This window comes from Acetobacterium sp., from assembly GCF_039830195.1.
Lineage (GTDB): Bacteria > Bacillota > Clostridia > Eubacteriales > Eubacteriaceae > Acetobacterium.
The window spans coordinates 1-57,671 of the sequence record NZ_JBDODG010000003.1; the positions used below are offsets into that span (position 1 = coordinate 1).

Genomic DNA, 57,671 nt, shown 5'->3' on the forward strand with positions numbered 1-57,671 from the left:
GAAATACGGTTGAAATAAGATTTATCGTGAGAAGTCAGCTGAAGCCATAGTACAGGAACACAAGGGGACGGAGGTTTTGTGCACTTTAAAACAAGATCCACCCGGATGGCGTCAGACATGATCAATAATCCAGTCAAGCAGTTGCCCAATTAACTGACGCGATGGACAGCACGGCCTGTTTCGGATCTGTTAGGAAATACTGGATCACAGGTACACTTAAGATAGAAAAGGAGCGGCGAAACGGTGAAATCCCCAAAAATGACACAAAAATTTTTAGCAGCAACTGAAATGATTGATTTTCATCATATGGCTATTCAGAATAAAACACAGCAGTTATTTACAGCGGCCATGAATGATGTTGACAAGACCAGAGTAGCCTATGAATTTGTCAGGGATGAAATTCTTCATTCCTTTGACTGTAACGCCCAGGTAATTACGGCAAAGGCTTCAGATGTGCTGATCCATCAAACTGGTATTTGTCATGCCAAAGCTAATTTACTGGCCGCCCTGTTGCGATCCCAGGGGATTCCCACCGGCTTTTGTTTTCAACATCTTACCCTGGCTGACGATGATGCGCTAGGCTATTGTGTCCATGCCTATAATGCGGTCTATTTGGAAAACCGCTGGATCAGGCTGGACGCCAGGGGGAATAAGCCTGGTGTTGCGGCGCAGTTTTCTTTGAACGAACCGATCCTGGCCTTTCCGAACCGTCGGGAATATGATGAGTATGATTGGCCGGGTATCTACGCCAACTCCCATCAGGCCACCATGCTGATGCTGCAAGCGGCCGGATGTCTTCAGGATATTCTGGACAACATTCCAGATACGCAAAACGAATAACCAGATCTTTTAGCATAAGCGATGAAAATATACGAATAGTGCCCGACATCAACTTATAATGGGACGATTACTAACGAAGGATTACTTAGCTACCGGTGCCAGGTGAGAGTGGTATGCAGCAAAAAGCGGATTTATAAAATCTATAAATGGAGTGAATCATGAAGAATATGAGGTGTGAACATGTCTGAAAAGTTATTGACAAAAAAGTTTTTCAAGGAGAATCCCTGCCAGCAAAACACAGTGCAGCAGTTTATCTACAGCCTTTTTTTATATCAAGGCTGCGAAGAGATGGTTGATGAGATCATCACCAATCAAATCGAATTTGATGATGAACGTCAAACACAGATTGCCTGCGAAAAAAAACAGATCCAGGCTGAGCAAAACCCTGAGGCGATTGTACAACTTATGCGTCGGAAAATCGAGATGGTCAATCGGGTTACACTGATTCACAAGGCATTGGAATTTGAAGAAGTGATACTGCCATTGGTAATCGACAAACTGATGACCAATAAGCAGGATATTTTCATTGAAAATTCAATCCGTCTGCTTGCACAGAGTCAACAAAACCCGGCGGCATTACTGATGTAGCGGTTTGAGGAGATACGCAGTCCCTATGTGCAGTCATTGGTTTGCCTGATCGTCGGATACGGATACTTTGCAATGCCGAGCGTATTGAAGGGGCGATAAAAATTGGTCGAAATTTGTCAATTCCTGCCGATGCTGCTAACCTCATGTACCTGACACCAGTTTATATTGACGTCAAAGACCAAAATGAACTGGACTTATTTTTAAATGGCGAAGCCATCAGCTTTTTATCAAACGAGATTAAAGGGCTGGATGATTTCGAATTGATCTGCTTTCTGGTTGTGAAATAAAGAATGTAGGAAGGTGATGCGCATGCTGGGCTTGCCAAAAAAAACTGAACTGAACAAACCAATCCCCAAAGAGGCCATCAAGAAAAAATTTGCACTAAAAGGTCCGGCCAAAGACCGGTTTGACGCCGATATTAAAAAACTGGCAATCATCCATGAGCTATCGCCGACTTCAATTAATGCGGAAGTCGGCAAAACGGTACCGGTCATTTATGTGTTGCGGGTAACCCTTAAAACCAAAGATTTTGATGCGAAAAACATCCAGCTGATTTCAAAGCTGATTGAACAGCAGATGGTCTTTGTCTTGGAGGTTGAGGGTCAGGCCTGTCTGGCAGCCTACTACACCCGGCTACTGAAAAGCCCCTGGCAACCCCTGGAAAGCCTGGAAATAAAACTCAGTGGTCTCAATCTGGATACCATTTGGGAAAACCTGCTGATTGAGATTGGCGGCATCGCAATACAAAACGGCAATAGCTTGGCAGAACAATTGGCTATTGATGAAAAACGTCAAAAGCTGGAAAAGCAGATTGCCGCCCTTGAGAAGCAGGCAAGAGCTGAAAGTCAGCCGAAAAAGAAATTTGAACTGGTGGAAAAGATCCGAAGTCTGGAAGCGAGTCGTTCAGAAGTAAACGGAGTTCTTGTCAATCGGGCTTCTGAATAAATGACAATCTGATATCGATTGAGTGTTTACAAACGTTCTTTAAAAAACTATAATTAAAGTACGAATGTAAATAAAGAAAGTGTGGTGTTTTGTATGGATACGACATTTCAAATTATCAGAGACATTGCCGAAGATACCGATGGAATTATTACGACAAAACAGATTGAAGCAGCAGGGATCAGCCGAACCCGGATCAGATCACTACTGGAACTGGGCTTTCTGATCAAAGAAGCCCAGGGAATTTATACCCTGGCAAATATGCTAGTTGATGAATACAAACTGATCCAGTTAAGAAGTGAAAAGATTGTTTTTTCTTATGGTACAGCCTTGTATTTGCATGGTATGTCGGATCGGGTGCCTCACTTCATCGATGCGACCGTACCCCAAGGCGATAACGTATCGCGGATAAAAAAGGAACATCCAACAATTCGCTTTCATTATGTTAAAAAAGAATTATGGGATATCGGTATCATGACGATTAAGTCACCCCAGGGAGCACAACTAAGGGTGTATGATCAAGAACGCTGTATCTGTGATTTGATTCGTGACAAGCAGGCGATGGATATGCAGCTTTATATCCAGGCGATTCAGGGATATTTCAAATTAGAAAATAATGCCAGAAAATTACTGAAATATGGAAAGAAATTTGGCATTGAAGAAAAAATCAGAACCTATATGGAAGTCTTGAGCTAGGAGAAATGCCATTGAAAAGAAGGGGTTCTGTGCCCGACACTAACTTATAAACTTATTCGGAATAAGTCAGACATGATCAAGAGCAGGCTCCAGTAGCCCTTGGTCCCGGAGTCCATCACTGCCGCCAGTTTCATGAATCAGTATGGTGTGAAGGCGCATCACCTGCTGACGGGACAATCGCTTCATTAGGCCAGTTCCTCAAAGGCGGCCTGATATTTTTCGGGTTTAATATTTGTTGCAGGTGAAACATTGTATGTTCTAAAGTCAGCAGAAGCGTTCAATCGATATAACATGAATAAAGCTATCGTTCTAAAAAAGATAATAATTGGAACGATAAAAAGCCATAGTTCCAATTTTGATCAAAAATGGAGCTACGATACCGGTGTCAGGAAGGGAAATGTGCACCGACACCAACTTATGGTTTATCGACCGGTACCGTATGATTATACCCTTGACCATGCAAGCTAGTGACCAGGCTGACCCCCAAGGCACCCCCCAAGCCATCCCGGGATAGTGACCAAGCTACCATGCAAGCTACCATGCAAGCCGATGAAGAAATTTCCGGATTATTGGAATATTGCAAAACCCCCGCAAACACGAAGTGAAACACAGAAATATTTGAAATTCAACAACCGAGAACATTATAACGAATAGAGGTGACTAACTATGAAAACAGAGCTAAGGATACTACTAACGGCAGAATCGACTGATGTTGATTTTAAAGTTTCATTGGAAAAGGCAAAACCTAAGAGCTGGTTGAAAACGGTCGTAGCTTTTTCCAACGGTATCGGCGGCAGTATTCTATTTGGGGTGGATGATGAACGCCATTTAATTGGTTTGAGTTAAAAGGCCAACGACTTTCTTTTGATGCACTGTCAACCAATGAAAAGTTCAGTGACGCCAGTTTTACGCTGTTTAAATCTAATTTTTATAAAGCAACAGGAAAAAGAATCGAAGGACGAAAAGATTATTTATCCTTTGGAATGATTGATCAGGCTGACTATTTGACCTATGCAGGATTGTTATTATCGGATGAATGTACCTTGTTGCAATCACGAATATTCTGTACCCGATGGACGGGAAAAAGCAAGGGAAAGCGAAATATTAATGCGATTGATGATAAAGAATACAGTGGTAACATCATCATGCTTTTAAAAGAAGGTATTTCTTTTGTGAAAAACAATTCTCAAAAAGCTTGGAAAATCCAAGGTGCCAAACGCATCGAGTTTATTGATTATCCGGAAGATGCAGTAAGAGAAGCACTGGTTAATGCATTGGTTCACCGGGATTATAATATTATCGGATCAGAAATTCATATTGATATCTATGACGACCGCCTGGAAATTGTGTCGCCGGGTGGCATGTATGATGGGAAAAACATTCAGGAAGTTGATATCAACAGAATTGCTTCAATTAGGCGCAATCCCATCTTAGCAGATATTTTTAATCGCCTGGATTATATGGAACGGCGGGGAAGTGGGTTAAAACGAATAAAAGAATCGTTTGATGACGAAAGCTGGGTAGAATTTTTTTCAAATCAATCCAATTTCTTTGTGGTAATGAAAAAACAAACGGTAGATAAGGGCGATGATTTTGATGATGAGCGGAAACGAGCGGATAATGAGCGGATAGTGAGCGAATATGAGCGGATAATGAGCGAATTAAGCCCGAATGAAAAATTAATCGTCGAATATTTGATGAAAAATGAAAAAATAGTCAATAAAGAGGCAAGTTCATTAACCGGGTTATCTCCGGCCCAGGTAAGGCGGGTGTTTGTCTCATTACAGGAAAAACAAGTTATCGAAGCCGTCGGAAAAAGCAGAGCTAGACATTATCAATTGACTAAGTCGGAGATTTTAAAATAGCGTTAATGAAATAGAGGGAGACACTATGAGTTTATCCGAAACCTTCTATGAAAGATTTTATATTTAAAAAAGAAGTTGATTGGTCGTTGTTGAACACAGTGCTTTCCCGGTGCCAGGCTCAACTTAACTTACACCAATAAAAGGAGAATCAAAAATGAACATCATCACCATCACAGCCGGTTCTAATTGTCACCTGATCTCCGATGGGGAACGACATCTGATGATTGACGCCGGTGCCCCGGGAATGGGGGCTAAAATTGAACGAACCCTGGCACAAAATAAGATTGCCATGGAACAAATCAGTTATCTGGTTCTGACCCATGGCCATAGCGACCATATTGGCAATGCTGCGGTCTTTCAGGAAAAATATAGCATCCCGATAGTCATCCATGAAAATGACCTCTCACTGATTGATAATCCGTTGTCTCAGGAGATGCGGGCTACCCATCCCATCGGTAAAATGATCAAATGGGTGGGGCAGGGTTCCATGAAGCGGAATCCGCCCCGACCCTTCAAACCGGATCTCGTCATCACCGGGTCACAAACCAACCGGCTGGGTTTTGGTGAAACCATCCAGCCCCTGCCTGGTCATACCCGGGGCTCCATGGTAATTTCGTTTTCCAGTGGCGAATTATTTGTGGGGGACATCCTGATGAATCTGACCGGCCCTCATCCGGCGTATCTCTGGGAAGATGGCACGGCCTTGCAAAAGAGTATTCAGACAGTGCAGCAGCTGCCGGCAAAAACCATTTACTACGGTCATGGACGACCGACACCGGTAAGCAAAGTAGCTCAAGTGTGATCTGCCGGATAACAAGGTCTGGTGCCCAAACACTTGCTGCTACCGATTGTTGCCTGGAACCAAAGCCAACCCTTTATACTGTAACAACAGCGCAACAGAAAGGACAGGTTGATGAATAAATTATTTATTGGAAAGTTCAAGACGGGGGATCAGCTCGATAAAAACTATTATCGAATTGATACCACGAATCAAGATTTTTTTAAACAGCACTTTAACGGTATGGAGGCGGGTGATTACGTGTTACCCGTGAAAGCCGGTGAGATCGAAAAACTTTTTATGTTTGAGCAATTTGAAACGAATGAAACAAATATTGAAGCAAAATTTAGAGTTGTACAAGTTTATGAGCCCAAACTGGCTTTAACTGGAAATATTGTTAGTTGTAAATATTTTCAGCCGGATTTAAATTTGTTGAACAAAGCCATAAAATCGACGAGAGGTGTTGGTTTTATTCCGGTTATGTTGGAAGAAAACAGTCCCGAAATACCAGAAATTGACTTTAATAAATCAAAACGGCGATTCTTTGTTTGCCTGAAAAGAAAATTGGAACAGGTTGCTTTTTTTAAGCCTTTTGATATCTGCCTGGTTATTTCAGATATGGAAACTACAGGTATCGAAGATATTCTTGAATTCAATGGTCAATCGTTCAGTCGAAAAAATGTATTGTGGGATCTTTATCTGGACAAAACCTCAAATGGCAACGAGAAGTATTCCTTGCGCCAATTACTGGAGTTCGCAAATGAGAAAAACGATGATGCTCCTAAAAAACTCAACTATATCACTTCGTTGCTGAGTGAGTTGGATTCCGAGTCGATCTTTCCGGTTGATAGTCCAATCTCGTTATATGATAATGTAATTGTCGGACGCAAACGATCAGCATCAGGCGGTTCAACAGGAACAGTCAGCGCAACTGTTGAGGATGATCTAACCGACATTGAAGAAACCACCGATTATGAAAAATATGCAAAGCTGATGCAGTTTAATCCCAATGTAATCTTGTACGGTCCACCAGGCACAGGCAAAACCTACGGTGCGATGCGTATAATTGAAGCATTTGAGAAACAAAATGGTAGTCCGGCTTCATTCAAGCAAGTGGTAGCTGAAAAACGGGCAAAATTTATTACCTTTCATCAGGCCTTTTCCTACGAAGAATTTGTCGAAGGCATACGTCCGCAAATCGATGAAGATGGCCAGATGGCATACCCTGTACAACCAGGTGTTTTAAGAGAATTTGCCGATGCATGCAGTATGCAGTCAAAAAAGAAAAATATAAAAGACGAAGCATTAAATAATACAGCACCCAGCAATCAGGTCTGGAAGGTTTCACTTGGGCGAAAAAATGAAAACCACATCTATACAACCTTACGCGATAAGAATGTCATCGCCATTGGTTACGGTCCAGAAGAAGATGTCAGCGACTGGAATGATGCCCAATTAGATCAAGGCGATCCGACAAATACACTGAAATGTCTGCATAGCCGGGTGAATATTGGCGATATTGTCATGGTCTTCAATAGTCCCCAGACCATACGACTGATGGGTGTTATCACCAGTGATTATTTTTATGATAATAGTGATGGGTTTGGTTACAGACATCGACGGGCGGTTAAGTGGTTAGCGAATTTTGAAGCGAATCCGAAAGATATTATTGCGATTAACAAAAATAAGCAATTGGTTCAGGGTGCCATCTATAAGCTGAGAGTTTCTGTTAATGATGCCTTGGCACTGCTTGAAAAAGAGGAAAACAAAGATGATTTACCTAAGCCATATTACCTGATTATTGATGAGATAAACAGAGGGAATATTGCCAAAATATTCGGTGAACTGATTACTTTAATCGAAAAAGATAAACGCGAACTTCTGACCTGTGAACTGCCCTATTCCCGGGATGCGTTTTCAATCCCTGGCAATTTATTCCTGATCGGCACCATGAACACGAGTGACCGAAGCATCGCCCTGTTAGATACTGCGTTGCGACGGCGTTTTGCCTTTGTTGAAATCAACCCTGACGCATCGCTTGTGGAACGATTCCACCCTTCAATTGGTGGAAATGTGTCGCCGGGTAAATTATTACAGGCATTAAATAATCGTATTACGGACAAAATAGACCGTGACCATCGCATTGGCCACAGCTATTTTATGGGTGATGATCTGGTGACAAAATATGATTTGTACAATGTCTGGTATTATAAACTGCTGCCTTTGCTGATGGAATATTTCTACAACGATGTCAAACAGGTCGGTCAGATTATTGGGGATAGTTTTTTTGATAAACAGACCGGTGAGATTATTCAATTCAATTTAAAACCTGATGAAGATGGGATCTCTCAATTTGAAGCTGCGCTGATTTCAATCTATGAAAAAGGGGTGTAAGCCTGGTGCAAACCGTCATTACAGTTTTTGAAGACCGCCAACAGAAATGTGAACTTTTACCCTGGCAGAAGACTGATATTCTCGAACTTCGTCACATCATTGGCGAAAACCGTCTGTCATTATCGTATGATGGCGTGCTCCACGTTCGACATTATGTTGGTTTTATTTCCAAGGGAAACACACGCCTGCAGATCTTGCCAAAAATATATGAAAACAGCGGTTTGACCGAAGAAGACGAACAGCGGGAGGCAATGAATGTTTTACTGAATTTGCTGAGAGTGTCGGAGTTCAACAAAATACTATGCTTGCCCAACCAGTCCAGTGCCGCTGAACATTCAGACATTATGGAGCTCTTCATTTCGCTATTTGGTGATAAAGTATTTCAAATATACTCTCGCCAAATGAACCGCGAATATGTGGATATCAGTGAAAACAGTTCTTTTGTAAAAGGGAGCATAGATTTCTCAGCAAATATTCGTGCAAATCCGATCAGACGAGACAGACATATGATCACATATCAGAGTTACGAACATGATAATGTATTAAATAACACGATTAAAAGTGTTTGTCTAAAATTGATTCAATTGACCAGCCTACCGGAAAATAAAAAGAAACTCAAGCGGGCCTTGCTTTTTTTAGATGACGCCAGCGATGTGGCTTTAACGAAAGAGTTGTTTGATGCCGTTAAATTTACACGTTTGAATATGTCATTTAAACCAGTTTTTGAAATGGCAAAGATGTTTTTTTACAACTTGACACCACAGAGTTACCAAGGGGATGACACCGTTTGTTCATTTTTGATTCCATTAAATGAATTATTTGAATTTTATCTTTATAAACTCTTTTCTAATTTTGGGGAAGGCTACCATGCATATTATCAAAACAGCCGTAGATTTGCCAGTAGTCAAAAAGCAGATTTTGGCAAACAGGTACGACCGGACATTATTCTTGAACATAATGGGAAAACGGTTTTAATCGCCGATGCCAAATATAAAAATCCCCATTATCAGAATGGAAAGTACAACCATATTAGTCAGGCTGATATTTACCAGATTTTTGCCTATGCAAAAATCTATGGCGTTGATTCAGTGGCGTTGATCTATCCGCAGTTTGAGAAAGACTTGCCAGCCCCAATGATTGTTGATTTACAAGATCATCTTTCCAAAACGAAATTAATAATAGGCTGTATTGATATAAAAAAAGCCAATATCGAGAAGGACAGTGCATTATTAAAGCGAATGATGACTCTAGATCTGTGAATCCTTAAACTGCAGCTCATTAGAAAATGATGCCTATGTACAAAATCAATGTTTGCCTACAATGCCACCTTTGACTACCGTCATCTGCCAGAACTGAACCATCTGGCCTGGTACGACATTATGCAAGTGGCGGCCTATCGGCAGCACAATCCCAGCATCCCGCCTTGTGCCGATTGCTACGGCACGGGCAGATTGAAGCGCGGCTACGGCGTCAAGAGCATCTACCGGATGTTAAGCAAGGAGTTGGCCTACTGCGAGTTGCACAACGCCCTGACTGACGCCATTGACGAGTTGACAATTATGAAATTGCTTAATCATGAAATTGCTAACTATGCTTTGGCAAAAATTTGATTTAAAGAACGCCTCAGTTATCTGATATTTTCGGATAACCGCATCATTTTTAAATATCCATCACGCTAAACTTTATAAAGCAGGATCGAAACGATCAAAAATCGCCTGAACTAAAATAATCAGCAGGCAACGGCTAAACCACAAAAGACCAGGGAATCGGTTCCCTGGTCTTGATGTGTTTGTGACCGCAAGCGATTAAGTCGATTGTGAGGGAATTTTCCAGCGAGTCACACTTAATATTTTGTCTCTGATCAAAATGGTGTGACTCGCGACTTTTCCCGTCATTCAAGCAATTTTCCGTCGCGATCCCAGTAGGACCAGGTTCCGCTTTTATTGCCATTGACATAAGTTCCTTCGGATTCTTTGACGCCATTGTCGTACCATGTTGTCGCGGGGCCATGCCACTCGCCATTGACATAGGTATGGATCGACATCTTGGTGCCATCACCATACCAGAAAGTCCAGAGGCCCTCTTTGTTATCGTTCACGTACGAACCTTCACTACTCAGGATGCCACTATCAAACCAGGTTTTATAACTACCGTTGAGCAGATTATTGGCATAGCTGCACGCTAAGGCAAGCTGGCCGTTTTCATGCCATGATTCACGGGCTCCCTGTAATTTGCCGTGCTCAAACACGAAGCGTTCTTCCATCTTACCGTTTTCATACCAAAATGTCTGAATCCCATGAACCTGACCTTCGTAGTATGGTGTTGCGTAGCGCGGTTTGGTCATTTCGGGATCATAATAAGCGCGTGATAAGCCGTGGCGGCGGCCATTTGAGTCATAATGTGAATAGCCATATTTATAATAATCACCAGCACCAAATGGCTTCTTAACCAGGTTGGTATAATCGGGCAGCCAGCCACAATCATAATCATCGGGCGGATTTGTATCGAATACAATTGCGACATCCAAGACACATTTTTTTGTCTCATTGAATCCCATCGCTGTCGGCTGCCATTTTGTGGCGGTTACAATGCTTAAGGACTGTTTACCTTGTTTGGCTAAATCTTTTAAGAGATAAGGGGTGTCGGTATCGATGGTGGCGATCAGTTCAACACTCTCATCCGCTTTTTGTCGATACAGGTAGGCAATTATATCATCACTATTCTGATTGGTAATTTTTAGATCGGCTGTTTCACCGGCATTAAAATCTTTGGTCGCATAACGGAGGTTAATCAGATGACTTTGCGCCGACAGCACATAGACATCCGAACTGAACTGGTATTTTGTTTCGGTGTAGGGATCATCGACCTTATACATTTTACCGCTTTCATAGATGGCGTTGTTATGAATCGACCAGGTGGTACCCGGCATCGCCTTGGTATAGTCGCCGGAAAACAGCTTTTTGACAAAGTCCGGCCAACTGGTATACCAGTTGGGATCGTCAAACCCGTCGGCGATCGCCTTATAGAGTTCATCATGGGTTTTAACTGATCGCCACAGCTTGCCCATCGCCGGAGTACCCTTTTTATCACTCATGTATTGCAGAAACAGCGATGCCGCATAGGCGTGGGCATCGGGATTATGACATCGGGTATTACTGACCCGCAACAAACCTTTCATGGGGAACCATGCGACATTTTCAGCATCAATTACTTTTGGCCAAAAGTTGGGGTATTTTTTGTTGATTTGAAATTCCATCCAGACCGCTGATGCTTCCTGCAGCAAGCCTTGTGAGGCGCCATCATTAGGCAAATACAATTGCTGATAATAATGGAACAGCTCATGGGCAACGGTTGCCCGGATTTGCTGTGTTGCGTTGGGGTCTTTTAATTTATTGGAATTGATGGCAAGCCAGGCATTAGATAGTGCAGTGGCGCGTGAATACTTGGAATACCCCGGTATTTCCAGATAGCCCCAGGCATCAGCAGCACGATTACTGAGCGCCCGTTCAATCAGCGTGCCAAAATCAAAGATTTCCACCGGGAAGGGATTTCTACCACCGGCATAGGGCAGGTTAACGCCAGTGGTATCCTCAATAAAGGCGGTCGACTCAGTCAGGGCATTTTTAATTTCTGTCATCAGCGCCGGATTAGCATTAGCTACTGAATTTGGGACCCTTACTTTAAAATGACCAACATACTCGGTACTCCAGCCAGCGGTATCATAGATCATCTGCTCAGCCACTGAAATGAAAAGTTTATATTTCAGAAAGATGTCTTGGCTTTCAAGATTACCCTCATCTGTTAAAATTGGAACAACCTCGGGATTAAGGTTCGGTAATAAAATGGTGGCCTTACCATTTGCGACTGTCGCTTTAAAGAGTTGCCGATTGAGGCCAGTCTGATCACTTGAAGGGCGATAACTATCATCGTAATAAACAGCCAGATAAATGTCAGCTCCGTTAGCTACCGTCTCATTGAGTGGCAGGGTAATCTCCATCGGTGTCAGCCAGAATTCAGGGAGACCATCCAGTTGATAAAAAGACTCTGATCCGCCATCTTCGACTAGACGACTGAAGTCAAAGGTACTATTTTCACTTAGCGCACCGGCCGGAACAACCACGCTGGCGCCGTCGCTTAAGTCAACAGAACCACCAGTGGATGAAATGTCCGACTGTGCGGTTAAATCCGTCACAACGGCGGTACTATTTTTGATTAAACGGATCTCAATACCCTCCAGTCGCAGACCCTGACCCTGGCTGCCGGCGGTCTCACCGTCTTTGGCCCAGGTCGTTTCCCAGCCGAGATTTTGCACGTGGGTGCGGTATTCAATGGAATAACCGGGTAGGTCAACCAGTTGGATCTGGATCCCTTCCAGCCTTAACCCCAGGCCTTCGGTTCCCGAGGGGGTGCCGTCATATGACCAATAATCCTCCCAGCCGACATTTTGAATATGAGTGCGATACTCAATGGTCGCACCGGCTGGCACATTACCGGTGAGCTCGATTTCGATCCCTTCCAGCCGCAGACCTTGACCCTGGCTGCCGGCGGTTTGGCCGTCTTTGGCCCAGGTCGTCTCCCAACCGATGTTCTGGACATGGGTATGGTAGCGCACCCCCAGGGCTTCACTGGTTTCGATGGTATTATCGTTTACATTGTCGTCCTCCGGATTCGCCGGCCAACTTGTTTGGGCACTGACGCTGCTGCACAACAGGATGGATACAAAAATCAGGATCAGGATCATCTGGGAAACTAATCTTTTCATTTCAAACCTCACTTTCTAACTACTGATTTCACCGTTTCATTTTTATTCCTATTCATTATATCTATCTTGATACCCCGCAACAAGGCTTTTAATTACGCTTTTAAAATAAATTATCGCCGCAGGGGAGGGAGGTATTGAGCACTCTCAATGATAAGCGGCAGAAAATTAAAAGTGGTAAAATAATGTTCAAATTATTCGAAAAATCAATCAGATTATAGTATAATAGGCAGAAAGTGTCAGCTTAGATAGCAACGCAAACAGAAAGCGCAAGAACAGGAGGATCAGTCAATGAAACACTCAAAATTATTTAAAATACAGCTACTCTTGGGCCTTGGCGCCATGCTGGTGGTCTTTGCGTTGCCCTTTCAGGCAAGCGCCGCAAACAATTGGGTCGCACCGTTTGATGCCTATAATTCGGATAGTAGTTATCTTGATGTGGCGATGGACAATGATCCGCCGGCAGAAATCCTGTTGCGGCCATATTATTTTACCGACGTCCCTGGCTCGGTTTATCAGGTGAACGACGATATCGGTGATGTCATCCTCAAAACCGGCGAATCTGCGGATATCGCCTTTACGGTTGACTACGACGGCGGCAGAATCGAATCCACTATCAGGCTGACATATAATGATAAAAGCGCAGCGCAATCATCTTTGGATGAAATGTTTACCTTTACCCATGACACCAATCGATACTATTATGACAGTATTTCTCAAGATTTTGATGGTGAAGGTGTTTATCATGATTCCGGCTCATCTGTGGCCTTGTACCGGCCCCAAGACGGCATTCCTTGCCTGATGCTAAGTCTTGGTGGATTAAACAGTTTATATCTGGAGATTGTCGGTGTCCGGGGTCTCACCGGGGGCGATCCGGGCAATGGTGCCGCAAGTGATGATTACGACAGCGATCGTGAAGGATTTCCGGTTGCGGTCGTCATCGCCGTCGTTGGTGGGGCGGTGGTGGTCATTGGTTTAATTATCGGCAGAACAATGCGAATTAAAAAACCGCAAGCGACACCCAGCCCGGTACCCAAAGATGTGATCATCACCGACCCGGCGACCGGGGCGCAAACCCGCTACGTCCAGGATCCGGTCAGTGGGGAATGGGTCGATCCGGAGCGAGGCGGGGTCCTGAATCCCGACCGGCTGCCCGAATCGATGCAGCAGCGACAAGATGCCCGAAAATGGGTTGATCAACAGAACAAGAAACTGCAGACCGGCGACAATGATTTTGACCGAAAATTGGCTGAAGAGCTTGCTAAACAACAAGCGACGGACCGTCAGATTGATGAATTGCTGCGGGTCTCCCAACGTGCCGGCGCCCTGCCGCAGAGTGAACTGACGATTAATATCCGCAAAAACGCGCAAAAGCTGGTCGGTCAACTGATCGATGGCTCCCAGCCGGTTTCGCCCGAGGCCATCGAACGGGTGCGCGGAGCCTTCATCAAAACAGCCACCGGCACGATCATTGCGACTGCAGATCTGCCACCGGTCCCGTCTGATTCGATGCTTTTCGCCCAGGCATTTAACAATGAAGTGGAAGAAGTTTCCCGCAACCAGACGGCTTCCGCCGTATTTTTCCGGACCATTTTGGGCATCGCTACAGTGGGGGGATCGGAGCTGTTTTTTCAAACCCACAAAGGTTATCTGCGGATGCGCGACTACGTCGATGACGGCGGGAACAGCATTGGGGGCGGCTTCTTAACCGCCTCCTGGGGTGCGGTTAAAGATTTTGCGGTCAGCAAAACGGCCGACAAGCTCATCGGCAAAGCGAGTCCCTCATTCAAAAATTTGAACCATTCAAAAAGTGGCAAAATTGGTTACGATCAAGTCAAACGATTGGTCAAGGGTGATATTAATACCACGGATAAAGTTACCCTCGACATCGACGGAAAAGTCCGCCGGGCGATCGAAAGAAAATTCAATTAAGCAGGAGGTTTCATGAACGCAAAGACGATCACTTTAACGGATGCTCAGATCAAAGCGGTGTCCCTAAACAGTCACATCAAAGCAAATCGGCTGTCCATGTTGCCAGATCTCAGCCAGGCGGTAGGTGTTTCTCCGCCGATATTGGATCCCGCCCAGATGACGGTGTTAACGGCCGCCCTGCGACCACTGAACACGGCCGATATCGCGGTGCTGCTGGCCAACGACGGCTTGATGCGGCTGCAGCTGAGCCTCCGCGGCGAAACCGGCGTGCTGCTGGGACGCTCAGACGACAGCAATCAGATGCTGCCCAGTAGCGAGGGCGATCTTGCCACGATGGTGATGGCCTACCTGGCCCAGGGGGGCGAGCCGCGCAAGCGCGCCGCCGCACTTAACCTTTCACAGAATGCTTTTTTGCTGCTGCTGGCGGCGGCAGATGCGTATAAAATGCACTATCTTGCTGACCTTCTCAATCATACGGTAGCGGACCCAGTCCTGACGGTCGGTGCGCTTGAGCAGGCCATCACAGCTGCTTATGAAAATACTGACCTGCGCTGGCTTTTGCCATTTGCCTTGTTTCGCTCTGAGAATGTCCCACAGCTTGACGTCAAGTCAGCCTTGTCCGAATTGGCTGAAGTTGGCTTGGTAGAGGCGGGTGGAGTGGTCTTGACGGAAGAAGGATCATTATTTATCGATGACCTGATGTATCGCAAAGTGATCGTCGATATCAGCTCGCTTTATGGACAGGACGCGGCGCTGGCCCATTCACATGTGATGTTTATCCGCACTGAAGCGACGCTATGGGCTGTTCACTATGGCGACCAGGATGCGGCGGTGCTATCGCTGACGATCGACGAAGCATGCGAACTGATGGTCTCGCTGCTGATCCAGAAGGATGAACCAGCGGATCGATCCGAACCCCAAGCGGTGCAAAACGAACGCCACGCGGCGACAAAAACGGCAACGATAAACTGTGTCCATTGCGAGCAACAGCTGGAACCCGGGGCAAAATTCTGTATCTATTGTGGTACCCCAGTACCGCTACCAGCAGCACCTGAAGCCGTCATATTCTGCCAATACTGCGGGGCCAAACTGGCGCCAGGTAACCACTTCTGCACTCAATGCGGCAAACCAACCGATTGATTTGAAAGAACAAGGGAACAAAAAAACAAAGTCATGGATTTAATGTGAATCCATGACTTTGTCTATGTCGGTATAAATATTATTACTCTTTTATTATCTGGCGATTTCTGTTCTTTTCTGATAGCCGCGGACGATACAAGAAAGGCTGAAACAAATCACAAAATAACCGACTGCCAGTAACGCAAAGATCATAAAAACCTCTGGCGTGGTGGTATATCGTCCCATTACAACGAACCCGCTACGGGTATACTCGGGAATCGCAACGACCTGTAAAAAAGACGTATCTTTAACGGTCGTAATGACCTGCGATAACAGGGAAGGAACAATACTTTTAAAACATTGCGGGAGTACGATGAATACCAATGTTTGGATCAGCGTAAAACCTTGAGATTTGGCTGCTTCAAATTGACCTTCAGCAACTGAGTTTAAACCACCGCGGACAATTTCAGCAATGACGGCCGATGTATATAAGGTCAAGGCCAAACCACCACGAATGACGATGGTCCCATAGGGAATCATAAAGCAACAGACCAGAATCCACAATAGTAATGGGGTATTTCGAAACATTTCGATATAGAATCCGGCCACTTTACCCATGACCCGTTTTTCATAGGTTCGCAGTAAGGCCAGGATGGTCCCGAAAATAATCGAGATAATAACAACGGTAACCGAAAGCATCAAAGTTAACGCCATCCCTTTAGCTAAAAACTCAACGTTTTGAGGCGTAAAGACATTTTTAAAAACTTCTAACATGACACCGCCTCCTCACTTGGATTAAAGGGAACACGGGCATGGTCCTTGTTTTTGAGACGTTCTTCGTATTTTCTTGCCCAGGTTGCCAACGGGAAACAGAGCATGAAATATAAAAAACCGGCAAACACATAAGATGGACCGTAATCAAGACTGGATGATGCCCAGGAATCGGCCATATACATCAGATCAAAACCGGAGATCATCGCCAGAACTGACGTGTTTTTTATCAGATTAACAGCTTGATTGGTGAGCGGAGGGAGGACGATTTTAATGGTCTGTGGCAGGATGATATAGCGCATATATTGGATATAGGTAAAACCCTGAGACTTTGCCGCTTCGACTTGTCCCACTGAGATTGAAGTAATACCAGCTTTGACAACCTCAGAAACATAAGCGCCATGGTAAATGCCCACCCCTAAAACACCAATCATAAACACACTTAGCCGCAGTCCGGCAATGGCCAGACCATTATACAAAAAGAAAACCTGTATAACCAGGGGAGTGTTTTGAAAGAACTCAACATAAACCCTTGCTATCCCGCGCATTATTTTATTGTTTGATGTTGAGATAACGCCGAAAACAATACCCAGAACAAGAGCAAGGATTAAGGCGAGGACTGCGACCTCAATAGTCAGCAGAAACCCCTCGCCAAACATTTGCCATTCTCCAAACATCTTCTCCCAACGCCATAAGGCAAAAGGATTAGAACTTTTCATTAATAATTAAGTCCCCATTTCGTGATTAGGCCTTCAATGGTTCCATCTTCAAGCCAGCCGTTGATATAACCGTCAACTGCTTCGGTTAGCGCGATGCTGTCAAGCTTTGAAGTCACACCATATTGTTGTGGTGAAAAACGATCTGGTAAGATCATTGTTGAGTCATCAACATAACCACCGAGGATTGAGCCGTCAACACAGAAAGCATCAACGCGACCAGAGTCTAATGCTGCCTTGATTTCGGGGTAGGTTGCATATTCTGAGAATGATACGGTAACACCAAGTTCATCGGCTGATTTTTGAACCGCTTCTTTGGATGTTGCACTTTGAGCCACACCGATTGCTTTACCATTCATGTCAGCAAGACCTTTGAAACCGGCGGCTTTTTTAACTAACAAACCGACCGCGTCTTCATAATAAGGGGTCGAGAAGTTATAGGTCAATTTTCGTTCGTCGGTAATCGTGAAGGTTGCTATAACCAGATCAACTTCGCCGTTGTCAAGTAATGGACCACGTGTTTTAGCGGTTACCGGCGTTAATTCATAGGCATTTTCATCGCCAAGAATTTCTTTGGCCAGAAGCTTGACAATATCAATTTCAAAACCTTCAATCTCACCGGTGGCTGTATTGCGAAGACCGAAGTTGGGAACGTCTTCTTTAACACCCACTCGTAATACACCAGCTTTAACAACTGCATCGAGACTGTCGTCGGTCGCTTTTGAATCTTTCGCAGTCGAAGATGAACAGGCTGCCAAAGTAAAAACCAGGCTTAAAATAAGCAGAGCAGAGAGTACCTTTTTCATAATCATTTTCCTCCTAAATATTTTGTTATAAAATTATAATAGCTAATATCGTTGTGATATTAGAAATTAACGCAAGATCTTACTGAGAAAGAGTTTCGTTCGTTCTTCCGTAGGATTTTCAAAAAAGTGTTCCGGTTTTCCTTCTTCAACGATTCGACCATCATCCATGAAAATGACCCGATCGGCAACCACCCGGGCAAAACCCATTTCGTGAGTAACCACCACCATGGTGATATTTTCTTTTGATAATTTGATCATGACGTCAAGAACTTCTTGAACGGTCTCCGGGTCAAGGGCTGATGTTGGTTCATCAAAGAGGATGATCTTTTTCTCGGTTGCCAGGGCTCGGGCAATGGCAACACGTTGTTGTTGGCCACCGGATAAGGTTGATGGATAAGCATTCTCTTTTTCACTCAAACCAACAATAGCCAAATACTTTCGCGCTCTTTTGATGGCTTCTTCTTTTGGGACTTTTTGTAGTTTGATTGGTGCCAGAGTCAGGTTTTCCAATACTGTTTTATGCGGATACAGGTTAAAGCTCTGAAATACCATCGCCGATGTTCGCCGGATCAGCTGAATTTTATTTTTTTGGGTGAGTTCTTCACCATCGACAAAAACGTGTCCCGTAGTCGGTGCTTCTAAAAAATTCATACAGCGAACGGTGGTACTCTTGCCCGAACCTGAGGGACCGATAATAACCAATTTTTCGCCTTCTGCGACGGTCAGGTTAATGTCTTTAAGTACATGATGATCACCAAAAAATTTATTTACATCTTGAAGTTTAATCAATTATTCTTCCTCCAAATCTTGTGTCAATAGCCAAAAAAAGAACTTCCATAAAATATACGCACTGTGATATAGTATATTCGAAGCTCCATTGCTACATCAGTATTTTTAAATATAAAATACCCTTTTACAATAATATTATGTAGAAGAGCTTTTGTCAAGACTTTTCAAAATACAGCACAATTAAAAACGTCAATGTTGAAAAGAACTGAATAAGCTATTTTGTTTTGGGTATAAACGGGTTATAATTATAAAAACTATATTACAGTGAAAAGAGGTCGGAAAAATGGGCGAAAAAATATCAACAGTTCAGTACAAAGGCAATTTAAATGAGGTTTATCGAGTCGCTGAAAAGGGCGTTGGCAATGCCTATAGCGAATACATCATTCGCACTAAAGAAGATGATCCCGTTGAACTAGCCAGAATTAAGTTTCAAAAAGGAGCCCGCCACGAGCCGGGATCGGAAGTGGGCGTGATCGATTCTGATTTGCTTGAGATCGTCAGAGATCGCTTGAAGTTATTTCAGGAAGGTGAGTTTGAATGTACCGAAAATGCGATGGCCCTGGTTCATATTGAAACGGCGATTATGTGGTTAAACCGGCGGGTGGAAGATCGGATCAAACGTGATGTCATTGGGACCCATAAGAAATAAAATTAGAACTAATATTAAGAGTAAATGATGTGACCACTAAAAAAAGGTTTAGCTATCGGGATTGAAACCCGATGGCAAACCTTTTTAATGTTTTTTAATTCGGTTGGATGTAAAAAAATCAGGTTAACAGATTCAATACCGAGGCATAAAGATCCTGGGTATTTTCTTTCCAGCGATTACAGATATCAAGGGCCAGTTTTAATGTCGGCGCATTTAATGATATTTCCATCAGGACAATATTATTTTCGTGAAGTTTTAATTCAACCAGATAATCCGTTTCTCCCAATTTCTGATAGTTTGCGGTAATTTTTACTTCTTTGAAGATCTTTTCGCGGTTTTCCTTCAGATATAGATCAATCATATCGGTAATATAAGCCGGAATTTTCTGCTGAAAAACATTCAGTGTTTCCTTACCCATCGCTGACAAGGTGAGCACTGACTTTCCGTCATAATCAAGAGCGGAAAGAAATTCGTCTTTGATCAGATCATCAATGTATAATTGAATATCAAAATAACCAATCTGTAAATTTTCGACAATAATCAGAGCAATCTGTTCCCGGGTTAAAGAAGTTTTAATTTTCTTTAAGACATAGAGGATGATCAGTTTATCCTCAGCCTGTTGTTCAGAATTAAAGAGCATGAATACCACCACCTTTATTTATCTATGAATATTGTAACATATCAATGGATCAATTTCGCTATTTCTATGTAAAAAAGAGGAAAAAATGAAAAAAGAAGTCAAGCGCAATCACGCACTCCCGCAAAATCATTGCAACCAGACCATTGTCAGTCTGGGTCAAGCACTCGGTGCGACCGAAATCGGGTTTTCCGACTTATCGGTGCTGCCAGATCAAAAGCGAATGAACTTTAATCGCGCTATCACCGTTGTAATAAAACTTTCCGATGGTATTTTAAATCAGATTGGGGCTGAGCCCACGCAAACCTATTTCAGTCACTACCGCAGCGTTAATCGCCTGATTGACGACATCTGTTTACGGATCCTATTGGCGTTGGAAGCCCAGGGTTACCCCAGTGTGGCGATTCCCGCATCGCAGTCCGTGGCTGACCTGGAAGATCAGTTCACTGGCGCTTTTCAGCATAAAACCGCCGCTGTGCTGTCAGGCTTGGGCTGGATTGGGCGCAGTGCCTTGTTTATTCATCAGCGTTACGGACCCCGGGTCCGCCTCGGGACGATCTTAACCAATGCCCCGTTACGCGTCGCTGAGCCAGTTACTGAAAGTGGCTGCGGTTCCTGTCGGAGCTGCGTCAGTGCCTGCCCGGCCATGGCCATCGAAGGGTCGCTCTGGCAGCCGGGAATGCCGCGCAATCAGCTGTATGATGCCTACGCCTGCAGCCACCATATGAAAGAAGCCTATCAGCATATCGGCCGGGGTGTTGTCTGTGGTTTATGTGTCGTTGCCTGTCCAATCGGAAAATAAGACACATTTTAATGAAATATCTTTGATAAGGTCGTCATAAGCACTGTTTTATTGGGAAAAATTCTTAAATAGGTTTTTTTTTCTCTCAAAATATTATATAATAGACAAGGAGAACTGCCGGCTGGTTTTGCTAGGCAGTTTTTAAATTGTAAAGAAACAGAGAGAAGTGTTGAAAAAATTTATAATAAACGGCGTTGAGGATGATAGCATCCTCAGTGAAATGGAAGTCGAAGCGGGGGATATCCTGCTGTCGATCAATGGCATGCCGGTGACTGATATATTGGATTATCGCTATCTGATTGCCGACGACACACTGGCGGTCGAAATTGAAAAACCGGATGGCGAAATCTGGGAACTGGATATCGAAAAAGAATATGAGGAAGATTTAGGCGTTGCCTTTCCGGAAACGATGATTGGCACAAAAACCTGTAAGAACAACTGTGTTTTTTGCTTTATTGACCAGTTACCAGCAGGTATGCGCGACAGTCTTTATGTCAAAGATGATGACGAACGCTTGTCATTTTTAACCGGCAATTATATTACCATGACGAATCTCACCCCCGATGAACTGAATCGGATTATTCGCTACCGCATTATGCCGATGAATCTTTCGATTCATACCACTAATCCTGAATTGCGGATCAAGATGCTTAAAAACCGTTTTGCCGGCGATGTGATGTCCTATCTGGAGACCTTTTATGATAATGGCATTCAGATGAACGGACAAATCGTGCTGGTCCCCGATTTTAACGATGGTGTCGAACTGAAAAAAACGCTGCAGGATTTAAAAGCGTTTTATCCCGTTCTACAGTCCGTTTCGGTGGTCCCGGTCGGTCTTTCCAACCATCGCCTTGGTTTGGAAGAACTCCGTCTCTTTAATCAGGATGATGCTCAGAAAACCCTGGAAATTATTAATGCCGTCCATGATGAAATGGAAGCAGCACACGGCGATGGATTTATCTATCCCAGCGACGAGTTTTTTTTACTGGCGAAGCATCCCATTCCCGAAAGTGATTATTATAACGGCTTTCCCCAAATTGAAAATGGGGTAGGGATGATGGCTGATTTTACAGCCTCGGTTCGGGAAACCTTGCAAATGCTAAAAAATAAGCATACGGACGCGACCACCACCAAAAGAATCGGCATCCTGACCGGTACGGCGGCCGATGATTATCTTAACAATCTGGTTGCTGAGATAAAACAAGCATATCCATTACTGGATCTGACCGTTTTTCCGATCACCAACCATTTCTTTGGCGAAGCCATTACCGTATCCGGGCTGCTCACCGGTGCGGACATCCTGGCCCAAATGAAACCCCGGCTCGAACAGACCCCCTGTGATTTGCTGCTACTGCCGGAAAACACCCTGCGCAGCGGTACCGATACCTTATTGGACGACTGGACCCTGGAAACATTAGGCGCAGCTCTTAATGTAACGATCCTCGGGGTTCCGGTTCATGGTGAAGACCTGCTGCAAATATTATTAAACAAATAAAACACGATTTAAAAATAAAATTATAAATAATGATTATAAATGAAGTGAGGAAATAAAATGCCAAAGCCTATCGTAGCAGTGGTTGGCCGCCCGAATGTGGGAAAGTCAACTCTGTTTAATAAATTAGTTGGAGAACGAATTGCCATCGTCGAAGATACCCCCGGCGTCACCCGAGATCGGATCATTGCCGATGCTGAGTGGCAGAACCACCATTTTACCCTGATTGATACCGGCGGGATCGAACCCCATACCAAGGATGACATTCTTTTACAGATGCGGGTTCAGGCTGAAATCGCCATTGATATGGCCGATCTGATTGTCCTGATGGTCGACGGTCGGGAAGGAATGACCGCCTCGGATCTGGAAGTTGCCAATATGATCCGAAAACATGACAAAGATGTGTTATTGGCCGTCAATAAGGTTGACAGCCAGGGTCTGGAAAATAACGCCTTTGAATTCTATAACCTGGGAATTGGTGAACCAATAGCTATCTCAGCCGAGCAGGGCTTGGGTCTAGGGGATTTTCTGGACGAAATCATAAACCATGTCAAACGTTATTACGACGAAGAAGAAACCGAAGATGACCGCTTACGGGTGGCCGTTATCGGTAAACCAAATGTCGGGAAGTCGACCCTGATCAATAAGGTCCTGGGCGAAGAGCGACTAATTGTCAGCGATATCCCCGGTACCACCAGGGATGCCGTCGATACCGGCGTCCGATACGACGGGGAAGACTATGTCTTAATCGATACCGCCGGATTGCGACGCAAGAAAAAAATCTACGAAGATATTGAACGTTACAGCATCATTCGAGCCATTGCCGCCGTTGAACGAAGCCAGGTCGTCCTGGTTCTGATTGATGCATCCCAGGGAGTCACCGAACAGGATGCCAAAATTGCCGGGATCGCCCATAATCGCTCCAAGCCATCGATCATTATTGTCAATAAATGGGACACCGTAGAAAAAGACAATAAAACCATGAAAAAGATGGAAGGGGATATCCGCGACGCGCTTTCATTTATGGATTACGCACCGATTATCTTTATCTCGGCTAAAACCGGACAGCGATTGGGCAAAATCTTTGAAACCATCGAATATGTCAAAGCCCAGAGCGCCAAACGGATCACCACCGGTAAGGTCAATGAAGCCCTGGCTGAATTTGTCATGATGAAACAGCCGCCATCAAAACATGGCCGTCGTCTGAAATTATATTATGCATCTCAGGTGGCCATTAATCCGCCGACATTTGTGGTGTTTGTCAATGATATGACCCTGGTTCATTTTTCTTATCAGCGTTACCTGGAAAACAAACTCCGGGAAACCTTTGATTTCTTTGGAACACCGATTCGTTTCTTTATCCGGGAACGATCAGAGTAAGATTTCAAATTTAATTTGCGTATTTAATTATGATGAACGAAAATTTTGCCGAAGCATGGCAGAATTTTCGTTCTTTTTAAATCTGTATTTTTGATCAGCTTCTGTTAAGAGACTAAAATATTTTGTCGCGAAATGTAAGTTTCGTGACAAATGAGCTAAAATGTGATAAGCTATCAATAATTCATCCGTCTCAGCCGGATTATGTAATAATCTGTTCTGACTGGTTTTGCGACAGCTCACGTTCGCAGCGGACTGCCAAATAAATTTTAGGAGACATGTCATGACAACCCCAACTAATCTAACGGATAAAATAATTCCGAACAACGCCATAATTGATGAATTTCTAAATTATGTTTTGACCATCAAAGGTTATTCCGAAAAATCAGCTCAAGCTTATCGTTATGATCTGATTATCTTTTTCCGGTTTATTAAGCGCTATTTTGCCATGGTTCCACAATCCCTTGATTTTGATGAGATTCCCATTGATGATGTCGCCATTGATGATTTAAAATCGGTCAATCTGGGGATTCTCTATGCATTTCTTTCCTATTCAAGCAAGGAACGCCACAATTCAGACGCTGCCCGCAGCCGCAAGGTCTCATCATTGCGATCTTTTTTTAATTATCTGTGCAACAAACAGAAATACTTTCTGCCCAATCCGGTGACTGAATTGGAAATGCCCAAACTACCAGCCCGTCACGCCCGTTATCTGGAATGGGATGAAGCGGTTGATCTGTTAAAAGGCATCACTGGCCGTCATCAAGAACGGGACTTTGCCATTGTTACCCTGTTTCTGAATTGCGGGATGCGGCTATCGGAACTCACGCAAATAAAGATCTCTGATATTAAGAATGATGCCCTGCGGATCATTGGCAAAGGAAATAAGGAACGGACCGTCTTTCTAAACCATGCCTGTTTAAAAGCGATCAACCGTTATCTGGCTGTTCGTCAGGAATCAGACTCCCCCTATCTGTTTCTCAGCCAGCAGAATACCCCCATCAGCAACCGGGCCGTGCAACATCTGGTTAAGAAGCACCTGGCCAGTTGTGGGCTGAATACCGACGAAATCAGCGTTCACAAACTGAGACATACGGCGGCTACCCTGATGTTTCGCTATGGCAATGCCGACCTGCGCTCGGTTCAGGAAATTCTGGGTCATCAGAACGTTTCAACAACCCAGATCTATACCCATATTAATGAAGAAACTCTGCGGGATACCTTAAATCAAAACCCCCTATCGCAATTTGAGCGTGACGACGACTAAAAGAAAGAAAATCTTCAAAAACAGAACTTACGTTTGTTTTTCTGTTTAGGATATGTTATAATAAGCCATAAATATTTGGAGGAATGCTAATGTACGAGGATTTGAACAGCAAACAGTTTGCAATATTAAAATTTATCGAAGCCCAAATGCGTGACAAGCGTTATCCCCCATCGGTACGGGAAATATGTGCCGCTGTTAATTTAAAATCAACCTCCACCGCGCACACCTACTTGAAAAAGCTGGAGGAACTGGGGTATATAAAACGGGATGCGACGAAAACCCGGGCCATCGAAGTCCTTCGACACGATCCCAACGAAACAATTTCAAACTATTTTGACGAAAAGACGATTGTTTCACTGCCAATTTTGGGTTGCGTTACAGCCGGTGCGCCGATCCTGGCGATTGAAAATATCACCGATATTTTTCCCCTGCCCTTAGATTTTACCGGAACAGAAGCCGCCTTTATTCTTGAAGTTAAGGGCACCAGTATGATTGATGCGGGTATTCTGGACGGGGATAAGATTGTCGTCAGAAAACAGGAAACGGCCCGAAATAATGAAATAATTGTGGCCCTCCTGCTTGAAGATAACGAAGCCACGGTAAAACGGATCTTTTTTGAAGACGCCAATAAAATTCGGCTCCAACCTGATAATAAAACCATGGACCCGATTATCTGCAATGCCGAAGATGTCAGAATTCTCGGTAAGGTTACCGGACTCATTCGAAAATTCTAAACAAAAAAAAGATGTGCAAACATCTTTTTTTTGTTGTTCATATTTAGTTTGTCTGATTCGTTTTAGCTAATCCAATTTCATTTTGTCTTCAATATTTTTGAAGATATCTTTTTCAATATGATTTTTATTTGCTTTAACTAATTCGATCTGGCTTTCAAAAAGTTGATTCTGTAAATCTAGAATTGTTTTACGGCTGGTTTCGCTTTCAATTTTGCTTTGTCGCAAATGTTCACGATATTGAGCCAGTAAATCATTTTTCTCATCCAATTCTTTTTGCAGCAATTCTTTTTCTTCGGCCAGGCTTTCATATTTCGCTTTTTCTTCAGCTAAAATGTCGTTGGCTTTCTTAAGTTCTTCTTTGATCAGTTTAATCTCGCCGATTTCTTTCGCTTTGAATTCTTCACTGCTGCGAACTTCTTCTTCCGCAATAAAAAGCCGTTCGGTTATATTCATACAGCCCAGGATCGCAATCCGAATGTGATTGGTAAAAGGATTAGCAGCCTTGACGCGTTCCAATTCGGCATTGACGTAATCAGAAACGTGTTTGATATGTTCTTCGTTTCCCTTTGCCTTTAAATTAAATTCGGTATCTAATATGCGTAATTCCATTATTGTTTGTTCAGGCATTTTTTCCTCCTGTGAAATAAATTTTATTTTCTTAGTCAAATAATCATTTTCTAATCTATTCTCTTCTATTATATGTAATAAAGCAAAAAATTACAAATGATTTATCAATTAATAATTTTCGATGAGTTGAGTGAGCTCGGCATTTTCGATGATCTGATAGTTTATCTGCTTTTGGTCGAGATGATTAAAGCCATCCCGTGATTCTTCATAAATCACCGGGATGGAATAAATCGGCTTATTGTATTTTTGGGCGTAATTAAGGGTATGAATGGTTCCGCTGCCCGGTGCGAAATTGGATACGAGCACAAATTGGCTGGTCGCGCTTTGCAGCCGATCCCGTTCGATGAATTTGTAGGGCTGAACCGTTTCACGATGACTGTATTCGGAAACCAGACAACCGCCCTGATCACATATTTTTTCCGCCAAACCGCGATTTGTAGCCGGATAAACCGGGGCCAAACCCGAAGGCAAAAATGCCACCGTTTTTCCGCCACCAGCCAGACAGCCTGAATGTCCATCAGCGTCTGAGCCAACCGCCAGGCCGCTAATCACCACGAAATTATTTTCGGCCAGCAGCTTACCGGCCTGAAAGGCGAAGTCGGATCCCAGCCGGGATGGCGAACGGCTACCAATCACTGCGGCTCGTTTAGGGTGATTTAAGACGTCAAGATCACCCTGGTAGAACAGCAAGACCGGGTTGTCGCTGAAATTCAGACACGCCGGGAAACCATCCGCTAAATAAGATATGTAACGGATTCCCAGCTGATCACATTCAGCGATCAGCCGTTTGGTATCGTCCATGGATGTATCAAGATCCGTTTGACCAATTTGATTAGAGATAATATGAAAGGTTTGGCCGATTTCCACAATTTCCTTTAAATTAAGACTCTCGGGGGCCGTGATCATATCCAGCAGCAGTTTAACTTTCTGGCGCCCGACCCCCGTTAGTTGCAAGAGCCCGATAATAATCTCATCTATATTATTCATACCAGGTGGTTCTTATTCGCGGAGCTGGGCGTCAAATGATCGTTTTAATTCGCTGAGGATCTGATCGATCACCGGGTTAATGTCATTGTCGTTAAGGGTCCGTTCATGATGTCTGAAGTTTAAGGCATAGGCCAGACTCTTGTAACCATCGGGAATTTGCGCCCCGGTATAGACATCAAATAAGTCGACGCTTTCAAGAATATCACCACTGTTTTTGCGGATAATCGTCTCAATCGCCGCCGCCGGAATATCGGCTTTTAATAAAATCGCCAGGTCGCGATTTGACGCCGGGAATTTAGGCAGATCGGCAAATTTATTATCCAGCGATGCGCAATCATACAGCGCTGCAAAATTTAATTGACAAACATAGCAGCGCTTGGGCAGTTCATAATTTTTGACGACGATCGGATGAATTTCCCCAATTTCGCCTAATTTTATGCCCTCCACAAAAATTTCAGCTTTGCGGCCGGGATGCAGGAAGTCTGAGCCACCCGCAATAAAATCAGGATATTTAATGCCCGACTGCCCCAGCAACAGCTCGACAACGCCTTTTAATTCAAAATAATCCTCGCCGCCATAGCTGCTGATGGCCAGTTTCTGTTCTTCGATCGGCAACTCCCCAGGCTTGCTATTCTTTCGATAGGTATTGGACAGTTCAAAAAAACGACCAAACGGGTTTTTGCGGTTATAGTTTAGTGAAATCACTTCCAATTGATGTCCAATCAGAGTATGGCGCATGATGCTATTTTCTTCCCCCAATGGGTTGATCAATGGGATCAGGTTATCCTCAAGCTGTGAATTCAGCCCGTGAAGCCGTTTTTCGCTGGTGAAAGACGATGTCAGGGTTTCATAATAGCCCTGACCAACCAGGATATTCTTGAGGGTATCTTCAAATTTTTGCACCGGGGTTTTACCGCCAACCATGGTTTCGCCGCCCATGATCGTCCCGGGAATCATATCGTAACCAAAAATCCTTACCACTTCTTCGGCCAGATCTTCTTTAAGGTCAATATCCAACCGATAACTGGGGACTTCAACTTCAAGGATATGATCTGAGCTTTTTTCGACCTTAAAAAATAACCGGGTCAGCATTTTGGCAATTTCATCGATGGTCAGTGAAATACCCACAAAGGTATTGAACCAATTGATATCGAGACTCACCTTTTTTAAGCTTGCCACCTTGGGATAAACGTCGATCAGCCCTTCAATGACTTCGCAAGCGCGGATTTCCAACAGCAGCTGGGTGGCCCGCAGTGCCGCAACACCAGCCAGTTCGGGATCAACACCCTTTTCAAAACGAGATGATGCCTCGGTTCTCAGGCCCAGCTGCTTGGCTGTCAGCCGCACACTGCCTTTGTTAAAATTGGCTGATTCCAGCACAATCAGACTGGTGGTTTCGGTTATTTCGGAATTTTCACCGCCCATGACGCCGGCAATCGCTACCGGTGCCTTGCCATTCGTGATCATCAGCATGGTTTCATCGATATCCCGTTCTTTATCATCCAGGGTTACGATTTTTTTATTGGTGGTGGTTTTAACCACAATTTCCTGGGACTGAAGACTATCATAATCAAAGGCATGTAGCGGCTGGCCCAGCTCCAGCATCACATAATTGGTGACATCGACAATATTATTAATCGGACGCACGCCACTGTTTTGCAGTTTGATCTGCATCCACAATGGCGATGCTTCAATTTTCTTGACTTTCAGCATCTTGGCCACATAGCGCGGACAGGCGGGATCTTCAATTCTGACGCTTAAATAATCGGCAATCTGATTTGTACTTTCGGTGGTATCATAGGTGGTAACACCGGCCATCGGGAGATCCAGCGTTGCTGACGCTTCCCGGGCGATGCCGATGATCGATTGACAGTCCGAACGGTTAGCCGTTAATTCCACATCGATGATCACATCATCCAGCCACAGCAGTTCCCGGGCATCCATTCCCAGCGGCGTATTTTCCGGCAGAATTAGAATCCCTTCCATGATTTCTTTGGAAAACAAGTCAGTATTCATACCCAGTTCTTCAATTGAGCAGAACATCCCGTAGGAAAGCAGTCCTCTAAAATCATTGGTGCCGATTTTGGTACCATTGGCAAGCACAGCCCCATCAACGGCTACCGGTACGATGGCACCGACAAAAACGTTTTTGGCAGCGGTAACAATCACCCGCTCGTCGGTTCCCATATCGACGGTACAGACAATCAGTTTGTCAGCATTGGGATGGGGTTCTATCTTGGTGATTTTTCCAGTAAAGATATTGGCAACATTCTCAGCCACAACGGTCAGTGTTTCCACCTTTGTGCCTGACATGGTCAGGGCCTCACCAAAATCATAAGGGGACATTTTTATATCAACAAATTCTTTTAACCAATTCAGTGAAACTAGCATATTATCGTTCCTCCTATTTAAATTGCGCTAAAAAACGCAGGTCATTTTCAAATAATAAACGCAGATCGTTTATTCCATACTTGATCATCGTGATGCGGTCAAGGCCCATACCAAAGGCAAAGCCGCTGTACTCATCGGGGTCGATACCGCAGAATCGCAAGACGTTGGGGTGAACCATCCCGCAACCCAGAATCTCGATCCAGCCGGTATTACTGCAGACCTTGCAGCCGACACCGCCACATTTGAAACAGGTGACGTCCATTTCCGCGCTGGGTTCGGTAAAATAAAACTGGTGTGGTCGGAATTTTGTTTTGGTCTGTTCGCCAAATAACTTTTTGGCAAATAAATCCAGGGTTCCTTTAAGATCGCTCATGGTAATACCCTTGTCGATAACCAGGCCTTCCATTTGATGGAAAACCGGCGAATGAGTGGCATCTATTTCGTCGCAGCGATAAACCCGACCTGGTGAGATAATCCGTAAGGGTGGTTTCTGTTCCTGCATAACTCGTACCTGAACTGGGGAAGTTTGTGTTCTCAGAACAATATCGTCCTCATAATAGAAGGTATCCTGCAAGTCTCTGGCAGAGTGATCCTGGGGCACGTTCAGATAATCAAAATTATATTTTGCCCATTCGATTTCCGGACCTTCGGCAATTGAAAAGCCCATGCCCAGAAAGATTTCTTTCAATTCGTTAACCGTGGTGGTTAGCGGATGAAGATTTCCGGCCTGATGTTTTTTCCCCGGTAAGGATACATCAATGCTTTCTTCTTTGATCTGAGCTTCGATTTCTTTTTGCTCAAGTGCCTGTTTCTGAGCCGAAATATTATTTTCAATTTCCTCCCGAATTTCATTGGCCAATTTCCCGATGATTGGACGTTCTTCGTTGGAAAGCTTGCCCATTCCCTTCAGGGCAATGGTCAGCTCCCCTTTTTTTCCGAGGTACTTTATTCGCACATTGTCCAGTGTTTTTAATTCTTCAACGGCATTAAGATCGGCCAAACAGCGATCTCTTAATTGTTTGAGTTCTAACTCCATTTTGTTCTCCTTTTTTATCTTATAAAATGTTTTTTAATCATTTGCTGTTAAATCATTTTCTTTCAAATAAATAAAAAAATCGTCCTTCTGAAAAAGGACGAAATAATTCCGCGGTACCACCTTAAATTAATACTGATTGTATTCACTCAAAATTTTAACGCAATTAACGTTAGAGGCTAAAGGCCATCAAAATCGGATGATGACGTTCACGTCTAAAACTCCAGAGGGAACTTCAATAAAATTAAACACAAAATCTCTCAGCCTGGGATTTTTTCTCTGTAAAATTTAAAATTTATTTACTCGCTCTATCATTGTCGATAAGCTATTCAATTTTTGGTTTAATTTTGCTCAATAAAGTATTTATTTAAAATCTCTGACCAGGTCATACATAATAATCCCTGCTGCGGTTGCCACATTAAGCGACTCAGCCTGACCCCAAATGGGGATTTTTAGTAACTGGTCACAGCATTCACTCATTTCATGCGACATTCCTTTGGACTCGTTCCCCATCACAATTGCAAATGACCCGTTTAGGGGTTCGCGCTCCCATATGGAACTGCCCGTTAATGAGGTGCCAATGATGGTGATCGATTGCTTCTTTAATTGTTGCACATAATCGAGCAAGGACTCGACTTGATAAATCGGCAGATGAAAAACTGAACCCATCGATCCGCGCAGCACTTTTTCATTATAAACATCGGCCGTTTTGGCAGATGTCACCACACAGTCAAAACCGGCAGCATCGGCGGTGCGGATAATGGTGCCAACATTATAGGGATCCTGAACATCCTCCAATAAGACGTACCGTTTGAATGTGCCGGACGGAACGATTATTTTAGGTAAGATACAAATAATCCCTTCCGGTTTTTGCAAACTGGAGACCGAAGAAAGAATAGCCGGGCTAACGATTGTTACCGATACACCATTGCTGGCCAATGCGATTAAATAATCGTTGACCGTTCCGACATTGATTTCCAGCCATTCTTTAGTAATAAATACTTGTTTAAACAACAATTGTTTTTTGACAGCTTCCAGAAACAGTTTGGTTCCTTCAATTGTAAAGGCCGCTTCCGTATCTCTAAATGACTTACTGCTGAGTTTTCGCAGATATTTGAGCTGATCATTATTTTTTGACGTGATTTCCAGAAACATCGTTAATGATCTTTTCGGGATAATTTATTGATTTCATTAATCGAACGGTTTTCCCCCATCACAATCAACTTATCACCGGAATGGATGATATCATTGGCAACAGGTGAAGCATTCAGAACATCCAGTGTTCGAATGGCAATCACATTTAAGCCATGTTTTTCTCTCAGGTTCAGTTGATCCAGGGTTTTTCCTTCCCAGATATGGAGGGACTCGACTTCTACAATGGAATGGTTGGTATCGAGTTCTAAAATATCGATAAAATCACCGGAGAACAGATTATGGGCCACGCGCTCGCCCATATCGCGTTCAGGTGAAAACACTTTTTTGACCCCTAATTTAAGCAATACTTTTTCATGCTGAGCATTATTTGCTTTCCCATAAATCTCGCTGATTCCCAGCTCCTGAGCATTAACAATGCCCATAATACTGCTGTTAATATCGGAAGTGATGGAGACAACAACGGCATCGACATTTTTTAAACCGATTGACTTCAAGGCATTGATATCTGTCACATCAGCCTGAACTGCATAGGTGACTAAATTCGCAATATTTTGAATCTTTTCTTCGTCATTATCAACCACAACAACATTACAGCCCAACTCACTGAGAGTGATGGCAAGTGCTTCACCAAATCGCCCTAAACCAAGGACTGCAAACTGCTTATCTTTCAATTAATACTCCTCCTCTAGCCAATCATGATATTGCCTTCAGGCAATTTAAAATTACCTACGTTTTCTCGGGCGCGTTTTTCACTGCGTGAAATCGCATAGGCTACCGTCAATGGACCCAGCCGACCGACAAACATGGTAATACTTATGGCTATTTTTCCCCCAATTGATAAATGAGGGGTTAATCCGGTTGTTAAACCAACCGTGCCAAATGCAGAAAGCACTTCAAAAACCACGGTTTCAAAAGAAGCTTCGGGCTCAGTACATAATAACACAAAAATCATGACGATGACAATAGCGAAAGCAATAACCAGAACTGAAATTGCGCGGCGGATGGCCGGACCTAAGATGCTGCGTTTAAACGCAACGACGTCCTTGCGGCCATGCAGAACTGAAACCACAGTCATGATGATAATGGCAAAGGTAGTTGTTTTTACCCCACCACCAGTGGAACCCGGTGACGCACCGACAAACATAAACAGCATCGTTAAAAACAGAGACGGCGCCGTCAACGCACCAATATCGATGGTATTGTATCCGGCGGTTCGCGGTGTGATCGATTGAAAAGCGGCGGCCATGATTTTTACCGGTAAGGATAAATTACCCAGGGTTTTGGGGTTGGTAAACTCAAAAATAAAAAAGAGCACAAAACCGACAACCAGCAAAGCACCGGTAACCGTTAATACCAGTTTGGTATGCATGCTCATCTTGTTGAACTTACGGACATTAATTAAATCACTGGTAACAGCAAATCCCAAGCCACCGAGGATGATTAAACCGCCGATCACAAAATTGACAATAAAATTACCAACGTATTTTGTTAAACTGGAATAATTACCAAACAAATCAAAACCAGCATTACAAAAGGCTGAAATGGCATGAAAAAAACTGTAGGCAGTGCCCTGTAAAAACCCGTATTCCGGGATAAAAACAAGCGCCAGCAACAATGCCCCAATTCCTTCGATCACTAGTGATGAAAAGAAAATATATTTTGTAAATTTGACAATCCCTGAGATCGAATCCATATTCACCGAGGATTGAATTAGCAGCCGGTCTTTAATGGTAATGCGTTTACCAGCCAGCACAAAAAACATCGTGGTCAGTGACATGAATCCCAATCCACCAATCTGGATCAAAAATATAATGACGACTTTCCCGAATAATGACCAGAACGTCCCCGTGTCAACTACCACTAATCCGGTCACACAAACCGCCGAAGTTGCCGTAAATAGGGCGTTAACAAAACCGCCGCTCTCTCCAGAATTACTGGCAATGGGCAAAGTCAGAAGAATTGCTCCCAGCAGAATAACCAGCGCAAATCCGTAAATCAGCATTTCTGCCGGGGAGCGCTGGCCCACAAATTTATTAAAATTCCAACGTATTTTTTCTGCCACGATCCTGTCTCCACCTATAATATTTGACAATCATACATATTTTAACACGCTGCTATAAAAAAGCAACAATAATATACAATAAAAAAACTTCCCAAGCATGGATAATCCGTTGAGAAGTTTTTTCAGTACGATTAGTTCATGTTTTTCTTTGATACTTCAACTAAGTCTTCGAAAGCTTTGATGTCATTCATTGCCAAATCAGCTAAGATTTTACGGTCAATTTCAACACCTGCTTGTTTTAAGCCAAACATGAATTTGCTATAGCTTAAGCCATACATTCTAGCACCGGCATTGATTCTGGTGATCCACAATCTTCTGAAATTTCGTTTCTTTTCTTTACGGCCAACATATGAAGATCTGAGTGCTCGCATAACGGCTTCATTTGCTGATCTATATAACTTACTTTTAGCACCATAATAGCCTTTTGCAAGTTTAAGTACTTTTTTATGTTTCTTTTTGGCATTAACGCCTTTTTTAATTCGCATTATCTATTTCCTCCTATCTTCAAATATTATCTTTTTACCATTTTGATCATTTTCATTACTACTTTAGCATCTCCAGGAGCTAAACCAGTAGCTTTTCTGAGGTTTCTTTTTCTCTTACTGCTTTTTTTGTTAAGAATATGGCGTTTACCAGCTTTAGTCCGTTTAATAAAACCTGATTTTTTTATTTTAAAACGCTTTGCAGCACCACGGTGTGTTTTCATTTTTGGCATAACTATTTCCTCCTCCCTGTACAAGGTATCTTTTATAAAAAACTATATCTGAGAAACTTATTCAAAAGAGCTAAGTTTCCTTATCAGATAGTCAATTAACACATTGATTTACTTATCTTTTTTGGGGGCTAAATACATAACCATATTTCGACCTTCGATTTTCGGTGCTTTTTCAACTACCGCAAGATCAGAAACGCGTTCTGCAAAATCAAGTAATACTTGTTTTCCCTGTTCCGTATAAGCCATTTCACGGCCTCTGAAACGAATAGCCACTTTAACCCGGCTACCTTGTTCCAAGAATTTAATGCAATTTTTAATTTTAACATTAATATCATGCTCTTCAACTCGAACCGACATACGAATTTCTTTAATAACTACAGCTTTTTGATTTTTCTTAGCTTCTTTTAATCGTTGGATTTCTTCGTATCTAAACTTTCCGTAGTCAAGAATCTTACAAACCGGCGGTTTTGCGTTTGGTGAAACTTTCACTAGATCCAAATTTTTCTCATCGGCTAATGCTTGAGCGTCTTTTGTATTCATGACTCCTAACATCTCACCTGCTTCGTCAATTACACGGATTTCGCGATCACGGATCTCGTTATTAATTTCGTGTTGAACTTCTTTGCTAATAGTAATATACCTCCATATATAAAAATTGCAGGTAGAGTCACTCCACCTGCAAAAAAATACTAACGAACATTCATCATGCGTTCATTCATATTTACCTATTTCCCTGAGAAATGAGGTGAGAAGTGTGTTTCCTCTACTTTGTTACTTAGCTATTATATGCTTATCCAGCATCGTTGTCAAGCGTTTTTTTTATGAAAGTAACGCCCGGTCATTGGCAAATTCTTCGCCGCTGACCTGACCAAAGCGTTTCAGTAAATCTTCAACGGTCAGTTGCTTCTTTTCTTCGCCCTTGATATCCAGGATAACCCGTCCTTCATGCATCATGATCAGACGATTGCCATGTTCAATGGCGTGGCGCATATTATGAGTGACCATCAGAGTCGTCAGATTGCCTTCTTTGACAAAACGGTCACTTAACTGCAGCACCTTGTCGGCTGTTTTCGGATCCAAAGCGGCCGTGTGTTCATCCAGCAACAGCAGTTTGGGTTTTTTCAGGGTCGCCATCAATAAGGTCAATGCCTGTCTTTGTCCACCTGAAAGCAGACCGACCTTGGCATGAAGACGATTTTCCAGCCCCAAATCCAGATGGCTGAGATATTCTTTATAAATCTCCCGTTCCTTATTACTGATGCCCCAGCTCAATGACCGGGTTTTACCGCGACGATAGGCCAGGGCGAGGTTTTCTTCAATCCCCATATTGCCGGCTGTACCCATCATCGGATCCTGAAAGACCCGGCCGATGACCGCCGAACGTTTATGTTCTGGCAGTTTGGTAACATCCAATCCATCAATTTGGATGGAACCCTTATCGACGCCAAAGACCCCGGCCACACAATTGAGAAATGTGGATTTTCCGGCGCCGTTGCCGCCGATGACGGTGACAAAATCACCTTCGGCCAGCTCCAGACTAAAACCGCTGAGGGCGACTTTTTCATTGACCGTTCCGGCATTGAATTTTTTTTCGATATCTTTAATAATTAACATTTATAGATCTCCTCCATTCATCGATTTTTTGATCGGGCGGAGATAACTTTTAAAGACCGGTAATGACAGTGCTATGGCCACGGTAATCGCGGTGAACAATTTCAAGTCGTTGGCCGGCATCCCCATTTTCAATACCAGCGCGATGATGATCCGATAGGTAATAGCACCGAGAACTAATGAAATCAGGCAATTGAAAAAATTGCGGGTGCCAAAAATAACTTCACCAATAATAACCGAGGCTAAACCGATGACGATTGACCCGATTCCCATCTGAATATCAGCAAAACTCTGGCTCTGGGCGATCAATGACCCGGAAAGAGCAACCAGACCATTGCTGATGACCAAGCCAAGAATAATCATGTTATTGGTGTTGATCCCCTGTGCCCTGGCCATTTGCGGATTATTACCGGTAGCCCGGATCGCACAGCCGGTCTCGGTTCCGAAAAACCAGTATAAAAGACCAACAATCACCATCACACTGATAAAACCAAAGAGCATGACCGAATATGTTGGGCTTAATCCCAGGTTTTCCATGGGCGTGAATACGGTATCAATCCGTAACAGTGACAGGTTGGCCTTCCCCATGATCCGCAAATTGACTGAATAAAGTGCGATCATTGTTAAAATACCTGCCAGTAACGCAGGTATTTTTAGTTTTGTATGAAGAATTCCGGTGACCAGTCCGGCCAGCATTCCGCCGACAAAGGCTAAACATGTAGCGATGAACGGATTCATTCCGTTAAAAATTGAAAAAGCTGCGATGGCAGCTCCCATTGCAATACTTCCTTCTACTGTTAAATCAGCAATATCGAGTATTCGGTAGGTGATATAAACGCCGATCGTCATGATCGCCCATAGCAGACCCAGCGATATTGCACCTAATATAATCTCAAACATTATTCTGCCTCACTTTTATCTATTGATTATCTTAATTAATAATTATAGCAAGCAGTAGCGATGAACACTACTGCTTGCTAAATCGTTTTTATTTATTTTTTTTAATTATCTTTCTTATTTTGCGGTAATAACGTATTGCTGAAGATCAGCGGGAATGGTTAAACCAATTTCCTGAGCGACTGCACCATTGATGGCATACTCAAATTTAGTTGCGGATTCGATTGGCATGGTTGCCGGTTCAGCTTCACCTTTAAGAATTTTTACGGCCATTAAACCTGTCTGGTAGCCCAGATCTGAATAGCTGATTCCCAGGGTTGCCAGTCCACCGGATTCTACCATCCCGGATTCACCGCAGATTACCGGTGTTTTTGACTGCGAGGTAATGCTTTGAACCTGAGGCATTGCTGAGGCAAAGACATTATCGGTAGGAATGTAGATCGCATCACATTGGCTGACAATCGATTGGGTCGCCTGTTGAACATCATTTGAATTGGTCACTGTTACTTCCACATATTTCAGCCCCAGTTTTTCAATCGCTTCTTTGGCAATTTTAGCCTGGATGACTGAATTATCTTCGCTGGAAGTATAAAGAACCCCCACAGTTTTGGCAGTCGGTACCAGTTTAACCAGCAGGTCAATTTGTTCCTTGATTGGGTTCATGTCGGTTGTTCCGCTGACATTTCCGCCAGGCGCTTCGTTTGAAGTGACCAGCCGAGCTGCTTCATAATCGGTGATCGCGGTACCTAATACCGGGATTTCGGTGGTTTTACCAGCGATGGCCTGGGCCGCCGGGGTTGCAATAGCAAGAACCATATCGACCTTGTTGCTGACAAAACGGTCGCTGATGGTTGATAGATTACTTTGATCACCCTGGGCATTTTGGACATCGATGGAAATATTATCGCCATCTTTATAACCATTGTCAGCCAGTGCGGTGACAAAGCCTTCGCGAGCGGCATCCAGGGCGACGTGATCAACGTATTGAACAATCCCGATGGTCGCTTCTTTACTTTCTTCTTTTGTGGCCGTGCTTGTGCATCCGGCACCTAAGGCAACCACAGCTGCAACGAGCAGAACGGTCATTAATTTTTTTCCGTGTGTTTTCATTTCTTTTCCTCCATTTTCATTTTTTATTCAATAAAACCTTTTCAGGTCGAATTGTTCGTACTGACTTCTGCTTTTTTACCTTTACGCAAAAAAAATTCGCCTCTGTATAACAGGGACGAATACAAATTCGCGGTACCACCTTGCCTTTGATGCTGATGCATCACACTCTGCAAGCAACCTTAGTCACTTATCCATGATAACGGTTGGTATCCGGCCCAGCCTACCGGGCAAAGCCTTTCGGTGAGCAGCTCACAGGATGTATTCATAACGGGGTCCTGCTTTCTCACACCAACCGAAAGCTCTCTGAAAAGATCATCCTATTATTACTTGTTCCTAGTCATCACTTTATTGTTTTTTATTATATTTATACGAGTCGAATTTGTCAACCATTATTGCAAATTCGACCCGTATTATTCCTGATTTATTCCAGGGTCAATGATTTTGTGTTAATTTTTTCGGTCAGTTTTTCTTTGAGATCGGCCAGACTGATCAGGCCGGCATCACCAGTGTCGCGAATTCGCAGGGCCAGGTCGCCGCCTTCGGCTTCTTTATCGCCGACGACCAGCATATAAGGAACTTTTTGCATCTGTGCTTCCCGGATCCGGTAGCCCAGTTTTTCATCCCGGCCATCCACCGAGGCACGAACGCCAATGGCGGTCAGTTCTTCAGCAATGCCTTTGGCAAAATCATGGTGAGCATCCGCCACCGGTATAATCATCACCTGTACCGGTGCCAGCCAAACCGGGAATTTTCCGGCGAAGTGCTCAATCAGGATTCCGAAGAAGCGTTCAATACTGCCTAATATGGTACGGTGAACAATAACGGGCCGATGTTTTTCCCCGTCTGAACCAATATAGTTCAGGTCAAAACGTTCTGGCATTTGGAAATCCAGCTGAATGGTCCCACATTGCCAGGTCCGTCCCAGACTGTCCTCCAGATGGAAGTCAATTTTAGGACCGTAGAAAGCCCCATCACCAGGGTTTAGGCGATAGTCAATTCCTTTTTTCTCCAGCGCTTTTCTTAAGGCATCGGTCGCGATTTCCCAGACTTCATCCGAGCCGATGGCTTTCTCCGGTTTGGTTGATAATTCAACCTTGTAGTTAAACCCAAAGACCCGGTAGACATCATCGGCCAGATCGATGACCTTGATAACTTCGGCTTCAATTTGATCTGGAGTCATAAAGATATGAGCATCATCCTGGGTAAAGTTTCGCACCCGCATCAGGCCGTGGAGGGCGCCATGCAGTTCATGTCGATGGACCAAACCCAGTTCCGCCATCTTTAACGGCAGATCCCGGTAAGAGTGGCCTTTACGTTTATAAACCAGCATGCCACCTGGGCAGTTCATCGGTTTAACGGCATAGGAGGCTTCATCAATTTCGGTGAAGTACATATTTTCTTTGTAATGATCCCAGTGACCGGAGCGCTTCCACAGCTCGGCGTTGAGAATGATCGGGGTTTTAATTTCCTGATAGCCCCGCAGTTGATGGATCTGGCGCCAGAAATTTTCCAGCTCGTTGCGAATAATCATGCCTTTGGGGTGGAAAAATGGGAATCCCGGGCCTTCTTCTTGCAATGAAAAAAGATCCAGTTCTTTTCCCAACTTACGGTGATCGCGTTTTTTGGCTTCTTCCAACCGGGTCAGATAGGCTTCCAATTCGCTTTTTTTAGGGAAGGTAATGCCGTAGATCCGCTGCAGCATCTTGTTTTTTTCATCGCCGCGCCAGTAAGCACCAGCCAGACTTAACAGTTTAATCGCTTTAATCCCGCTGAGGTTTTGAATATGAGGACCGGCACAAAGGTCGGAAAACTCACCCTGGGAATAAAAGCTGATGATGGCGTCTTCCGGCAGGTTTTCGATCAGTTCGGCTTTGTAAATCTCGCCTTCGGCATTGACCTTAGCCAGGGCCTCGTTGCGGCTTAATTCGTAGCGTTCGATGACCAATCCCTCTTTAACAATTTTGGCCATTTCTTTCTCAATTTTTTCCATGATTTCGGGAGTGATAATCACATCGACATCAATATCATAGTAAAAACCATTGTCGATCGCCGGTCCGATCGCCAATTTTGCCTGCGGATAAAGGCGCTTGACGGCCTGAGCCAGCAGATGGGAGCCGGTATGCCAGAAGGCATGCTGGCCGCCTTCGTCTTCAAATTTTAACAGATTGAGGGTGGCGTCTTCATTAATTGGTTGGCGGATATCGACAACCTCGCCGTTGAGTTCCCCGGCCATGGTATTTTTGGCTAAACCAGGGCTGATATCAGTGGCAACTTCAAGAACAGTGATTCCGGGTTCATAAGTCTTTATGGATCCGTCTTTTAACGTAATAGTAATCATAATTTTCTCCTTTATATTTGAATTGTTATAACTATTTGCGGGTCTTAGTGACCGCTTTTCTAAAACCATTTAATTTTTAAAAACAAAAAAGCCCCTTTGTCAAACAAAGGGACGTATCAACGCGGTTCCACCCAATTTGATTCACTTGCGTGAATCCACTTAAGTTCTGAATAACGGTCAGCTCCGAAAAATCCTACTCGAGACGAATGTGTAAGCAGATGCCTAATCCAACTTTCCGATCGGTTTCAGATTTCAACTCCAAGGTGGTTTTCAATTATCTGCAGTATAGGCAATTACAGCCAGGTTGCCTATTCTCTGAAACGTATCGATAACTTACTCGTCCTTATCAGCGTCTTTTTTTATTTTTATTGCTTATCAGTATAACCTTTATCTAACCAGGAATCAATACTTTTCAGTAAATTTAATATTTTATTGCATGATCATGCGTGAGCCCGCTGCCGAAAATACCATTAACCCCGGTTTATCTGCTGGTGACAAAGCGGTTCCGGTAAGCCGGCTGAGAAAGGCCGCCGAAAAATATTGAAATTTGACTTGGGTATAGATTTTTTTCGGCGCCAGATTAATAAAATCATCCAGGTAAGTTTCGATATTCTGGGGATCTTTTAGAAACTCAAAAACCCATTCTTTATCAGGACTGTCATCGACTATCCCAGTTGGCAGTCTGAGATTGCCTTGGGAAAGGAAGTCAAATTTAAGCCACTCACCAATCAGTTGGCTTTTTTGATGATCATTAAAAAATTCTTTCAGGATACCAAAGAGCTGCTCCTTTGATTTGCCGACATCATAATAACCCTGGCTGTCCCAGTAAAATGAAAAGGCTTCAAAAAAGTCAAAGGGGGTGCTGTAAATCTGGGCAGCAAAAATAAAAGCTAAGCTCTGTTTAAATGCGCCGCTATTGAAGTAACGATCCACCAACACTTCTATTTGACGCAACTGATATAATTCAGCAGCACTGATGTACTGATTCGAAATAATTTCATAAGGCGGAAAGCTGGCATAGTTATAGTGATGCATTTTCGACTCTGCCCGAATCCGGGTACCTTTTAAACATTTGAGGAATCCCAATTGTAGCATATCGGGATTAAGGGCAATTACCTGGTTAAAGGATTCTTTGAAAACTGCATAGCTTTCATAAGGCAACCCCGCAATCAGATCCAGATGAATATGGATATTATGGTGATCCAACAGTTTTTTGACATGCTCTTCAGTTCTGCTCACACTGATTTTTCGGCCGATCGCCGAAAGCGTTGTCGCTGCAGTGCTCTGGACGCCAATTTCAAATTGAATCAGTCCCGGCGGTGCCGTCTTTAGCAGGTCAATCATTTCATCATCGATCAGGTCACCGGTCATTTCAAAGTGGAAATTTGTTTCGCCGCCCTGTTTAATAAGAAAGGCAAAAATTTCCTTGGCCCGGCCCATGTCACAGTTGAAAGTCCGGTCTACTAATTTGACCTGTTTAACACCAGCCTGAATAAAGAAATTCAGTTCCGCTAAAACTCTGTCCAGACTTAACATATTAAGACCCTGCTTCGCCGAAGACAGACAATAAGAGCAGGAAAATGGGCAACCCCGCATGGTTTCATAATAAATAATTTTGCGTTTCAGACTATCGATATTCAAGTTTAAATACGGAAAAACTAATTGGTTTAATGGGATCGGCGGTGCGTCAGGATTTTCGATGATTTCACCAGATCGGTGGCGATAACAGAGCCCGGGAATGCTACCAAGTCCATTCTGAACATCAACATTCTCATTTTTCAGCAGCATTTGTAGTTTGCCTTCCCCTTCGCCCTGAATAATCAGATCGCAAAAGTGATGGGCTTCCAACAAGGCCGCCCCGTCAAAGCTGACCTCCGGGCCACCAAAAATAATCTGTACCTGGGGTTTCGCTTTTTTTATAACTTCAGCCAACTTCAGAACAATTTCCATATTCCAGATATAACAGGAAAAACCGATCCGTTTGGTATCCTGATCCAGGAGTAGTTTGACAATCCGATGCAGCGGATCATTGATCGACATCTCCAGAATTTCGACATCAAAATCCGGCAGTTGCGCCTTTAATGAACGAACAGCCAGATTGGTATGGATATATTTGGCATTGATGGCGACTAAAACAAGTTCTTTCACAGTAACCTCCAGGTGATTGGGTATTCAGGCACGGATATATTGATAAATACAAACAAAATTTGCTTTGCTGCCGGCTTCTTCAAACCGGCTGCAAAGCTCACAGCAGTAAAAATCTGAAGCTGCTAACTAGACATTAAACCGGAAAAAAGTCACATCGCCATCTTTCATGACATACTCTTTCCCCTCAACCCGGGTAACGCCGCTTTCCTTAGCTTTCACTTCCGAACCGGCCTCAACCAGTTGTTCAAAACTGGTAATTTCAGCCCGAATAAATCCGCGTTCAATATCACTGTGAATCTTACCTGCGGCCTGGGGCGCTTTGGTACCTTCGGTGACGGTCCAGGCCCGGATTTCCTGGGGACCAGCAGTTAAGAAGGTTATCAGACCTAAGAGCTTATAGCCGGCTCGTATAACCTGATCCAAGCCGGATGCTTCCAGACCCATATCGGCTAAGAACTCGGCTTTTTCCTCATCGTCGAATTGAGCAATTTCTTCCTCAATTTTTGCCGATATTTTAATAATATCGATATGATTTCCGGAATGGTTTTCCAAAACAGTTGCTTTTAAGCGCGTTACCATGTCATTATCTTCATGAAGATCGTCTTCAGAAACATTGGCAATATACAGGACTGGCTTAATGGAGATCAGTTGATTGGTTTGAATAAACTCCCATTCATCGGCAGTAAACTCATCATCATTAGGCATCTTACCGGTCTCCAGAATTTCCCGCAGACGCATGGCTACTTCCATGTTGGCTTTCTCCTGGGGGTTTGTTTTAGCCAGTTTTTTATTTTTTTCGATCCGTCGATCGAGCATTTCAATATCAGAGAAAATCAGTTCCAGATTAATGGTTTCCAGATCGTCAATGGGATCAATTTTTCCTTCGACATGAACGACGTTGTCATCTTCAAAACAACGGACAACATGAACAATCGCATCAACTTCGCGGATATGTGAAAGAAACTTGTTGCCGAGACCTTCCCCTTTGCTGGCACCGCGCACGAGGCCGGCAATATCAACAAACTCGATGGTGGTGGGGATCACTTTTTTTGAGCCGTACATCTTTTCTAAAACCGCCAGGCGCGGATCTGGTACCGTCACAACCCCGATATTAGGGTCAATCGTACAAAATGGGTAATTGGCAGACTCTGCCCCAGCCTTGGTTAAGGCATTAAATATGGTGCTTTTCCCGACATTGGGTAAGCCAACGATTCCTATTTTCATAGTTACCTCTTTCTAATTTTCATGTTAGATAATTGCGAAAGTGCCGTGAGCTTTGTGCCCAGTTTCGCACAAAACAATTTCTACACTGAACGGCGTACAGTTCGATGAACTGTTCGCCTACACGTTACAAAATTGTTTGTGGAAACTGCACCCAAAGCAAACATTGGTCGTTATTTAACCCTTACGCAAGTGTCAAACTTACTTTTTTTATTAATTTGTTGATTTAGTTTGAGTCCAAACATACGGGCTGGACTCAGAATTAATCCTGACATTTAAAAAGGTGGGTTTCCTTGATCCCGCAGGATCAAGAAGTGCCACCATTTCGATTTGTTCAGAGATTGGACTGAAAACCAGCTGTCTAACGACTGACTGGGCTGTTTTTCCATAGTTTTTCGAGGCTGTAAAACTCACGTTCATCAGCATGGAAAATATGGATGATCACATCGTAATAATCTAATAAAATCCAACGGCCTTCTCGTTGGCCTTCGATGTTTTTGGGAAATATTTCCAATTCTTTGGCTTCATATTCTATATTGTCAGCAATGGCTTTGACCTGACGTTCAGAACTCCCGCTGGCAATAACAAAATAGTTAGCGATGGATGTCATTTCGGTTACATTAATGACCTCAATGTCGATCCCATTTTTGTCTTCAATCCACCCTTTTATTTTTTGTGCAAATTCTTCTGGATTAATAAAAATCACTCACTTTCTTTTATAATTTTTAATTCTTTTATATTCATCTCAGTTTTTTAGTTTTGATAATTAAATCATTTCGGGCATCGATGGTGCGCTTATGAATCAAGGCGCCAGTCTGGGCCACATGACAGATGCTGTTGGTTAGAGCCATAATCGTGGCCTGATCCAAATCTGTTTCGGCTATCAGACGAATGGCATCAACCCCCGGAAAAGAACGGTCTTTTTCAATATAGTCAGCCAGATAGATAATCTTATCGAGGCTGCTCATATGCTTGCAGCCAGTGGTATGGCAGTATATGGCGTTTTGAATCGCAGTTTCTGTGACACCATAACGCTCCCCGGCCAGAATCGACCCCACTGGGCCATGAAGTAATTGGGGATCATTTTGACTGACCCGATCGATCTTGATCTGATGCTGTTGGGCGTAGTTCAGTTGCTGCTCGTCGGTTAGATTCTTGGCACAGTCATGCAGCAAGGCTGCCAGCCGGGCCTGGTCCGGATCACAACCAAAGGTATGAGCCAATTTCGTGGCGGACTCGACCACGTTCATCGTGTGTCTAAAACGCTTAGGGGTTAGAATCTTTTTTAAATCAGCTTCGATGTCAGTCCAATTCATGGTTATCCTCAATTGACGTATGTGGCAAGTAAAGGTGATGTTCATGAATATAGTCGGCTACCGAATCCGGCAGCAAATAACGAATCGAGTAGCCATTTTTAATCCGTGCCCGGATGTCCGAAGAGGCGATATCCATTTCGGTGGCGTACAGTTTAAAAATAGAAGCTCCGTAAATTTCCTGCAACTCTTTGATCCGCATATCCAGCCGATCATGACTATAACCGGGCCGGAAGGTGGTGATAAATTTCACCGACTTCAACAACTCCGGGGCACCCTTCCAGAGGGTGATTTCAAACATCAAATCAGCTCCGGCGATGAAATAAAAATCACAATCCGGATAAATTTCTTTAATGATATTGATGGTATCAATGGTATAGGTGATGCCATTCTGATCGATCTCGTGCGTTAATATTTCAAAACTGTCGTTACCGGCGATGGCCAGCTCCACCATTTTTAGCCGGTGTTTTCTGGCAATTTCGTCCTGAGATAATTTAAATGGGTTATTCCCGGTGGGAATAAACAATACCTTATCCAATTCATATTGATCCCGAGCCGATTCTGCCAACAGCAGGTGACCCGTATGGATGGGATTAAAACTTCCTCCCAGAAGACCGATTTTTTTCTTCATCTCAAACCCTTACTCTTTATGAATTTGTGAATTTTCGTGATGGACTTAATGCTTTTTTCTTAACCCGTTTGATCGGTTTCTGATTTTTGGTTGGTACCTCGATTTTGGTCTTTAATAAATTCTTTTTATAAAGGATGAATTTACTACCGATGGTACAAACAATATCCGATTTTGTGGCTGCGGCTAATTGCCGGGCCACGTCATTAACATCTTCCAGCGAATTATTCTGTACCTTTCCCTTGATCAGTTCCCGGGCGATGATGGCATCCCTGGTCTGCACGATGACTTGCGGGGTGATGCCTTCTTTGCCAATGAAAATGATATCGGGAATATCCATGGCAAGCTTTCTTAAATAACTTCTTTGTTTACTTGTTAACATTTTTTCTCTACTTTCTACGACGCTATTATAACATATAATAAAGCGGGAAATCTATTTAAAATACTCAAATTCGATCTCTTCCAGTTGAACCACGTCTTCATCCTGGATACCCATTTTTTCAAGCTCCGCGAAGACGCCTTTGTCTTTAAGAACCCGTTGGAAGAAGCCAATGGAATCCAAATCTTCAAAGTTAACCGAAGTAATCAGCCGCTCCAGGAATGCTCCCTTAACCACAAATAAGTGATCGAATTTCTCAACCGTGAATTGTTTTTCTTTGAAGTCCGGAGTGAAAATGGTTTCTGCTTCCGGTTCAAAGTCAAAGATTGGTTCAACTTCGCCAATTTCATCCAGTAATTGTATCGTGCGGCTTAACAGTTCATTGAGGCCCTGACCAGTGACGGCGGAAATAACAAAGACTTCATAGCCCAACTTTTCCAATTCAGCCTTTAACTCATCTGTTTCTTCTGGTACAGAAAGTAGGTCAACCTTATTTAAGGCGACAATCTGTACCCGCTTCGCCAGTTTTTCATTGTATTTTTCCAATTCATAATTGATCTTTTTAAAGTCATCCAAAGGCTCCCGACCTTCACTGCCGGAGGCGTCGAGAAGATGAATGAGCAGCTTGGTTCGTTCCACATGTCGAAGGAATTGATCACCCAGTCCGGTGCCTTCATGGGCGCCTTCGATCAAACCGGGAATATCGGCGATTACAAAAGGATCAAAATTCCGCCATTCGACCACACCCAGATTGGGCACAATGGTGGTAAAATGGTAATTGGCAATCTTGGGTTTGGCTTTGGTGATAACCGATAAAAGCGTTGATTTACCAACATTGGGAAAACCAATCAGACCCACGTCGGCCAGTAGTTTCAGTTCAAGAATAACGGTGCGTTCCTGCCCCTTAACTCCACCCTGGGCAAAACGAGGTGCCTGTCTGGTGGCAGTTGCAAAATTCATATTCCCACGACCACCCCGACCGCCTTCGGCCACCCGGTATTTTTGACCGTGTTCTGAAAGGTCGCAGATGATCCGTCCGGTCTCTTTATCTTTAATAATGGTTCCTACGGGTACCTTGATGATCAGATCTTCGCCGGTTTTACCGGTCGATCGACAACCGGTGCCGTTTTCGCCATTTTCCGCTTTGTGTTTTCTTTTATATTTAAATTCCATCAGGGTCCGAAAACCATTGTCGGCCATAAAAACAATATTGCCGCCATGCCCTCCGTTACCGCCGTCAGGTCCGCCATTGGGAACGTATTTTTCGCGGCGGAAACTCATCCCGCCATGTCCGCCGTTGCCAGCCTTCAGAATTATCTCTGCTTTATCTACAAACATTGTTACCTCGCTTTTTTTATGGTATCTACCCAAACAACAAAAAATAAAACCTCTTATCTTGTAAAAACGAGCATAAGAGGTTTTATGGATGTATTATTTTGTCACTGGAAAACTAGATGGCTTCCCGAGGATAAATACTTACTTGTTTTTTATCTCTGCCTTTTCGTTCAAAACGTACGATACCATCTTCTAATGCGAATAATGTATCATCTCCGCCTTTTCCAACGTTAGTACCTGGGTGAATTTTTGTTCCTCTTTGACGAACAAGAATATTTCCTGCTAGTACGAATTGACCGTCTCCTCTTTTAACTCCAAGACGTTTGGCTTCACTGTCACGACCATTTCTTGAACTACCAACCCCTTTTTTATGGGCGAATAGTTGAAGGTTCATTTTTAACATGTTGTTCACCTCCTATTTATTGTTCTTCAAACTGGATATAATCTCCATAAGCTTCCTTGATCCCCCGGATACCCAGGAGATAGGTCGAAATGAGTGTATCTGTTTTCATCTTCATTGGTTCATCGGTGATTTCGGGAATGATGAAGCGGACATAGCCTTCTTCGATCACTTCGTCGAGATCGGTCCGACCAACAATTTCGGTCAGTCCGTTTAAGATGCTGATGGTTAAAACCGATACAGCAGCACAAACGATATCTTCCCCATGATCAGCAAAACCTGCGTGACCAGATACAATTATTTCATGTGCTTTATTATTCTTACCTTGAATCTTAACTGAAATCATAAAATTTCCTAGGCTTGAATGCCAGTAATTTTAACTTTCATGAATGGTTGTCGATGACCTTGTTTTTTACGATAATCTTTTTTAGATTTATACTTGTAAATAATAACCTTAGGTCCTTTTGCAACTTCTAAAATTTCAGCTTTAACAACAGCATTTTCAACCACTGGAGTACCAATGATCATTTCGCCATCTTTGTTGACTGCTAAAACTTCAGTAAAAGTAATTTCTTTTACATCTTCTTCAGTGAAATTGATTTTTTCAATTTGAATAATATCATTTTCTTGAACGCGGTATTGTTTACCACCTGTTTTAATAATTGCATACATGATTCTACACCTCCTCATACCAGACTCGCCACAAAAGGTGCTTTCGACTTAAAACCTTGTGTGTGCGGCTACATAACTTTATAAATATTAACATGCTCAGCACATAAAGTCAATCAAAATAATAATAATCAGAGCCGGTCACGGTTAAATTTTTTAAAACGCCAAAATCTTTTCAATATTTGGTGGTTTTTCAGCAAAATTGGGTATAATAGATCTAAATGAGCTTTAGGAGGAAAATGAAATTGCAAAAAAGCATGCCTAAAATAAAGATTGTCGCTGTTGTTTTATTAATTGCCCTGGCGCTGGGATTCATTATTTATAATTATTACCCCAAGATCAATCAAACGATGCAAAAGGATCGGATTATTGCCGTTGCCAAAGAAAATCACATCGCGGTTGCTGATCGTATTGATTTTGATGCCCTGCTGGCGCTCAATCCCGATACCGTCGGGTGGGTTCAAATCAACGGAACCCCATTGGAGTACCCGGTTACACAAACTGACAACAACGATTTCTATCTGTCCCATAATTTTTTAAAAGAATCATCCTTTGAGGGGGCAATTTTTCGTGATTACTTAAGTGATCCGGTCACGACCCGGAATCATGTCCTCTATGGTCATTATATGTCTGATGAGTCAATGTTTGGTAGTTTGTGGAATTATCAGGATCAGGCTTATCTTAAGCTCCATCCGGTGATTCAGTTTGATCAACCTGGGAATCCCGGTGATTGGGAAATCTTCTCGGTTTATATTACCGAAGCCGAATACGATTATCGCCAGCCCAGCTTTGCCAACGATAGCGATTTTATGAACTATATGAATCGCCTGAAAGCCCGGTCTTTGTATGACACCGGTGTGGTCGTTTCACCAACCGACGAAGTCCTGACTCTGTCTACCTGTATTTACACCTTTGATGATGCCCGCTTTGCTGTTCATGCCCGAAAAGTAAAATAAACATAAAGTGTCCGCACTTAAGACATCAATTATTGTGATGTTATGTGCGGACACTTTTTTTAGTGCTATTTTACGCGATCATCAACTATTTGTTTTCGACAACGGCTTTCTTCGCCAGTTTTCTTAATTCTCGCTCGGGCTTGATCACTTTTTCTTCGTAATCAAAACACTCTTTGGCAATAACATTACTTAAAACGAGCAGTGAAATCAGGTTGGGAATCGCCATTAAACCATTCATCGTATCTGAGAAATCCCAGACAATCTGCAGGGCGGTAGTCGCTCCGATAAAAGCAACTAAACTGTAAAACAGCCGATAGACCTTTACCGCAATCGGTGCTTTAATTAAATACTCCAGCGATTTTTCGCCATAATATTCCCAGCCCAGAATCGTTGAGAAAGCAAACAGCATAATTCCGATGGTGACAATGTATCCACCGATGGGGCCCAATGCCGATTCAAATGATGCAATTGTTAACGCCGCTCCGCTGACAAGCGTACCTGCCTCAGTCATTGTTCCAAGTACTCCCGAGGAAGCAATAACCAAACCGGTAACCGTGCAAACCACCAAGGTATCAAAAAAGGTCCCGGTCATATTGATATAACCCTGTCGCGAGGGATGATCGGTTTTAGCAGCAGCGGCAGCGATCGGAGCCGACCCTAAACCCGCTTCATTTGAAAAAACACCCCGGGCAACACCCCAACGCATGGCGCTGAGCATACTGGCAATGACAGTACCACCGACACCGCCGGCCATCGCCATCGGTGAAAAGGCCATCGTAAAGATCTGCGCAATCCCTGCTGGTAAATTTTGAAAATTAATAATAATAACTAATATCCCAGCGACAAAATAAAACACGGCCATAAATGGAACAATCACCCCACAAACCCGACCAATGCTCTTGATTCCACCAAGCAGAACAACAACTGCCAGGATCGTAATCACGGCCCCGGTAATCCAGGTGGAAATTCCAAAGGTTCCCAAAACTGCACTCGAAATCGAATTTGCCTGGGTCATGTTACCGATTCCAAAAGATGCAACTACGGCAAAAGCTGAGAACAGCACCGCCAGAATTGACCCGATGGTCTTATTCTTGAAGCCATTTTTCATGGCATACATTGGACCGCCGGCCATTTCGCCTTCTTTATTTGTTTCCCGGTACTTAACCGCCAGAACACTTTCACCATATTTTGTCGAAAGACCAAATAAAGCACTGATCCACATCCACACTAAGGCACCAGGCCCACCGAGCACCATGGCTGTGGCCACACCAACAATGTTACCGGTTCCAATGGTTGCTGCCAGAGCCGTCATCAAAGACTGGAAGGGCGAAATATCCCCACTTGATTCTTTTTTTTCTGGATCCACTTTGGCAAAAACCGATTTCAACGCATAGCCCAAGTTTCGCCATGGCAAAAACTTCAGCCGAATTGTTAAAAAGATCCCGGTTCCCATGAGCAACGCCAACATGACAGGTCCCCAAACAAAATTGTTGACAGCTGCAATAATTTCCGAAAAATTCATCTTAACCCCCTTAAAAATATAGTGGGATCATTTTATCACTATTTTTCTCACTTCACAATACTAAATTGCCCTAAACTGATTAATGACAACTATTTACCATCCGCTGATCCGAATCCAGATCAAGTGGTAAATTTTGTCTTTTTATGTAGATATTTTGACACATCAAAAAAAACGCGGTCTTGCTTTAACTGTTGTATTGTGATGGGTCAGACAACCGGGCTGATCAAGGGAACAAACAATTCACAGGTTTCGGGTTCAAACCAGAGTTTTAACTCCGTCAATAAGGATTCAGTTGAATCACTGCAATGGATCAGATTGTAACAGCAACGCTCTTCCCGGTCGGCATTTGCAAACGAATCGGTTCCCAGATCGCCGCGGATCGTTCCGGGTGCAGCTTTAACCGGATCAGTGGCGCCGGTCAATTCCCGGGAATTGGCGATGGCATTTTCGCCGTTTTGACTGAGAATAATCGGAACCATCATCTGATCCACAAAAGCCGCGATAGCCATTTTCTTAAAGGACTCGCCCAATTTTTCAACCACATGGGCATAATGGGTTAAGATCAACTTTTCATCAGCGCGCTTAAATCCCATCATCTCAATCCGGAACCCATCCTCAATAAACCGTCTGATGATCGGTTCTACCAAATCGGCTGCCAATGCATCTGGTTTCATAATAATTAAAGCATATGTTTTCATCATTAATCCTCACTCTCGGGGTTTTATTTGTGATCATTTACAGATATCGGGTGAAAAAACAACGATCCAGAAATTACAAAAAACGCTGAAGCCGATCCCGCATCGTTATGCAGAACCGGCTTCAGCTGTTAACTTCTGATATCATTCCTTTTGGACTCACCCCTTTCAATTTACCAAAAATCTTCTTTTCACTTTTCGCAAGTAATAAACACTTAACTTTAGAATCTTTCGGGACTTTTTTCTTTTTGTTCAGTTTTTTTACTGACATACTATTAAAGATAATCTAGAGAACTTTTTTTAATCCAGGAATTGGTTTTTCTAAATCCAGGAATGGTTTTTCTTCTACATTTAGAGAATGAATCGTTGATTTTCAGGTAATTTCTTTGAATCAGGCATGCCGTTGTTGGAACTCAGGAATGGTCTTTCTTCTTATCCAATCGTTGACTACCTCTTCCTCTCCGAACTTTACTATGAATCTTAACTTGTTTTTCAAAAGCCAGGTATTGTTTTTCTTCTGAACTTCAAAACGTCTTCCGGTATTTTATTTAACTTACTCTATGGATTCTGAAAGCGCATCCTGCTAAACCCAGGGATGGTTTTTCTTCTCGATTCAGAGACTTGCTCTCATGATTTTGGAATTTATTTTTTTAACTCAGGAAATTGGTTTTGTTTTAGGAATGGTTTTTCATCTAAACTGTTACTTTTCTCCCAGATAATAAAAATTCTTTCTTTCAATCAATCTTGTCTGGCATCCAGTTGTTTTTTCTGAAGCTTAAATTGAACAATTTGTTTTTTTATGCAAATTGTTCTCCCGTTTTTTTCTTATTGTTTGCGAATTGTTGCCCCGATCAGGTGGACAATTATCTTTGATCCATTATTTGATTTTTATGGTTGCATCAATGATAAAAATAAGCAATGCAAGTGATTCCATAATGTAAATACCGATCTCCAATCAATCACACAATGATTGTCTGCAATTTTCCCAATTAGATCTGGTACCTGTTGCATCTCAGGAGCTGACAATCGATAAAACTTAATTAATCATCCGGCCTCGAATTAGATTTTCATCTCTAACCGATTGCCGTCTTTCGTTAATCTTATCGGCTGTTAAGGTTTATTTACTTTTCAATGACCGTGTCAGTCAATCTCGAAAAGGATTGAGTTGATCTTTGATTTAGCTAAATTATAGCACGTTTTTTTTAAAGGTCAAGTCTTTTTTTGTAAACGTTTTTACTTCTTTTGTAAACCTTAAGCATCGGCTGTAATCAGCAGTTTTTCGCGATGAATCTCAATGGTGGGATCAATCATAAAAACAGCGCACTTTTGATTATTGATACTCTCTAAAATCTGTTCCGGCTTCACACATTGTTGCTCGATATAAATCAGGGTCATCTTGATGTTGACCTTATCAGTTTCCGGGTCGGCAAATACCGCAATCGATTCGATAAAGGGCCGAATATCTTTTTCCACATACTTCCCTTTTTTATTTCTTTTCTGGATCAGAATCTGAGGCCGCGCCAGATAGGACTCGATCGCTTCGGCCAGGGATGCTAAATCGGTTCCCGGCACGACTTTGATGCGAATCTTATAGACGCTTTTGCTCAGCGCTGCCGACAGTGAGCCAACCCCTTCACCACAGATCTTTGCAACAACGATTTCCAGACCATTGGGCAAAACCTTATTCATCCGGCTGATAAATGTATCGACATCGATGTCCTCTGACACAATCACTTCGCCGTATTCGCCATCACTGGTCAAGCCCACCGACATGGCCAGGGCGAATGACATGCGCGGATGGGGATTAAACCCCTGGGAGTATTCAACCGGGATCTCGGCCCGGCGAAAAGCCCGCTGAAATAAACGCTGCTGATCCAGATGGGATAAAAACCGCAGCGGTGTGGAGCGGGTAAACTGATATTGAATTTTAACCATTGCATTTCCATCCTTTCTTGAATTCCATCATACCGCAATTTGAGCAGTTTTCCGGGCAAAAAGGGGTCGTCACAGCAGCTTCGGCTTTTTGTGCCTCGGTTATTAAAAATTTCTTGGTGACCCCAGTGTCAATAAAATCCCAGGGTAGGATTTCGTCGTAGTCCCGATTTCGCAAGGCATAGAAATCCGGATCAATCCCGGCTTCGACAAAGGCTTCGGTCCATTTTTGCAGATCAAAATATTCGCCCCAGCCGTCAAAGCGGCAGCCTTTTTGATGAGCTTTTTCCAGCACCAGACCTAGGCGACGGTCACCCCGGGCAAAAACAGCCTCCAGATAACTGACTCCGCTGTCATGCCAGCTATAAGAAATCTTGCGATCTTTAATGCTGGCTTTTAGGTGGCGCTGTTTGTTTTTAAATTCTTCCGGCGTATTCTGGCCCATCCACTGGAAAGGCGTGAAGGGTTTCGGTACAAAAGAAGAGGCACTTAAGACGACCTTCAAGCTTTTATTCCGGGACTCCCGGTCAATTTTATAGTACTCATCGACGACCTTTTGGCCCAGATCGGCAATGCCTTCGATATCTGCCAGGGTTTCTCCCGGTAGTCCAATCATGAAATAGAGTTTGACGTGTCCCCAGCCCTTTTCAAAGGCCGTTCGCACCGTATCCATCAGGTTTTCCTCGGTTACGCCCTTATTGATGACGTCCCGCATCCGCTGAGTTCCGGCTTCCGGGGCCAGGGTCAAGCCGGCTTTCCGGACTTTTTGAATTTCTTCGAGCATCTCGATGCTTAAAGAGTCGATTCGCAGCGATGGCAGCGAGATACTGACTTTGCCAGCTTCAGCGTCACAGACCAGGTTTTTGATCAGGGTTTCAATTTCACTGTAATCACCGGTGCTCAAGGATGACAATGAAACCTCGTCGTAACCGGTGGCTGAGATCAGGGCTTTAATTTTTGACTGGATCGTTGGTACGGTTTTTTCTCGGGTCGGCCGATAGATCATCCCGGCCTGGCAAAAGCGGCAACCCCGGCCACAACCTCGAAAGATTTCGTAGCTGATCCGGTCATGGACGGTTTCGGTGTATGAAACCACAATTTTATCCGGGAAGTAAGCCTGATCCAGATCTTCGATAAATTGTTTACGGATCGTCGCCGGTGCTTCTTCAACAATCGGGGTGAAGGCGGAAATCACCCCGGTTTTTTCGTTATAACTGACCGCATAAAAAGCCGGGACATAAACCCCTTCAAGCGCTGCCGCCATTTTCAAAAAGTCCTGACGGTTACCGCCGGCTTTTTTCCACTGGCGGTGGGCGTCCATAATTTTCAGAATCACCTCTTCCGCTTCACCAATGACAAATAGGTCAATAAAGTCGGACAGTGGTTCGGGATTATAGGCACAGGGACCCCCGGCGATCACAAAGGGTTCGGCTTCTTTTCGCTGGTTGCTGCGCAGGGTGATCTTGCCTAATTCCAGCATGTTTAAAATATTGCTAAAGCTCATTTCATATTGCAGCGTAAAACCGACAAAATCATACTCATTTAAGGGCATCATCGATTCCAGTCCATACAGGGGCAGGTCATGGAGCCGTAATTGTTCTTCCATATCCACCCAGGGAGCAAAGACCCGCTCACACCAGATGTCTTTATCTTCGTTTAGTAAGCCATAAAGAATTTTCATGCCCAAATGGGACATGCCCACCTCATAGGTATCCGGGAAGGCAAAAGCAAAGCGAATCATCTCCGGACTCGGGATCTTATGAACCGCATTCACCTCATTTCCAAGATAAGTGATGGGTTTTGTGACCAGGGGTAAAATATTTTTTTCAATATAATTATTCATTCATTTCCTCATATTTATAATTTTTTAAAAGTTTGACTAATTTTAGCACACCTTATCTTACATGATTCTTATCAGCTTGTACAGTCCCCGCGCCAGAATAAATATTCACCGTTTCAGCTTAGCTTCAGTCATTATTCAAAAAGACGCATTTGATAAACGCTATCAATTATGATAAACTACACCCTGTTTGAAAATTTTATGTCAGGTAATGCGAAGCTAAAAACAGCAAACAATGATTGCTTTGGGTGCAGTTTTGCTATTATCTGAAATTTTATGTTCGTGAAAGGAGAAAAAATTGTTTGAAACAGTAGATGTGGGCATTTTGTCCATCATTCCACCAATTATTGCCATTGTTCTGGCTTTGATTACTAAAGAAGTTATTTCTGCTTTGCTGATCGGAATCCTATCGGGAACTCTGATTTATGTTGTGAGTAGTGGCGGCGGAGGCCTGGTTGAAATGGGCACGGTGGCTTTTGGCCTGATTGCCGAAACCGTCGGACAACCGGGCAAATTCAATATCATCTTATTTTTGGGTTTGCTGGGGGCCCTGGTTTATGTCGTGACCATTGCCGGAGGTTCTCGAGCCTATGGCAACTGGGCCGCGACCAAGCTTAAATCCCGGCGCACTGCCCAGCTGGCTACCAGTGTTCTGGGCGTGATTATTTTTGTCGATGATTATTTCAACTGCCTCACCGTCGGTACAGTCATGAAGCCGGTTACCGACAAGTATCAGATTTCCCGGGCCAAGCTGGCTTATATCATAGACTCCACTGCCGCACCAATTTGCATCATCGCCCCGATTTCCAGCTGGGCCGCGGCGGTGGGCTCGACGCTTTATGAAACGGGGGCCTTTCAGAACGAACTGAGTGCCTTTATCGCAACGATCCCCTATAATCTCTATGCGTTGTTAAGCATTTTGATGGTCATTATCCTATCGCTGACCAACCTCGATTTCGGACCGATGGCCCGGGTTGAAAAGCGAGCCATCGAAACCGGCGAATTGGGCGCCCTGGATACTGAACTGGAAGAAAAAATCCTGATGGATGGCAAGGGCACCATCTGGGATCTGATTATTCCGATCAGTTCATTGATTGCCTTTTCAATCTTATCAATGCTCCAGAACGGCGGCTACTGGTCGGGCGAAGGCTTATCTTTGTCGGAAGCCTTCGGCAATTGCGATGCCTCAGCCGCTTTGGTGATGGGGGCCTTCTGGGCGCTGGTAGTGACCTTCCTGCTCTTTGTTCCCCGGAAACTGATTGATTTCAAAACCTTTATGGGCGGGATCGGCGAAGGGATTAAAACCATGGTCCCTGCCTACATCATCCTGACCCTGGCCTGGACCATCGGAGCGCTGTGTCAGGATCTGCTCGGTACCGGCTTCTTTATTGGCGAACTGGTCAAAACCAGCAGCATCCCGGTGGGGCTGATTCCGGCGATGATTTTCCTGGTTTCGGCACTGTTATCCTTTTCCATTGGCACCGCCTGGGGTACCTTCGGGATCTTTATACCGATTGTCGTGATGATTTCCCAGTATACCGCCCCGGAACTGATGGTTGTAACCTTATCGGCGACGCTGGCCGGCTCGGTCTTTGGTGATCATTGTTCGCCCATTTCGGATACCACTATCTTATCCTCCACGGGTGCCGGCTGCGATCATATTCAGCACGTCTCAACCCAAATGCTTTATGCAACGCTGGTGGCCACCTGCAGCTTTGTGGGCTATCTGGTCGCTGGTTTAAGTTACGGAAATC

At 43.6% G+C, this 57,671-nt stretch carries 56 protein-coding genes and 3 other annotated features (1 of these 59 running past the window's edge); of the genes, 21 read left to right on the forward strand and 35 right to left on the reverse strand.

Annotation, left to right across the window (positions count from 1 at the left end; genetic code table 11):
- Nucleotides 1–243: 243 nt before the first annotated feature.
- The 5 genes from ABGU93_RS00445 to ABGU93_RS00465 all read left to right on the forward strand — a co-directional run bounded on the left by ABGU93_RS00445 (nucleotide 244) and on the right by ABGU93_RS00465 (nucleotide 3,066).
- Nucleotides 244–840, forward strand: a complete 597-nt coding sequence (locus tag ABGU93_RS00445; protein ID WP_347411535.1) for a transglutaminase-like domain-containing protein — start codon at nucleotides 244–246, stop codon at nucleotides 838–840.
- 180 nt (nucleotides 841–1,020) lie between these two features.
- Complete coding sequence (locus ABGU93_RS00450) at nucleotides 1,021–1,428, forward strand: hypothetical protein (protein ID WP_347411536.1); 408 nt, start codon at nucleotides 1,021–1,023, stop codon at nucleotides 1,426–1,428.
- A gap of 143 nt (nucleotides 1,429–1,571) precedes the next feature.
- Nucleotides 1,572–1,715: a hypothetical protein gene (locus ABGU93_RS00455; RefSeq protein ID WP_347411537.1), complete on the forward strand. Its 144-nt coding sequence runs from the start codon at nucleotides 1,572–1,574 to the stop codon at nucleotides 1,713–1,715.
- 22 nt (nucleotides 1,716–1,737) lie between these two features.
- Entirely contained in the window at nucleotides 1,738–2,373 is a 636-nt protein-coding gene (locus ABGU93_RS00460; RefSeq protein ID WP_347411538.1) for a DUF4391 domain-containing protein, read from the forward strand.
- A gap of 93 nt (nucleotides 2,374–2,466) precedes the next feature.
- Nucleotides 2,467–3,066, forward strand: a complete 600-nt coding sequence (locus ABGU93_RS00465; protein ID WP_347411539.1) for a type IV toxin-antitoxin system AbiEi family antitoxin domain-containing protein — start codon at nucleotides 2,467–2,469, stop codon at nucleotides 3,064–3,066.
- A 66-nt stretch (nucleotides 3,067–3,132) separates the two neighbouring features.
- On the opposite strand, the gene ABGU93_RS00470 is transcribed toward ABGU93_RS00465, so the two are convergent.
- Nucleotides 3,133–3,252: a cell filamentation protein Fic gene (locus ABGU93_RS00470; protein WP_347411540.1), complete on the reverse strand. Its 120-nt coding sequence runs from the start codon at nucleotides 3,250–3,252 to the stop codon at nucleotides 3,133–3,135.
- 480 nt (nucleotides 3,253–3,732) lie between these two features.
- On the opposite strand from ABGU93_RS00470, the gene ABGU93_RS00475 reads away from it, so the two are divergent.
- The 6 genes from ABGU93_RS00475 to ABGU93_RS00500 all read left to right on the forward strand — a co-directional run bounded on the left by ABGU93_RS00475 (nucleotide 3,733) and on the right by ABGU93_RS00500 (nucleotide 9,713).
- Entirely contained in the window at nucleotides 3,733–3,912 is a 180-nt protein-coding gene (locus ABGU93_RS00475) for an ATP-binding protein (RefSeq protein WP_347411541.1), read from the forward strand.
- A 299-nt stretch (nucleotides 3,913–4,211) separates the two neighbouring features.
- Complete coding sequence (locus ABGU93_RS00480; protein WP_347411542.1) at nucleotides 4,212–4,931, forward strand: ATP-binding protein; 720 nt, start codon at nucleotides 4,212–4,214, stop codon at nucleotides 4,929–4,931.
- 154 nt (nucleotides 4,932–5,085) lie between these two features.
- On the forward strand, nucleotides 5,086–5,733 hold the full coding sequence (locus ABGU93_RS00485) for an MBL fold metallo-hydrolase (protein ID WP_347411543.1): 648 nt from the start codon (nucleotides 5,086–5,088) through the stop codon (nucleotides 5,731–5,733).
- 111 nt (nucleotides 5,734–5,844) lie between these two features.
- Nucleotides 5,845–8,103: an AAA family ATPase gene (locus ABGU93_RS00490; RefSeq protein WP_347411544.1), complete on the forward strand. Its 2,259-nt coding sequence runs from the start codon at nucleotides 5,845–5,847 to the stop codon at nucleotides 8,101–8,103.
- 5 nt (nucleotides 8,104–8,108) lie between these two features.
- Complete coding sequence (locus tag ABGU93_RS00495; RefSeq protein WP_347411545.1) at nucleotides 8,109–9,362, forward strand: hypothetical protein; 1,254 nt, start codon at nucleotides 8,109–8,111, stop codon at nucleotides 9,360–9,362.
- A gap of 48 nt (nucleotides 9,363–9,410) precedes the next feature.
- Nucleotides 9,411–9,713, forward strand: a complete 303-nt coding sequence (locus ABGU93_RS00500; RefSeq protein ID WP_347411546.1) for a hypothetical protein — start codon at nucleotides 9,411–9,413, stop codon at nucleotides 9,711–9,713.
- Between the two features lie 281 nt (nucleotides 9,714–9,994).
- Here ABGU93_RS00500 and ABGU93_RS00505 read toward each other — a convergent pair whose 3' ends face one another.
- Nucleotides 9,995–12,865 (reverse strand): DUF6055 domain-containing protein, encoded by a 2,871-nt coding sequence (locus tag ABGU93_RS00505; RefSeq protein ID WP_347411547.1) that lies wholly within the window; start codon nucleotides 12,863–12,865, stop codon nucleotides 9,995–9,997.
- A 288-nt stretch (nucleotides 12,866–13,153) separates the two neighbouring features.
- Between ABGU93_RS00505 and ABGU93_RS00510 the strand changes: the two genes are divergently transcribed.
- Nucleotides 13,154–14,794 carry a hypothetical protein gene (locus ABGU93_RS00510; protein ID WP_347411548.1) on the forward strand — a complete coding sequence of 547 codons (1,641 nt, stop codon included), beginning with the start codon at nucleotides 13,154–13,156 and terminating at the stop codon, nucleotides 14,792–14,794.
- 12 nt (nucleotides 14,795–14,806) lie between these two features.
- Nucleotides 14,807–15,934, forward strand: a complete 1,128-nt coding sequence (locus ABGU93_RS00515) for a zinc ribbon domain-containing protein (RefSeq protein WP_347411549.1) — start codon at nucleotides 14,807–14,809, stop codon at nucleotides 15,932–15,934.
- Nucleotides 15,935–16,027: 93 nt separating this feature from the next.
- Here ABGU93_RS00515 and ABGU93_RS00520 read toward each other — a convergent pair whose 3' ends face one another.
- The 4 genes from ABGU93_RS00520 to ABGU93_RS00535 are packed head-to-tail and all read right to left on the reverse strand — an operon-like array spanning nucleotide 16,028 to nucleotide 18,995.
- The gene (locus tag ABGU93_RS00520) at nucleotides 16,028–16,687 is read right to left on the reverse strand and encodes an amino acid ABC transporter permease (RefSeq protein WP_347411550.1); all 660 of its coding nucleotides are present in this window, start codon (nucleotides 16,685–16,687) and stop codon (nucleotides 16,028–16,030) included.
- Nucleotides 16,681–17,403 (reverse strand): amino acid ABC transporter permease, encoded by a 723-nt coding sequence (locus tag ABGU93_RS00525; RefSeq protein ID WP_347411551.1) that lies wholly within the window; start codon nucleotides 17,401–17,403, stop codon nucleotides 16,681–16,683. The genes ABGU93_RS00520 and ABGU93_RS00525 overlap by 7 nt, the downstream gene beginning before the upstream one ends.
- Nucleotides 17,403–18,212 carry a transporter substrate-binding domain-containing protein gene (locus ABGU93_RS00530; RefSeq protein WP_347411552.1) on the reverse strand — a complete coding sequence of 270 codons (810 nt, stop codon included), beginning with the start codon at nucleotides 18,210–18,212 and terminating at the stop codon, nucleotides 17,403–17,405. Before ABGU93_RS00530 ends, ABGU93_RS00525 begins: the two co-directional genes overlap by 1 nt.
- A 60-nt stretch (nucleotides 18,213–18,272) precedes the next feature.
- On the reverse strand, nucleotides 18,273–18,995 hold the full coding sequence (locus tag ABGU93_RS00535) for an amino acid ABC transporter ATP-binding protein (RefSeq protein WP_347411553.1): 723 nt from the start codon (nucleotides 18,993–18,995) through the stop codon (nucleotides 18,273–18,275).
- 283 nt (nucleotides 18,996–19,278) lie between these two features.
- Here ABGU93_RS00535 and ABGU93_RS00540 point away from each other — a divergent pair, with 283 nt between their 5' ends.
- The gene (locus ABGU93_RS00540) at nucleotides 19,279–19,644 is read left to right on the forward strand and encodes an ABC transporter ATPase (RefSeq protein WP_347411554.1); all 366 of its coding nucleotides are present in this window, start codon (nucleotides 19,279–19,281) and stop codon (nucleotides 19,642–19,644) included.
- 118 nt (nucleotides 19,645–19,762) lie between these two features.
- Here the strand turns inward: ABGU93_RS00540 and ABGU93_RS00545 are convergent, their stop codons facing one another.
- Nucleotides 19,763–20,284 carry a DUF4364 family protein gene (locus tag ABGU93_RS00545; RefSeq protein WP_347411555.1) on the reverse strand — a complete coding sequence of 174 codons (522 nt, stop codon included), beginning with the start codon at nucleotides 20,282–20,284 and terminating at the stop codon, nucleotides 19,763–19,765.
- Between the two features lie 85 nt (nucleotides 20,285–20,369).
- Between ABGU93_RS00545 and ABGU93_RS00550 the strand changes: the two genes are divergently transcribed.
- The 5 genes from ABGU93_RS00550 to lexA all read left to right on the forward strand — a co-directional run bounded on the left by ABGU93_RS00550 (nucleotide 20,370) and on the right by lexA (nucleotide 25,953).
- Nucleotides 20,370–21,083: a 4Fe-4S double cluster binding domain-containing protein gene (locus ABGU93_RS00550; RefSeq protein ID WP_347411556.1), complete on the forward strand. Its 714-nt coding sequence runs from the start codon at nucleotides 20,370–20,372 to the stop codon at nucleotides 21,081–21,083.
- 166 nt (nucleotides 21,084–21,249) lie between these two features.
- Entirely contained in the window at nucleotides 21,250–22,578 is a 1,329-nt protein-coding gene (locus tag ABGU93_RS00555) for a DUF512 domain-containing protein (protein WP_347411557.1), read from the forward strand.
- A 57-nt stretch (nucleotides 22,579–22,635) separates the two neighbouring features.
- On the forward strand, nucleotides 22,636–23,955 hold the full coding sequence (der, locus tag ABGU93_RS00560) for a ribosome biogenesis GTPase Der (RefSeq protein ID WP_347411558.1): 1,320 nt from the start codon (nucleotides 22,636–22,638) through the stop codon (nucleotides 23,953–23,955).
- A 280-nt stretch (nucleotides 23,956–24,235) separates the two neighbouring features.
- A complete protein-coding gene (locus ABGU93_RS00565) occupies nucleotides 24,236–25,219 on the forward strand; it encodes a tyrosine recombinase XerC (RefSeq protein WP_347411559.1) in 984 nt (327 codons plus the stop codon).
- An 89-nt stretch (nucleotides 25,220–25,308) separates the two neighbouring features.
- Nucleotides 25,309–25,953 carry a transcriptional repressor LexA gene (lexA, locus tag ABGU93_RS00570; protein ID WP_347411560.1) on the forward strand — a complete coding sequence of 215 codons (645 nt, stop codon included), beginning with the start codon at nucleotides 25,309–25,311 and terminating at the stop codon, nucleotides 25,951–25,953.
- A gap of 66 nt (nucleotides 25,954–26,019) precedes the next feature.
- On the opposite strand, the gene zapA is transcribed toward lexA, so the two are convergent.
- From zapA to rplU, 24 genes are all read right to left on the reverse strand, one after another.
- Complete coding sequence (zapA, locus tag ABGU93_RS00575; RefSeq protein WP_347411561.1) at nucleotides 26,020–26,580, reverse strand: cell division protein ZapA; 561 nt, start codon at nucleotides 26,578–26,580, stop codon at nucleotides 26,020–26,022.
- Between the two features lie 108 nt (nucleotides 26,581–26,688).
- Nucleotides 26,689–27,567 (reverse strand): DNA-processing protein DprA, encoded by an 879-nt coding sequence (locus tag ABGU93_RS00580; protein WP_347411562.1) that lies wholly within the window; start codon nucleotides 27,565–27,567, stop codon nucleotides 26,689–26,691.
- A 12-nt stretch (nucleotides 27,568–27,579) separates the two neighbouring features.
- Nucleotides 27,580–29,958, reverse strand: coding sequence for a phenylalanine--tRNA ligase subunit beta (pheT, locus tag ABGU93_RS00585; RefSeq protein WP_347411563.1), 2,379 nt, complete (start codon nucleotides 29,956–29,958; stop codon nucleotides 27,580–27,582).
- 13 nt (nucleotides 29,959–29,971) lie between these two features.
- Nucleotides 29,972–30,994, reverse strand: coding sequence for a phenylalanine--tRNA ligase subunit alpha (pheS, locus tag ABGU93_RS00590; protein ID WP_347411564.1), 1,023 nt, complete (start codon nucleotides 30,992–30,994; stop codon nucleotides 29,972–29,974).
- A 90-nt stretch (nucleotides 30,995–31,084) separates the two neighbouring features.
- Nucleotides 31,085–31,315, reverse strand: a binding site (T-box leader).
- A gap of 39 nt (nucleotides 31,316–31,354) precedes the next feature.
- Complete coding sequence (locus ABGU93_RS00595) at nucleotides 31,355–32,146, reverse strand: RNA methyltransferase (RefSeq protein ID WP_347411565.1); 792 nt, start codon at nucleotides 32,144–32,146, stop codon at nucleotides 31,355–31,357.
- Between the two features lie 2 nt (nucleotides 32,147–32,148).
- Nucleotides 32,149–32,817: a TrkA family potassium uptake protein gene (locus ABGU93_RS00600; RefSeq protein ID WP_347411566.1), complete on the reverse strand. Its 669-nt coding sequence runs from the start codon at nucleotides 32,815–32,817 to the stop codon at nucleotides 32,149–32,151.
- Nucleotides 32,818–32,831: 14 nt separating this feature from the next.
- On the reverse strand, nucleotides 32,832–34,208 hold the full coding sequence (locus ABGU93_RS00605; protein WP_347411567.1) for a TrkH family potassium uptake protein: 1,377 nt from the start codon (nucleotides 34,206–34,208) through the stop codon (nucleotides 32,832–32,834).
- Between the two features lie 131 nt (nucleotides 34,209–34,339).
- Nucleotides 34,340–34,696 (reverse strand): 50S ribosomal protein L20, encoded by a 357-nt coding sequence (gene rplT / locus ABGU93_RS00610; protein ID WP_347411607.1) that lies wholly within the window; start codon nucleotides 34,694–34,696, stop codon nucleotides 34,340–34,342.
- Between the two features lie 23 nt (nucleotides 34,697–34,719).
- Nucleotides 34,720–34,923 carry a 50S ribosomal protein L35 gene (gene rpmI / locus ABGU93_RS00615; protein WP_026393216.1) on the reverse strand — a complete coding sequence of 68 codons (204 nt, stop codon included), beginning with the start codon at nucleotides 34,921–34,923 and terminating at the stop codon, nucleotides 34,720–34,722.
- A gap of 108 nt (nucleotides 34,924–35,031) precedes the next feature.
- Nucleotides 35,032–35,571, reverse strand: a complete 540-nt coding sequence (infC, locus tag ABGU93_RS00620) for a translation initiation factor IF-3 (RefSeq protein WP_347411608.1) — start codon at nucleotides 35,569–35,571, stop codon at nucleotides 35,032–35,034.
- Between the two features lie 171 nt (nucleotides 35,572–35,742).
- A complete protein-coding gene (locus ABGU93_RS00625) occupies nucleotides 35,743–36,537 on the reverse strand; it encodes an ATP-binding cassette domain-containing protein (RefSeq protein ID WP_347411568.1) in 795 nt (264 codons plus the stop codon).
- Entirely contained in the window at nucleotides 36,538–37,434 is an 897-nt protein-coding gene (locus ABGU93_RS00630) for an ABC transporter permease (RefSeq protein WP_347411569.1), read from the reverse strand.
- Nucleotides 37,435–37,548: 114 nt separating this feature from the next.
- The gene (locus ABGU93_RS00635; RefSeq protein WP_347411570.1) at nucleotides 37,549–38,541 is read right to left on the reverse strand and encodes an ABC transporter substrate-binding protein; all 993 of its coding nucleotides are present in this window, start codon (nucleotides 38,539–38,541) and stop codon (nucleotides 37,549–37,551) included.
- A 108-nt stretch (nucleotides 38,542–38,649) separates the two neighbouring features.
- Nucleotides 38,650–38,891 (reverse strand) — a binding site (T-box leader).
- A 71-nt stretch (nucleotides 38,892–38,962) separates the two neighbouring features.
- Nucleotides 38,963–40,879: a threonine--tRNA ligase gene (thrS, locus tag ABGU93_RS00640; protein WP_347411571.1), complete on the reverse strand. Its 1,917-nt coding sequence runs from the start codon at nucleotides 40,877–40,879 to the stop codon at nucleotides 38,963–38,965.
- A gap of 104 nt (nucleotides 40,880–40,983) precedes the next feature.
- Nucleotides 40,984–41,238: a binding site (T-box leader), on the reverse strand.
- Between the two features lie 70 nt (nucleotides 41,239–41,308).
- The gene (locus tag ABGU93_RS00645; RefSeq protein ID WP_347411572.1) at nucleotides 41,309–43,027 is read right to left on the reverse strand and encodes a DUF4080 domain-containing protein; all 1,719 of its coding nucleotides are present in this window, start codon (nucleotides 43,025–43,027) and stop codon (nucleotides 41,309–41,311) included.
- Between the two features lie 126 nt (nucleotides 43,028–43,153).
- Nucleotides 43,154–44,251, reverse strand: a complete 1,098-nt coding sequence (gene ychF / locus ABGU93_RS00650) for a redox-regulated ATPase YchF (RefSeq protein WP_347411573.1) — start codon at nucleotides 44,249–44,251, stop codon at nucleotides 43,154–43,156.
- A 358-nt stretch (nucleotides 44,252–44,609) separates the two neighbouring features.
- Entirely contained in the window at nucleotides 44,610–44,954 is a 345-nt protein-coding gene (gene rsfS, locus ABGU93_RS00655; protein WP_347411574.1) for a ribosome silencing factor, read from the reverse strand.
- 34 nt (nucleotides 44,955–44,988) lie between these two features.
- Entirely contained in the window at nucleotides 44,989–45,564 is a 576-nt protein-coding gene (gene yqeK, locus ABGU93_RS00660) for a bis(5'-nucleosyl)-tetraphosphatase (symmetrical) YqeK (RefSeq protein ID WP_347411575.1), read from the reverse strand.
- Nucleotides 45,551–46,192: a nicotinate-nucleotide adenylyltransferase gene (gene nadD, locus ABGU93_RS00665; RefSeq protein WP_347411576.1), complete on the reverse strand. Its 642-nt coding sequence runs from the start codon at nucleotides 46,190–46,192 to the stop codon at nucleotides 45,551–45,553. The genes yqeK and nadD overlap by 14 nt, the downstream gene beginning before the upstream one ends.
- A 16-nt stretch (nucleotides 46,193–46,208) precedes the next feature.
- Nucleotides 46,209–46,571, reverse strand: coding sequence for a YhbY family RNA-binding protein (locus ABGU93_RS00670; RefSeq protein ID WP_347411577.1), 363 nt, complete (start codon nucleotides 46,569–46,571; stop codon nucleotides 46,209–46,211).
- Nucleotides 46,572–46,622: 51 nt separating this feature from the next.
- Nucleotides 46,623–47,906, reverse strand: a complete 1,284-nt coding sequence (gene obgE / locus ABGU93_RS00675; protein WP_347411578.1) for a GTPase ObgE — start codon at nucleotides 47,904–47,906, stop codon at nucleotides 46,623–46,625.
- Nucleotides 47,907–48,018: 112 nt separating this feature from the next.
- Nucleotides 48,019–48,306 carry a 50S ribosomal protein L27 gene (gene rpmA, locus ABGU93_RS00680; RefSeq protein ID WP_014356380.1) on the reverse strand — a complete coding sequence of 96 codons (288 nt, stop codon included), beginning with the start codon at nucleotides 48,304–48,306 and terminating at the stop codon, nucleotides 48,019–48,021.
- Between the two features lie 16 nt (nucleotides 48,307–48,322).
- Nucleotides 48,323–48,649 (reverse strand): ribosomal-processing cysteine protease Prp, encoded by a 327-nt coding sequence (locus ABGU93_RS00685; RefSeq protein ID WP_347411579.1) that lies wholly within the window; start codon nucleotides 48,647–48,649, stop codon nucleotides 48,323–48,325.
- An 8-nt stretch (nucleotides 48,650–48,657) separates the two neighbouring features.
- The gene (rplU, locus tag ABGU93_RS00690) at nucleotides 48,658–48,975 is read right to left on the reverse strand and encodes a 50S ribosomal protein L21 (protein ID WP_347411580.1); all 318 of its coding nucleotides are present in this window, start codon (nucleotides 48,973–48,975) and stop codon (nucleotides 48,658–48,660) included.
- A gap of 236 nt (nucleotides 48,976–49,211) precedes the next feature.
- Between rplU and srtB the strand changes: the two genes are divergently transcribed.
- Nucleotides 49,212–49,928, forward strand: coding sequence for a class B sortase (srtB, locus tag ABGU93_RS00695; protein WP_347411581.1), 717 nt, complete (start codon nucleotides 49,212–49,214; stop codon nucleotides 49,926–49,928).
- An 85-nt stretch (nucleotides 49,929–50,013) separates the two neighbouring features.
- On the opposite strand, the gene ABGU93_RS00700 is transcribed toward srtB, so the two are convergent.
- From ABGU93_RS00700 to ABGU93_RS00715, 4 genes are all read right to left on the reverse strand, one after another.
- Nucleotides 50,014–51,450: a sodium:alanine symporter family protein gene (locus ABGU93_RS00700; protein WP_347411582.1), complete on the reverse strand. Its 1,437-nt coding sequence runs from the start codon at nucleotides 51,448–51,450 to the stop codon at nucleotides 50,014–50,016.
- Nucleotides 51,451–51,656: 206 nt separating this feature from the next.
- Nucleotides 51,657–52,148, reverse strand: coding sequence for a nucleoside-diphosphate kinase (locus ABGU93_RS00705; protein WP_347411583.1), 492 nt, complete (start codon nucleotides 52,146–52,148; stop codon nucleotides 51,657–51,659).
- 1,248 nt (nucleotides 52,149–53,396) lie between these two features.
- Nucleotides 53,397–54,080, reverse strand: coding sequence for a TIGR03936 family radical SAM-associated protein (locus ABGU93_RS00710; protein ID WP_347411584.1), 684 nt, complete (start codon nucleotides 54,078–54,080; stop codon nucleotides 53,397–53,399).
- Nucleotides 54,073–55,920: a TIGR03960 family B12-binding radical SAM protein gene (locus tag ABGU93_RS00715; protein ID WP_347411585.1), complete on the reverse strand. Its 1,848-nt coding sequence runs from the start codon at nucleotides 55,918–55,920 to the stop codon at nucleotides 54,073–54,075. The genes ABGU93_RS00710 and ABGU93_RS00715 overlap by 8 nt, the downstream gene beginning before the upstream one ends.
- 295 nt (nucleotides 55,921–56,215) lie before the next feature.
- Here ABGU93_RS00715 and ABGU93_RS00720 point away from each other — a divergent pair, with 295 nt between their 5' ends.
- Nucleotides 56,216–57,671, forward strand: partial view of a Na+/H+ antiporter NhaC family protein gene (locus ABGU93_RS00720; RefSeq protein ID WP_347411586.1) — the 5' portion only. 110 nt of this gene lie beyond the right edge of the window; 1,456 of the gene's 1,566 nt are visible here — the first part of the coding sequence; the start codon lies at nucleotides 56,216–56,218; its stop codon lies beyond the right edge, outside the window.

Coding starts and splice junctions, on each gene's coding strand:
- ABGU93_RS00450 (WP_347411536.1), top strand. CDS start 1,021: ATGTCTGAAAAGTTATTGACAAAAAAGTTTTTCAAGGAGAATCCCTGC.
- ABGU93_RS00455 (WP_347411537.1), top strand. CDS start 1,572: ATGTACCTGACACCAGTTTATATTGACGTCAAAGACCAAAATGAACTG.
- ABGU93_RS00460 (WP_347411538.1), top strand. CDS start 1,738: ATGCTGGGCTTGCCAAAAAAAACTGAACTGAACAAACCAATCCCCAAA.
- ABGU93_RS00465 (WP_347411539.1), top strand. CDS start 2,467: ATGGATACGACATTTCAAATTATCAGAGACATTGCCGAAGATACCGAT.
- ABGU93_RS00470 (WP_347411540.1), bottom strand. CDS start 3,252: ATGAAGCGATTGTCCCGTCAGCAGGTGATGCGCCTTCACACCATACTG.
- ABGU93_RS00475 (WP_347411541.1), top strand. CDS start 3,733: ATGAAAACAGAGCTAAGGATACTACTAACGGCAGAATCGACTGATGTT.
- ABGU93_RS00480 (WP_347411542.1), top strand. CDS start 4,212: ATGCTTTTAAAAGAAGGTATTTCTTTTGTGAAAAACAATTCTCAAAAA.
- ABGU93_RS00485 (WP_347411543.1), top strand. CDS start 5,086: ATGAACATCATCACCATCACAGCCGGTTCTAATTGTCACCTGATCTCC.
- ABGU93_RS00490 (WP_347411544.1), top strand. CDS start 5,845: ATGAATAAATTATTTATTGGAAAGTTCAAGACGGGGGATCAGCTCGAT.
- ABGU93_RS00500 (WP_347411546.1), top strand. CDS start 9,411: ATGTTTGCCTACAATGCCACCTTTGACTACCGTCATCTGCCAGAACTG.
- ABGU93_RS00505 (WP_347411547.1), bottom strand. CDS start 12,865: ATGAAAAGATTAGTTTCCCAGATGATCCTGATCCTGATTTTTGTATCC.
- ABGU93_RS00510 (WP_347411548.1), top strand. CDS start 13,154: ATGAAACACTCAAAATTATTTAAAATACAGCTACTCTTGGGCCTTGGC.
- ABGU93_RS00515 (WP_347411549.1), top strand. CDS start 14,807: ATGAACGCAAAGACGATCACTTTAACGGATGCTCAGATCAAAGCGGTG.
- ABGU93_RS00520 (WP_347411550.1), bottom strand. CDS start 16,687: ATGTTAGAAGTTTTTAAAAATGTCTTTACGCCTCAAAACGTTGAGTTT.
- ABGU93_RS00525 (WP_347411551.1), bottom strand. CDS start 17,403: ATGAAAAGTTCTAATCCTTTTGCCTTATGGCGTTGGGAGAAGATGTTT.
- ABGU93_RS00530 (WP_347411552.1), bottom strand. CDS start 18,212: ATGATTATGAAAAAGGTACTCTCTGCTCTGCTTATTTTAAGCCTGGTT.
- ABGU93_RS00540 (WP_347411554.1), top strand. CDS start 19,279: ATGGGCGAAAAAATATCAACAGTTCAGTACAAAGGCAATTTAAATGAG.
- ABGU93_RS00545 (WP_347411555.1), bottom strand. CDS start 20,284: ATGCTCTTTAATTCTGAACAACAGGCTGAGGATAAACTGATCATCCTC.
- ABGU93_RS00550 (WP_347411556.1), top strand. CDS start 20,370: ATGAAAAAAGAAGTCAAGCGCAATCACGCACTCCCGCAAAATCATTGC.
- der (WP_347411558.1), top strand. CDS start 22,636: ATGCCAAAGCCTATCGTAGCAGTGGTTGGCCGCCCGAATGTGGGAAAG.
- ABGU93_RS00565 (WP_347411559.1), top strand. CDS start 24,236: ATGACAACCCCAACTAATCTAACGGATAAAATAATTCCGAACAACGCC.
- lexA (WP_347411560.1), top strand. CDS start 25,309: ATGTACGAGGATTTGAACAGCAAACAGTTTGCAATATTAAAATTTATC.
- zapA (WP_347411561.1), bottom strand. CDS start 26,580: ATGCCTGAACAAACAATAATGGAATTACGCATATTAGATACCGAATTT.
- ABGU93_RS00580 (WP_347411562.1), bottom strand. CDS start 27,567: ATGAATAATATAGATGAGATTATTATCGGGCTCTTGCAACTAACGGGG.
- pheT (WP_347411563.1), bottom strand. CDS start 29,958: ATGCTAGTTTCACTGAATTGGTTAAAAGAATTTGTTGATATAAAAATG.
- pheS (WP_347411564.1), bottom strand. CDS start 30,994: ATGGAGTTAGAACTCAAACAATTAAGAGATCGCTGTTTGGCCGATCTT.
- ABGU93_RS00595 (WP_347411565.1), bottom strand. CDS start 32,146: ATGTTTCTGGAAATCACGTCAAAAAATAATGATCAGCTCAAATATCTG.
- rpmI (WP_026393216.1), bottom strand. CDS start 34,923: ATGCCAAAAATGAAAACACACCGTGGTGCTGCAAAGCGTTTTAAAATA.
- ABGU93_RS00625 (WP_347411568.1), bottom strand. CDS start 36,537: ATGTTAATTATTAAAGATATCGAAAAAAAATTCAATGCCGGAACGGTC.
- ABGU93_RS00630 (WP_347411569.1), bottom strand. CDS start 37,434: ATGTTTGAGATTATATTAGGTGCAATATCGCTGGGTCTGCTATGGGCG.
- ABGU93_RS00635 (WP_347411570.1), bottom strand. CDS start 38,541: ATGAAAACACACGGAAAAAAATTAATGACCGTTCTGCTCGTTGCAGCT.
- thrS (WP_347411571.1), bottom strand. CDS start 40,879: ATGATTACTATTACGTTAAAAGACGGATCCATAAAGACTTATGAACCC.
- ychF (WP_347411573.1), bottom strand. CDS start 44,251: ATGAAAATAGGAATCGTTGGCTTACCCAATGTCGGGAAAAGCACCATA.
- yqeK (WP_347411575.1), bottom strand. CDS start 45,564: ATGAATTGGACTGACATCGAAGCTGATTTAAAAAAGATTCTAACCCCT.
- nadD (WP_347411576.1), bottom strand. CDS start 46,192: ATGAAGAAAAAAATCGGTCTTCTGGGAGGAAGTTTTAATCCCATCCAT.
- ABGU93_RS00670 (WP_347411577.1), bottom strand. CDS start 46,571: ATGTTAACAAGTAAACAAAGAAGTTATTTAAGAAAGCTTGCCATGGAT.
- obgE (WP_347411578.1), bottom strand. CDS start 47,906: ATGTTTGTAGATAAAGCAGAGATAATTCTGAAGGCTGGCAACGGCGGA.
- rpmA (WP_014356380.1), bottom strand. CDS start 48,306: ATGTTAAAAATGAACCTTCAACTATTCGCCCATAAAAAAGGGGTTGGT.
- ABGU93_RS00685 (WP_347411579.1), bottom strand. CDS start 48,649: ATGATTTCAGTTAAGATTCAAGGTAAGAATAATAAAGCACATGAAATA.
- rplU (WP_347411580.1), bottom strand. CDS start 48,975: ATGTATGCAATTATTAAAACAGGTGGTAAACAATACCGCGTTCAAGAA.
- srtB (WP_347411581.1), top strand. CDS start 49,212: ATGAAATTGCAAAAAAGCATGCCTAAAATAAAGATTGTCGCTGTTGTT.
- ABGU93_RS00700 (WP_347411582.1), bottom strand. CDS start 51,450: ATGAATTTTTCGGAAATTATTGCAGCTGTCAACAATTTTGTTTGGGGA.
- ABGU93_RS00705 (WP_347411583.1), bottom strand. CDS start 52,148: ATGAAAACATATGCTTTAATTATTATGAAACCAGATGCATTGGCAGCC.
- ABGU93_RS00710 (WP_347411584.1), bottom strand. CDS start 54,080: ATGGTTAAAATTCAATATCAGTTTACCCGCTCCACACCGCTGCGGTTT.
- ABGU93_RS00715 (WP_347411585.1), bottom strand. CDS start 55,920: ATGAATAATTATATTGAAAAAAATATTTTACCCCTGGTCACAAAACCC.